This is a genomic window from Sorangium sp. So ce327, from assembly GCF_051530205.1.
Taxonomy (GTDB): Bacteria; Myxococcota_A; Polyangia; order Polyangiales; family Polyangiaceae; genus Sorangium; species Sorangium cellulosum_B.
The window spans coordinates 11,182,613-11,239,561 of sequence record NZ_CP150330.1 but is presented as its reverse complement, the minus strand read 5'-3'; the positions used below and the strand labels follow the sequence as shown (position 1 = coordinate 11,239,561).

49 protein-coding genes (1 of these 49 running past the window's edge) are annotated in these 56,949 nt (G+C 70.7%); 26 read left to right on the top strand and 23 right to left on the bottom strand.

Annotation, left to right across the window (positions count from 1 at the left end; translation table 11 throughout):
- Positions 1-67: 67 nt before the first annotated feature.
- A complete protein-coding gene (locus tag WME95_RS42185) occupies positions 68-754 on the top strand; it encodes a queuosine precursor transporter (RefSeq protein WP_437904912.1) in 687 nt (228 codons plus the stop codon).
- Positions 755-762: 8 nt separating this feature from the next.
- On the opposite strand, the gene WME95_RS42180 is transcribed toward WME95_RS42185, so the two are convergent.
- Positions 763-1,677 (bottom strand): hypothetical protein, encoded by a 915-nt coding sequence (locus WME95_RS42180; RefSeq protein ID WP_437904911.1) that lies wholly within the window; start codon positions 1,675-1,677, stop codon positions 763-765.
- A gap of 167 nt (positions 1,678-1,844) precedes the next feature.
- Here WME95_RS42180 and WME95_RS42175 point away from each other — a divergent pair, with 167 nt between their 5' ends.
- Both WME95_RS42175 and WME95_RS42170 read left to right on the top strand, forming a co-directional pair.
- On the top strand, positions 1,845-3,005 hold the full coding sequence (locus tag WME95_RS42175; RefSeq protein WP_437904910.1) for a hypothetical protein: 1,161 nt from the start codon (positions 1,845-1,847) through the stop codon (positions 3,003-3,005).
- Entirely contained in the window at positions 3,002-4,105 is a 1,104-nt protein-coding gene (locus WME95_RS42170) for a metallophosphoesterase family protein (RefSeq protein WP_437904909.1), read from the top strand. The genes WME95_RS42175 and WME95_RS42170 overlap by 4 nt, the downstream gene beginning before the upstream one ends.
- Positions 4,106-4,149: 44 nt before the next feature.
- Here WME95_RS42170 and WME95_RS42165 read toward each other — a convergent pair whose 3' ends face one another.
- On the bottom strand, positions 4,150-5,310 hold the full coding sequence (locus WME95_RS42165) for a pyridoxamine 5'-phosphate oxidase family protein (protein WP_437904908.1): 1,161 nt from the start codon (positions 5,308-5,310) through the stop codon (positions 4,150-4,152).
- 335 nt (positions 5,311-5,645) lie between these two features.
- Between WME95_RS42165 and WME95_RS42160 the strand changes: the two genes are divergently transcribed.
- Positions 5,646-6,479, top strand: a complete 834-nt coding sequence (locus tag WME95_RS42160) for an AraC family transcriptional regulator (RefSeq protein WP_437904907.1) — start codon at positions 5,646-5,648, stop codon at positions 6,477-6,479.
- Here WME95_RS42160 and WME95_RS42155 read toward each other — a convergent pair.
- Positions 6,450-7,511 carry a hypothetical protein gene (locus WME95_RS42155; protein ID WP_437904906.1) on the bottom strand — a complete coding sequence of 354 codons (1,062 nt, stop codon included), beginning with the start codon at positions 7,509-7,511 and terminating at the stop codon, positions 6,450-6,452. The two genes, WME95_RS42160 and WME95_RS42155, sit on opposite strands and share 30 nt — an antisense overlap.
- An 81-nt stretch (positions 7,512-7,592) precedes the next feature.
- Between WME95_RS42155 and WME95_RS42150 the strand changes: the two genes are divergently transcribed.
- The 4 genes from WME95_RS42150 (at position 7,593) to WME95_RS42135 (ending at position 9,340) form a co-directional block, all read left to right on the top strand.
- Positions 7,593-7,742, top strand: coding sequence for a hypothetical protein (locus WME95_RS42150; RefSeq protein ID WP_437904905.1), 150 nt, complete (start codon positions 7,593-7,595; stop codon positions 7,740-7,742).
- 118 nt (positions 7,743-7,860) lie between these two features.
- A complete protein-coding gene (locus WME95_RS42145) occupies positions 7,861-8,469 on the top strand; it encodes a helix-turn-helix domain-containing protein (RefSeq protein ID WP_437904904.1) in 609 nt (202 codons plus the stop codon).
- A gap of 323 nt (positions 8,470-8,792) precedes the next feature.
- Positions 8,793-8,981, top strand: coding sequence for a hypothetical protein (locus tag WME95_RS42140; protein ID WP_437904903.1), 189 nt, complete (start codon positions 8,793-8,795; stop codon positions 8,979-8,981).
- A complete protein-coding gene (locus tag WME95_RS42135; protein WP_437904902.1) occupies positions 8,981-9,340 on the top strand; it encodes an ABC transporter permease subunit in 360 nt (119 codons plus the stop codon). Before WME95_RS42140 ends, WME95_RS42135 begins: the two co-directional genes overlap by 1 nt.
- On the opposite strand, the gene WME95_RS42130 is transcribed toward WME95_RS42135, so the two are convergent.
- The 4 genes from WME95_RS42130 to WME95_RS42115 form a co-directional block, all read right to left on the bottom strand.
- A complete protein-coding gene (locus WME95_RS42130) occupies positions 9,306-10,301 on the bottom strand; it encodes an HvfC/BufC N-terminal domain-containing protein (protein ID WP_437904901.1) in 996 nt (331 codons plus the stop codon). The genes WME95_RS42135 and WME95_RS42130 overlap by 35 nt on opposite strands.
- On the bottom strand, positions 10,298-11,158 hold the full coding sequence (locus WME95_RS42125; RefSeq protein WP_437904900.1) for a DUF692 domain-containing protein: 861 nt from the start codon (positions 11,156-11,158) through the stop codon (positions 10,298-10,300). Before WME95_RS42125 ends, WME95_RS42130 begins: the two co-directional genes overlap by 4 nt.
- 7 nt (positions 11,159-11,165) lie before the next feature.
- Positions 11,166-12,146: a MopE-related protein gene (locus tag WME95_RS42120; RefSeq protein ID WP_437904898.1), complete on the bottom strand. Its 981-nt coding sequence runs from the start codon at positions 12,144-12,146 to the stop codon at positions 11,166-11,168.
- Positions 12,147-12,341: 195 nt separating this feature from the next.
- On the bottom strand, positions 12,342-12,995 hold the full coding sequence (locus WME95_RS42115) for a TetR/AcrR family transcriptional regulator (RefSeq protein WP_437546040.1): 654 nt from the start codon (positions 12,993-12,995) through the stop codon (positions 12,342-12,344).
- 55 nt (positions 12,996-13,050) lie between these two features.
- On the opposite strand from WME95_RS42115, the gene WME95_RS42110 reads away from it, so the two are divergent.
- The 3 genes from WME95_RS42110 to WME95_RS42100 all read left to right on the top strand — a co-directional run bounded on the left by WME95_RS42110 (position 13,051) and on the right by WME95_RS42100 (position 15,517).
- The gene (locus WME95_RS42110) at positions 13,051-13,515 is read left to right on the top strand and encodes a methyltransferase family protein (protein ID WP_437546038.1); all 465 of its coding nucleotides are present in this window, start codon (positions 13,051-13,053) and stop codon (positions 13,513-13,515) included.
- Positions 13,516-13,645: 130 nt separating this feature from the next.
- On the top strand, positions 13,646-14,437 hold the full coding sequence (locus WME95_RS42105; protein ID WP_437904896.1) for a hypothetical protein: 792 nt from the start codon (positions 13,646-13,648) through the stop codon (positions 14,435-14,437).
- 75 nt (positions 14,438-14,512) lie between these two features.
- Positions 14,513-15,517, top strand: coding sequence for a DsbA family protein (locus WME95_RS42100; RefSeq protein WP_437904894.1), 1,005 nt, complete (start codon positions 14,513-14,515; stop codon positions 15,515-15,517).
- Positions 15,518-15,644: 127 nt separating this feature from the next.
- Here WME95_RS42100 and WME95_RS42095 read toward each other — a convergent pair whose 3' ends face one another.
- From WME95_RS42095 to WME95_RS42075, 5 genes are all read right to left on the bottom strand, one after another.
- Entirely contained in the window at positions 15,645-16,373 is a 729-nt protein-coding gene (locus WME95_RS42095) for an Hsp20/alpha crystallin family protein (protein WP_437904892.1), read from the bottom strand.
- A 226-nt stretch (positions 16,374-16,599) separates the two neighbouring features.
- Complete coding sequence (locus tag WME95_RS42090) at positions 16,600-16,908, bottom strand: response regulator (RefSeq protein WP_437904890.1); 309 nt, start codon at positions 16,906-16,908, stop codon at positions 16,600-16,602.
- Positions 16,909-16,973: 65 nt separating this feature from the next.
- On the bottom strand, positions 16,974-22,490 hold the full coding sequence (locus WME95_RS42085) for an AAA family ATPase (protein WP_437904888.1): 5,517 nt from the start codon (positions 22,488-22,490) through the stop codon (positions 16,974-16,976).
- An 84-nt stretch (positions 22,491-22,574) separates the two neighbouring features.
- Positions 22,575-23,669: a type VI secretion system protein gene (locus tag WME95_RS42080; protein WP_437904887.1), complete on the bottom strand. Its 1,095-nt coding sequence runs from the start codon at positions 23,667-23,669 to the stop codon at positions 22,575-22,577.
- A complete protein-coding gene (locus tag WME95_RS42075; RefSeq protein WP_437904885.1) occupies positions 23,666-24,307 on the bottom strand; it encodes a DotU family type IV/VI secretion system protein in 642 nt (213 codons plus the stop codon). The genes WME95_RS42080 and WME95_RS42075 overlap by 4 nt, the downstream gene beginning before the upstream one ends.
- 236 nt (positions 24,308-24,543) lie before the next feature.
- Between WME95_RS42075 and eno the strand changes: the two genes are divergently transcribed.
- Entirely contained in the window at positions 24,544-25,839 is a 1,296-nt protein-coding gene (gene eno, locus WME95_RS42070; RefSeq protein ID WP_437904884.1) for a phosphopyruvate hydratase, read from the top strand.
- 192 nt (positions 25,840-26,031) lie between these two features.
- On the opposite strand, the gene WME95_RS42065 is transcribed toward eno, so the two are convergent.
- The 5 genes from WME95_RS42065 to WME95_RS42045 all read right to left on the bottom strand — a co-directional run bounded on the left by WME95_RS42065 (position 26,032) and on the right by WME95_RS42045 (position 31,383).
- Positions 26,032-26,406: an RNA recognition motif domain-containing protein gene (locus WME95_RS42065; RefSeq protein ID WP_437742042.1), complete on the bottom strand. Its 375-nt coding sequence runs from the start codon at positions 26,404-26,406 to the stop codon at positions 26,032-26,034.
- 574 nt (positions 26,407-26,980) lie between these two features.
- On the bottom strand, positions 26,981-28,105 hold the full coding sequence (locus WME95_RS42060; protein WP_437904883.1) for a S8 family serine peptidase: 1,125 nt from the start codon (positions 28,103-28,105) through the stop codon (positions 26,981-26,983).
- 184 nt (positions 28,106-28,289) lie between these two features.
- Positions 28,290-29,381: a hypothetical protein gene (locus WME95_RS42055; RefSeq protein ID WP_437904882.1), complete on the bottom strand. Its 1,092-nt coding sequence runs from the start codon at positions 29,379-29,381 to the stop codon at positions 28,290-28,292.
- A gap of 655 nt (positions 29,382-30,036) precedes the next feature.
- Positions 30,037-30,336, bottom strand: a complete 300-nt coding sequence (locus WME95_RS42050) for a hypothetical protein (RefSeq protein WP_437528533.1) — start codon at positions 30,334-30,336, stop codon at positions 30,037-30,039.
- A 207-nt stretch (positions 30,337-30,543) separates the two neighbouring features.
- On the bottom strand, positions 30,544-31,383 hold the full coding sequence (locus WME95_RS42045) for a metallophosphoesterase (protein ID WP_437904881.1): 840 nt from the start codon (positions 31,381-31,383) through the stop codon (positions 30,544-30,546).
- Between the two features lie 201 nt (positions 31,384-31,584).
- Between WME95_RS42045 and WME95_RS42040 the strand changes: the two genes are divergently transcribed.
- Positions 31,585-31,917, top strand: coding sequence for a hypothetical protein (locus WME95_RS42040; RefSeq protein WP_437526997.1), 333 nt, complete (start codon positions 31,585-31,587; stop codon positions 31,915-31,917).
- A gap of 72 nt (positions 31,918-31,989) precedes the next feature.
- Positions 31,990-32,223, top strand: coding sequence for a hypothetical protein (locus WME95_RS42035; RefSeq protein ID WP_437904880.1), 234 nt, complete (start codon positions 31,990-31,992; stop codon positions 32,221-32,223).
- 88 nt (positions 32,224-32,311) lie between these two features.
- Here the strand turns inward: WME95_RS42035 and WME95_RS42030 are convergent, their stop codons facing one another.
- Positions 32,312-33,214, bottom strand: a complete 903-nt coding sequence (locus tag WME95_RS42030; RefSeq protein WP_437904878.1) for a fibro-slime domain-containing protein — start codon at positions 33,212-33,214, stop codon at positions 32,312-32,314.
- A 522-nt stretch (positions 33,215-33,736) separates the two neighbouring features.
- Here WME95_RS42030 and WME95_RS42025 point away from each other — a divergent pair.
- The 8 genes from WME95_RS42025 (at position 33,737) to WME95_RS41990 (ending at position 49,128) form a co-directional block, all read left to right on the top strand.
- Positions 33,737-35,278 carry a YncE family protein gene (locus tag WME95_RS42025; RefSeq protein ID WP_437904876.1) on the top strand — a complete coding sequence of 514 codons (1,542 nt, stop codon included), beginning with the start codon at positions 33,737-33,739 and terminating at the stop codon, positions 35,276-35,278.
- A complete protein-coding gene (locus WME95_RS42020) occupies positions 35,275-36,699 on the top strand; it encodes a YncE family protein (RefSeq protein WP_437904875.1) in 1,425 nt (474 codons plus the stop codon). The genes WME95_RS42025 and WME95_RS42020 overlap by 4 nt, the downstream gene beginning before the upstream one ends.
- Before the next feature lie 315 nt (positions 36,700-37,014).
- The gene (locus WME95_RS42015; protein WP_437904873.1) at positions 37,015-37,968 is read left to right on the top strand and encodes a hypothetical protein; all 954 of its coding nucleotides are present in this window, start codon (positions 37,015-37,017) and stop codon (positions 37,966-37,968) included.
- A gap of 179 nt (positions 37,969-38,147) precedes the next feature.
- The gene (locus WME95_RS42010; protein WP_437904871.1) at positions 38,148-43,868 is read left to right on the top strand and encodes a sensor histidine kinase; all 5,721 of its coding nucleotides are present in this window, start codon (positions 38,148-38,150) and stop codon (positions 43,866-43,868) included.
- Positions 43,869-44,132: 264 nt separating this feature from the next.
- Positions 44,133-45,497, top strand: a complete 1,365-nt coding sequence (locus WME95_RS42005; RefSeq protein WP_437904870.1) for a hypothetical protein — start codon at positions 44,133-44,135, stop codon at positions 45,495-45,497.
- Positions 45,498-45,554: 57 nt separating this feature from the next.
- Positions 45,555-46,589, top strand: coding sequence for an expansin EXLX1 family cellulose-binding protein (locus tag WME95_RS42000; RefSeq protein WP_437904868.1), 1,035 nt, complete (start codon positions 45,555-45,557; stop codon positions 46,587-46,589).
- A gap of 214 nt (positions 46,590-46,803) precedes the next feature.
- A complete protein-coding gene (locus WME95_RS41995) occupies positions 46,804-47,907 on the top strand; it encodes an alpha-hydroxy acid oxidase (protein ID WP_437904867.1) in 1,104 nt (367 codons plus the stop codon).
- Positions 47,908-48,210: 303 nt separating this feature from the next.
- Entirely contained in the window at positions 48,211-49,128 is a 918-nt protein-coding gene (locus WME95_RS41990) for a metallophosphoesterase (RefSeq protein ID WP_437904866.1), read from the top strand.
- A gap of 84 nt (positions 49,129-49,212) precedes the next feature.
- On the opposite strand, the gene WME95_RS41985 is transcribed toward WME95_RS41990, so the two are convergent.
- A complete protein-coding gene (locus WME95_RS41985) occupies positions 49,213-49,794 on the bottom strand; it encodes a hypothetical protein (RefSeq protein ID WP_437904865.1) in 582 nt (193 codons plus the stop codon).
- The gene (locus WME95_RS41980; protein ID WP_437904864.1) at positions 49,791-50,132 is read right to left on the bottom strand and encodes a hypothetical protein; all 342 of its coding nucleotides are present in this window, start codon (positions 50,130-50,132) and stop codon (positions 49,791-49,793) included. The genes WME95_RS41985 and WME95_RS41980 overlap by 4 nt, the downstream gene beginning before the upstream one ends.
- Positions 50,133-50,488: 356 nt before the next feature.
- Between WME95_RS41980 and WME95_RS41975 the strand changes: the two genes are divergently transcribed.
- Entirely contained in the window at positions 50,489-51,232 is a 744-nt protein-coding gene (locus tag WME95_RS41975; protein WP_437545986.1) for a hypothetical protein, read from the top strand.
- A gap of 79 nt (positions 51,233-51,311) precedes the next feature.
- Here the strand turns inward: WME95_RS41975 and WME95_RS41970 are convergent, their stop codons facing one another.
- Positions 51,312-52,016, bottom strand: coding sequence for a Kazal-type serine protease inhibitor family protein (locus WME95_RS41970; protein WP_437904863.1), 705 nt, complete (start codon positions 52,014-52,016; stop codon positions 51,312-51,314).
- Positions 52,017-52,871: 855 nt separating this feature from the next.
- Here WME95_RS41970 and WME95_RS41965 point away from each other — a divergent pair.
- Complete coding sequence (locus WME95_RS41965; RefSeq protein WP_437904862.1) at positions 52,872-54,098, top strand: ROK family protein; 1,227 nt, start codon at positions 52,872-52,874, stop codon at positions 54,096-54,098.
- Between the two features lie 79 nt (positions 54,099-54,177).
- Here WME95_RS41965 and WME95_RS41960 read toward each other — a convergent pair whose 3' ends face one another.
- Both WME95_RS41960 and WME95_RS41955 read right to left on the bottom strand, forming a co-directional pair.
- Positions 54,178-54,606, bottom strand: a complete 429-nt coding sequence (locus WME95_RS41960; RefSeq protein ID WP_437904860.1) for a membrane spanning transport protein — start codon at positions 54,604-54,606, stop codon at positions 54,178-54,180.
- A gap of 23 nt (positions 54,607-54,629) precedes the next feature.
- Entirely contained in the window at positions 54,630-55,403 is a 774-nt protein-coding gene (locus tag WME95_RS41955) for a helix-turn-helix domain-containing protein (protein ID WP_437904859.1), read from the bottom strand.
- A gap of 94 nt (positions 55,404-55,497) precedes the next feature.
- Here WME95_RS41955 and WME95_RS41950 point away from each other — a divergent pair, with 94 nt between their 5' ends.
- Together WME95_RS41950 and WME95_RS41945 are read left to right on the top strand one after the other, a co-directional pair.
- The gene (locus tag WME95_RS41950) at positions 55,498-55,701 is read left to right on the top strand and encodes a CopZ family metallochaperone (protein WP_437904857.1); all 204 of its coding nucleotides are present in this window, start codon (positions 55,498-55,500) and stop codon (positions 55,699-55,701) included.
- A gap of 57 nt (positions 55,702-55,758) precedes the next feature.
- On the top strand, positions 55,759-56,949 hold the 5' portion of the coding sequence (locus WME95_RS41945) for a GH1 family beta-glucosidase (RefSeq protein WP_437904855.1). 189 nt of this gene lie beyond the right edge of the window; the window shows 1,191 of its 1,380 coding nt (coding positions 1-1,191); its start codon is at positions 55,759-55,761; its stop codon lies off the right edge, out of view.

The window sequence follows — 56,949 nt, the reverse complement described above, 5'->3', positions numbered from 1 at the left end:
GCGATCGATCCACCCGGGCTCAAAACTGCGGCGGCCCCCGAACCTGCCTTGAAATGAGGCGATTCTCATGTCCGAATTGTCGTCCAGGAGCGCGAGCCAAGATCTGACGAGCGCCATCAGGCCGGCGGCCATCGTCGTCATCTCGTTCTATATCGCGGCGCAGCTCATCAGTCAGATCGCAAGTCTCAAGATCGGCGTCGTCTTCTCGCTGGCCGTGGATATGGGGACCTTCATCTATCCCCTCACCTTCACCTTGCGGGACATGGTCCACAAGACCATCGGCAAGCGCGGCGCCCAGACGCTGATCTTTTGCGCCGGCGGGGCCAATCTCCTGATGGCCCTCTATCTCCTCTGGGCCGCGCAGGTGCCGTCTGACCCGTCCTGGGGGCTCGGCGAGCAGTTCTCGGCGATCCTGAGCCCGGTGTGGCGAATCGTGTTCGCGAGCATCGTCGCGGAGGTTGTGAGCGAGCTGCTGGATACCGAAATTTTCCACCGGGTTCGCGAGGCCTATCTGAGAAAAGCGGGGCCCAGGCGCCAGTGGCTCGCGGTCCTCGCGAGCAACGCGGTCAGCGTCCCGGTCGACAACCTGCTGTTTTGCTTCGGCGCCTTCGCCTTCGTGCTGCCGTTCGAGGTGATCCGGCAGATCTTCGCCATCAACCTGGCGACCAAATTCGCCATGACCCTGATAAGCCTGCCGGGCATCTATCTCGTGCCCGACAAGAAGAGCGAGGACGCCCCCGGGCTTCAGGCATAGCCCGCTGCTCAGGGCTTGCAGTAATCTTTGGCCGTCTGGACGGCGGCGACGGTGACCTTCACCGCCTTCGCGCCGCCGGAGATGACGTACTCGGACGCCCCGTAGATGTCCGCGCCCGGCGCCCAGTTGTACGAGTAGCCCAGCCTGGTCCAGGGGAAGCCCGTGGGCGTCTGACCCTTCTCCGGCACTTGCCACGACGACATCGCATGGTTCGTGAACCACCTGTAATAATCGGCCGGCGCCAGCTTGGGCTGCTTTTCAGGCAGCGTCGTGCCGTTGCAGGAGTCGGTGTCGACGCGGGCGTCCGTGCACGGGCGGAAGATGCTCGCGGCCGGCACCCCCGAGAACGTGACGAACTGCCGCTCCGTCGTGTCCGCGGGGAGCGGCGGCTGCGGGGCCGACAGGCCGAGGAGCTGGTGGATCTGGAGCACCACATCGCCTGTCCACGTCTTGCACTTGTTCTGGAGCTCGCCGTTGCTCGTGACCCACACGTCCCACTTCACGTTCACGGGCTGCTGCGCCACGTAGGCGCCGCACTTGTTCGGTCCGCCGTCGCCCCGGCAGCCGGCCCAGGTGGTCACGGTGTAGGTGCCGTTCGCGTCGGGCTTGAGCGGCACGAGCTTGCGCGCGGCAGAGGGCGTGACGACGGCGGACTTGAAGATCGCCTCGCTGTAGAGCGCATCGAGATCCACCAGCGCGGGGGCCGCCGGGCCGGGCGCGGCTGTCGCCGGCGCGGTGGCGGCTGTCGCCGATGCGGTCGCGGGTGGAGCGGGGCTCGCCGCAGGGGCCGCGGGCTCCGGGCTGGGTGATGGGGCGGCGGCCGCTGCGGGAGGCCGAGCCCCCGACTCCGCGACGCACGCTCCGAGCGGGAGCAGGAACAGGCTTGTCATGGCCGCCGTCGCGGCGCGTGAGGATCGGATCATCTTCGCGGCTTCTCCTTGGTTGCCGGACAACACTATCCGACCTGCGGCGCCGGCTACAGCCCCACGCTCTTCAGGACCGATGGTCGAGGGCGGCGCGGTCGGATGCTCTCGACGCGTGCAAAGCCGGCACGGCCGTGCCACGTTAGGCGCCAGCCACGCAGAGCTCGATGCTGAGGCCCCCGCGCACAACAGGCCACGTCCTCACCCTGATGCTCCTCCTCGTGGTCGCGCCGGCCCAGGTCGAGGCGGGTGATGGCGCGCCAATCCCCCCGGCCACGGTCGCGCCAGGCGAGGCGCCAGCGACCGCGGCACCACCCACCAAGGATGTCTCCACCGGGCGCCGCGCTGTCGCCGCGGCCGGCGCGCTGTTCCCCGGGGTCATCGCCCACGGCACCGGGCACCTGATCCTGGGTGAGCCGGCCACGGGCTGGACCCTCCTGGCGCTCGAGGGCGCGGGCGCCGGCCTCGCCGTGGGCGGGCTCGCGGGCGCGGCGGCCTCGGGGGCCTCGCGGCGCGTCATCGCGCCGATCGTGCTCACCACCGTGACGGGTGTGGGCCTGTTCGGGATCTCGCTTCTTGCGGACCTCTATGGCGTGCTCGCCCCGGAGGGCGGCACCGGCAGCCCTCCTTCGTCGCTGCCCTGGGTCGAGACGCAGCTCGGATTCGCCTACGTCCACGACCCGACGTTCGCGTACCGCACGTTCCTCGTGCCGGGCATCGATCTGCGCCTGAGCTCCCTCCGCCTCTCGGGCTCCGGCTGGTTTGCCTTGAACGACGACAATGCGCGCCTCCGTCTCGAGGCCGCGCATCGCTTCATCGGCCCCGGCACGCCGGACGGCCCGCGCGCGGCGGACGGCTCGTTCCTCGAGATCGAGGGCGCGCTCACCCATCAGCGCTACACCTCCGACGACTTCTCGATCACCACCGGCGAGGTCAGCCTCGAGGGCCGGCTCGATCTCGCCCACCTCGGGCGCACGCTGCGGGGCTCGTTCGCGGAGATGGGCTGGGGGATCGCGGTCGAGGGCTACCGCCACGGCCGCCGCCCGCTCGAGGGGAACGAGCTCTTGATTCCCCGCTTCGCCTTCGGCGCGTACGTCGGGCACGCGGGGTATCCGCGCGGCGAGGCCAAGGTGGTTTACGATCACCGGCACGACGGGGTTGTCGGCGGCGCGAAGCTCCCGGGCCTCGGCAGCGGCGTCCCGGGCCATTTCGGCCTGGAGGGCCGGCTCCATGCCTCGCCCCGCTGGGGCCTGCTCGCCGAGGTGAAGGCGGGCTCCGCGTACGTCGGGCGCCTCGCGCTGCTCTTCCGCCCTGGAGACTCGCCATGATCCTGAGAGACGCTCTCCTCGCGCTCGTCGCCCTCACCGCGCCGCTCTCCCTCTCCTGTCTGGACGTGGCCGAGGGCCGCGCGCGCCGCGACCTGGAGGTGGGAAAGGCCTCACGGGGAAAGGCGCGCGTCGCCGTGGACGAGGGGCTCGCGGCGATCCGCCGCCTCGACGCGGGCGAGCTCGTGCTCTGGGCGAGCGCGCCCGCGCTCTCGATCCGCCTCACCGACGAGGCGGGCGGGCCGTGGAAGATCACGATCGAGAACATGCTCGCCGACGCCGAGCTCTCGGCGCGCGTCGAGGACAAGAGCGTGCCCGTGGAGCTCGTCGAGGCGCCGTTTCCGACCCAGCGCACCTTCCGCCTCTCCCTGCCGCCCGGCGCCGAGGCGACCCTCTCGCTGCGCCCGCCGGACGAGGCGCGGCGCGAGCCGTGGCGGTTCGCGGTCTTCGCCGACGTCCAGGAGGACATCGACCGCGTTCAGGACATCTACGCGAAGATGAACGAGGCGGAGGGCGTCCGCTTCGCGCTCATCAGCGGCGATCTCACGTCGCGGGGCTCGCCCGAGCAACTCGAGCGATTCCAGCGCGAGATGAAGACGCTCCGTATTCCCTGCTATGCGACGCTCGGCAACCACGAGCTCGGCACGCGGGACGACCTCTACCACGAGTGGTTTGGCCGCGGGAATTACCGCTTCGCGTTCCGAAGTGTGCAGTTCACGATGCTCGACTCGGCGAGCGCGACGATCGATCCGCTCGCCTACGGGTGGCTCGACGGCTGGCTCACCGAGGGGCAGGATCTCCTGCACGTGGTCACGATGCACCTCGCGCCCCTCGACCCGGTGGGCTCCCGCAACGGCGCATTCGCGAGCCGCGCCGAGGCGAACAAGCTCCTCACGATGCTCGCGGGCGGGCGCGTGGATCTCACGTTCTACGGCCACATCCACTCGTTCTATGCGTTCGAGAACGCGGGGATCCCCGCGTACATCTCGGGCGGCGGCGGCGCGATCCCCGAGCGGCTCGACGGCATCGGGCGCCATTTCGTGACGGTCGACGTCGAGCCCCCCGGCAAGATTGCGCAGGTCGCCGTGGTTCGCGTGGATTGAACCGAATCTGAACCGGATCGCTTCGCTGCCCGAGCCGATCGTCATCACACGCGACCTTCGCGCTGGCCCTCCGGGTCGTCCGCCCTCGTCGCGCCGCGGTCGTAGCCCTCGTCCGTCAGCCCCTTGCGGTAGCCGAGATCGATGAGCCAGCGCAGGAGCCTCGGGAAAGCGCCGGCGCCGCTGCCGAGGAGGCGAATCATCGCCGCCTTCGCGCCGCCGCCCTTGTTGAGCGCAAGATGCTGAGTCGCCAGCGCCATCAGATCGGGGACGGCGCCCGCGTCGGCGGCGTCGGCGTCGGCGGAGCGTTGCCAGATCTTCGACCGCTGAAGGGCCTCGTTCGCCAGGAGCTCCGCGCGCTCCACGCGGATGACGAGCGCGGCCTGCGGTGGCTTTCCCGCGAGCGCCATGGTCGACAGGAGCGCCGGCTCGTCGGTGACGTGCGCCGTGCCGCTCACGTGGAGAACGTCGTCGCGCCCTGGAACCACGGCAGCGAGGGAGACCTTGTCGCACGTCACCACGTTGTGGAACGTATCGGTCCGCCGGTTTCCCCGGCGATCGGGGATCACGAGCGTCTCGTGGTCGAGGATCCGCAAGAAGCCCGGGAAATCTCCTCGCGGGCTCGTATCGCCCGAGCCCGCGGCGTCCCACGACGAGAGGACGGCAAAGGGGCTCGATGCGAGGAATCGAGCGACGCTCGGATCGCCGAGGGGTCCGCCTTCGCTTTCGTGGCGCGCGCAATCACGCGGCAATGGCGGCTCGGCGGCGGCGGCGCGAGCGCGCGGCCCCTCCCAGAGGCGGGATCGGAGGATGCTCCTCGCGCAGTGCACGAAGGCCTCTTCGACGGTGACGACGATCCGGCCGCCGCGTCGCTCGGCCACGGAGCCGTTGAGCCGAAGGGCCTCGCCGATCCCCGGCACGAGGAAGACGAAGGAGGCGCCGCTGCCGGACGCCGGCGTCGGGTGTCTCGCCGGCAGCTCGAACCGAACGCGCTTCGGCGATTCCACGTGCGCAAAGCCGCGGGCGCCTCCGACGAAGGTGCTGCGCCAGCCTCCCTGTTCGTCACGAAAACCGAAGCCGGCGATCGGAGCACTGGCGAGGACGCGCCGACATCCATCGTCCAGGGCGCCGATCTGCTTCATGCGCACGGCCGGGATCGGGGCGCCGACGATCGCCTCGATCTGCTGCGCGGTCATCACCTTCCGCATCGAAGAGCCTCCGCTTTCCTGCCCGCCGAAGAGCGGTTTCCCGGGCTCCGGCACGGCCGCCGGAGCGCGCAGAGGAACCATCGCAGCCGGCGACCTTGACCGCATTCCGAGATGAGGACATTTTGTTTCGCAATCCGGCCATGGGTTCGAAGCGAAGGAAGCGTCCCGCGTCGCCCGTGTCATCAACGGCATCGCCGGCGTCGGCCTCGCCCTCCGCCGGCTCCACCTCGAAAGGCTCGTCGGCCCCGCCCGCGTCGTCGATCGGTTCCCCCGGGTGGACCTTTCATGGCGACGTCCAGGTCGCGAACGAGCCACGCGCATCGGCGGCCGAGGCGATGGAGTCGCTCTCGCGTCGCTTCGCGCGCGAGGATCGTGGCGAGTGGCGAAGCACGCTCGCGCGGCCCGCCAACACCGTCGGCCTGAGCATGGTCACCGGCGGGCTGGAGAGCGAGTTCCACAGCCATCGCGAGTCACAGCTGTTCTTCCTCGAGCGCGGCGAGGTCACGTGCGAGGCGTCGAACGCGCTGTGGATCGTCCCGCCGCGTTCGGCGCTGTGGATCCCCGCCGGCGTGCTCCACAAGATACGAGGGCGCGCGCCGCTCGAGGGCTACGGCGTCTTCATGGAGCCAGACGTGGCTCCGAGCCTGCCGGCCGAGTGCTGCGCCGTCTCGGTCACGCCGCTCTTTCGCGAGCTGCTCGTCCGTCTCGCGGCGCGCCCCGCGCTGTACGACCTCGACGGGCCGGATGCGCGGCTCGTGGCCGTCCTGTTCGACGAGCTGGCGGCGGCGACGATCGAGAAACATCGCCTGCCGATGCCGGCCGACCAGCGCCTCCGAAAGCTGGTCGACGCGATGGCGGAGAACCCCGCCGACGGCGCGACGATGGGCACGTGGGCCCGCCGGATCGGCGTCGGCGAACGGACCCTCAACCGGCTGCTCGTCCGGGAGACCGGCCTCAGCTTCGGTCGCTGGCGCCAGCAGCTCCACATCGTCCTGGCCCTCCAGCGGCTCTCGCGCGGAGCGAGCGTGCAGAGCGTCGCCAGCGACCTCGGCTACGAGAGCGCGAGCAGCTTCGTCACCATGTTCCGCAAGGCGCTCGGCGCGTCGCCGGCGCGGTACATGGCCCGTCGTCTCGGTCGGCTAACGCTGGACCAGGGAGGTCAGCCATGACTCGATGTCCCGCGTCGGCGGGTAGCTGTCTTGCTCTCGCTCGCGATCGCCGTCGATCGACAACCTGAACATCGGGCACTCTTCCTCCGGCGGAAAGACCTTCTTCTGCACGACGAGCCCGGTCCGCCTATCGAACACGGTGGCCTCGGTCTCCTTGAACCGGATCGTCAGGTCGGAGAGCGGCTCGCCCGCGCGGTCCTTGTACCCGGTGCACGTCTTTCGGCCCTTGATCTCCGGGAGCCGGCGCGTGACGGCCACCAGATCGACGTCTTGCAGCAGGACCGCCTGGCCGAAGAGCTTCATGGAAGCCGTCTCGAGGAGGAGCACGCTGCTCAGATCGCCCTCCTGCTTCGGCTCGCCTTCGAAGACGACCGGACCATTCTTGACCCGATCGAGCACCGACAGGACGGACATGGCGGCGTCGGCCTGGCGCAGCTCGATGGAAGCTGCCTGTCCGGAGGGGAGCTCGATCTCGAGCTTCCCCTTGGGCCCTAGCAGGGGATCGCGGTACCTGGCGACTGGAACCTTTCCGAGCTGGCCCTCGACATTATCGAGCTTGATGATGTCATAGATATTGCTCTCGATGCGCCCGCTCTTCTCCCCGACCTTCCACCGGGTGCCTTCGGGGAAGCCGTGGAAGGTGATCTGGTAAGTGCCCTCGAAGATGGCGACGTCGCCGTGGAGCGTTTCGTCGGATTTGACGACGAATTTGCGCTCGTTCGACCACTCCAGCTCGAGCGGGCCGCGGAACGTCTTGGCGACCCGCGCGCCCCGCGGGGCGAGCACGGCGATGCTCACGAGCACGGCGATCGCGATGGCGACCCCGAGGAGGATCGCCGCGGACGTGCGTCTCGGCACCACAGCGGGGCGAGGCGCGGCGACGGGCGGGCCGGGCGGGACTGCGCGCTGCAGCGCTGGGCGCTGCAGCTCGTTGTGTGTTCCGCAGTAGCGGCACACGATCGTGCGGCTGCCCGGCGGGGCCTCCAGCGGCGCGATGCATCGCTGGCAGTGGTAAACGTTGACGGGGCTCATCGGCTGCAAGCTCCCCCAGGAACGCGAGGGCACGTGGACACTCCACGCGCGGGTCCCACGCTGGAGCTGAAAAGTGAACGAGTGAAGCTGAGGCTGAAGCTGAAGCTGAAGCTGAAGCTGAAGCTGAAACTGAAACTGAAACTGAAACCGACGGGAACGAGCCCGTCGACGATCCCTACATCATCGCCTCTTCCTCGCCCAGGCTTCCCGCTGTTCTGCCTTGACAAATGAACAGTATCGCGCAAAAGTTCGACCTGGCGTGTGTCCACCTTGACAGGTGAGCAGTACTGCGCAAAAGTTCGACCGGGTACGCCTGCGCCCGCACGGAAAAGAGGAGATGACGATGCCCATGATCGGACGACAGTGCACGCGCGACGGCAGGACGGTCTGCCTTCGGATGAGTCAGACCGGGCTACCGGTGAATCAAGAGGAGCGCGGGCTCACGCTCGTGTACGGGTGGGGGAGCGAAGAGCGCCGCGCGCAGGGGATTCCCGCGTCGATCCAGGGAATCGAGCTCCGCACCGACGCGGGCAAGGTCCTCGCGTTCGACTTCTGCCCGTTCTGCGGCGAGAAGCTCGCGGGGAGCACGAACAGCGTCCGAGCGCCCGTCGCGCGGCGCGCCGCTCCGGAAGGCGCCCGCGCCGAGCAGCCGGCGGCGGTCGAGCGCGCACAGCGGCCCGGGCGCGCGGTCGAGGCCGTGCCGCCCACCCCTCCGAGCGCACCAGCGCGCGCGCAAGGGGCGGCGGACTCGACGACGCTCAAGGTGCTTCGCGAGAAGCTCGGGCTCTCGCAGGCCGAGCTCGGCGAGAAGCTCGGCCTCGCGCGCAGCTCGGTCGCCAACTACGAAAACGGGCGGTCACCGCTGTCGCAGCGGCTCCGCAAGTGGGTCGCAAAGCACGAAGCGAAGCTCAACGACGGCGGAAACGGTGCCTCTGGCCGCCGGAGCGCGGCCGCCTAGAGCGACGGTCACCCGCTTCGGATACGGGCCCACCTCGACGTTTTCGGTGCTCAGCGCACGGGAGTGCGCTTGCGCGCCGAAAACGCCGATCTGGGCCCGTCTCCTGTGCGGGTGACCGTCGCTCTGCTCTGCTCTGCACGTCGCAGAGGTGGGCGGGAACCGCTGTGGATTGACGAGGGGGAGCGGCCGGAGGCCGTCGCCCGCGCCGCCGGGACGCGCGGGCGCACTCGTCGCGACAAGCGCCTTGTTCGGCGGTAGAGTGGCCGCTTCGAGGTCGTCGTCCCCTCGGACTCGATCACGATCGAGGTCCCCCTCGCGGTGCCGTGCGGTTCACGCTGGGCGCCTCGCTCGTCGCCGCGCTCCTCAACGTCATCGTCGGCCTGCTCATCGCGTGGGTGCTCGGTCGGTATACGTTCCCGTTCGCGCGCGTGATCGACCTGCCCTTCGCGCTGCCCACGGCCGTGGCTGGCATCGCGCTTTCCCGTTCGTCGCGCGAGAGCTCATCCCGCTGATGCAGGCCCAGGGGACCGAGGACGAGCAGGTCGCCCGCGTCCTCGGCGCGAACGGATGGCAGATCTTCTGGCGCGTCACGCTGCCCAACATCCGCTGGGGCCTCCTGTATGGCGTCATCCTGTGCACCGCCAGGGCGATGGGCGAGTTCGGCGCCGTGTACGTGGTCTCGTCGGGCTCGTCCGATCAGGTGACGCTGCCGCTCCACGTGGAGCGCGTCTACTACGCCAACATGGTCCGCGTGGTGCCCGCGTTCGCCGTCGCCAGCCTCCTCGCCGGCGTGTCGGTGATCACGCTGGGCGTGAAGGCGGCTGTGGAGTGGCGGTTCAAGGGCGAGCTGAAGAAGACGGACCGCGGCTAGCGGTCCCGGCGCCGGCGAGGCCCGTCCACCAGCCGTTCGAGAGGGCGAGCGCGATCCAGCCCTGCAGATTGGCCCGCAGCTGCGCTGCTTCCGCCGTCGTGCAGCCCTGCTCGACGGCGGCAAGGGCCTGCCCGAACGAGAGCTCCCGGCTGCGCTCGAGCAGGCGGGCGAACAGCGGATCCACCGAGGTCGTGGTCGTGCCGGCGGCGCTCCGGGCGAAGACCCACGCGCGGGTGGACGCGTGGCGATGCCTCGCGTCCAGGGGGCGCTCTTCCAGATCGCCCAGATCGCCCCCCGCGAGCCGCGAGAAGCGCGCGAGATCCCAGTCCTCGTGGGTGAGCGTGAAGGACACCGCGAAGCGCAGCCGCGTCTCGGCGAGCCCGGCGAGCTCCTCGGGCGTCGGCCGCCAGAGGCCCTCGAACGGCGACTCGAAGGCGCGCCGCTCCGCCTCGTCCATGCTTAGAGCCTGGCGGACCATCGCGATCGGCGCCCTGGAGAGCTCGATCCGCCGGCGCCACGCGTCCTCGTGCCCGCGCGCCGGGCGCCCCGGCTGGCGGCCGCTGCGCGCGCCGTCAGGGCCGCGCAGCGCGCCGCGGAGCCGCTCGGCGAACCCGCTGGACGCCGAGTCGAGGTCCGCGTGCCGGGGCGGGCACGCGGCGAGGTGCAGCGCGGCCAGGTGGTTGAAGTGCCAATAGCTCATCGCCCGCGACACGCGGGGAAAGCTCGTTTGCAGCGCGGTGAACAGCCGCATCCAGTACTGACGGTGATAGATCGCGAGCCGCTCCGCCGGCGCGAGGCCCCCCGGCCCGACCTTCACCTGCGCCACGAGCCCCGCGGGATACCGCTCCTGCCGCTCCCGGAACCTGCCTGCGCTCGCGTCGAGCGGCGCGCGGAGGACGGCGGTGAAGTCGCGCTGGAGCTCCCGCAGCCAGCCCGGAGGATCTCCACCTCTCGGGCTCATGACGATCGCACCTGCCGCGCCTTGTCGAGCTCCGCGAGCGCCACGTGCAAGGGCGGGATCTCCGCGTCCCACTCGAGGAGCGTCGGGAAAGGGCCGCCCCGGCGCCACGCCTCCTCGTAGAGCGACCATACCTCGTCGCACACCGGGCGATCGTGGGTGTCGTGCCGCAGGCCCGAGGGCAAGATCTGGTGGCCGGCCACGTGGACCTGCAAGACCCGATGCCAGGGCACGCCGTCCAGGTACTCGCGCGGATTGAACCCGTGGTTCTCGCTGGAGACGAAGACGTTGTTGATGTCCAGCATGCACCAGCAGCCGGACTCCTCCACCACGCGGCGATAGAACTCCCACTCAGGCATCGTGTCGCGCTCCCACGCGACGTAGGAAGACAGGTTCTCGATCCCGAAGGGCACACCGAGGGCCTCCTGGACCTCGAACGCCCGGCCGGCGGCGTACGGGATCAGCTCCGGATCGTACGGCGCCGGCAGGAGGTCGTGGTGCGTCACGCCCTCGAACGCCGTCCAGCAGAGGTGATCCGTGAAATAGGGGATCCGGAGCTCCTGGATCAGATCCTTGAGCCGCGACAGGTGATCCCGGTCGAGGGGGGCCTCGCCGAGCAGGTTCAGCGAGACGCCGTGGGCGACGATCGGGTAGCGCTCGGCGATGCGCCGGAGCCGCTCCCGGGGCAGCGGCGACGCGCCAAGGTAGTTCTCCGCGATGATCTCGAAGAACCCCAGCGGGGGCCGGAGCTGCTCGATCGCGTCGTAGTGCGGCGGGCGCAGCCCGAGGCCGAGCGCGCCTCGCGGGAGCGCCCGCGCCACGGGCGCCTGGCTGCCGGCCGGGCCTCGCGGCGCGCTCATCGGTCGCTCAGGGGCTCGGCTCGATAGGGTCGGCCGGCGCCAGCGGGTCGAAGCTCTTGCCCTCGGGCGTCAGGGTGCGCAGGTAGGCGATCAGCCGATCGATCTCGGCGAGCGAGAGCAGGTGGTAGGCGCCGGGCATGTTCGAGTAGGCGTAGCCTTCGGGGTGGACGCCGTCGATCCCGAACGCGATGATGGACTGCAGGTAGAGATCCGAGCGGCGCTCCCAGAACTCGGCGACGTAAGTGGCCATGTCCTCGGTGGGCCGCACCTTCACGCCGAACGAGCCCGCGGAGCCGGAGTGGCAGTGGTCGCACGTCGCCGCCTTGAACGCCGCGGGGCCGTCTCGATCCTGATCCTCGGCGGTCTCCACGCAGCTCCAGCCCGAGCATCCGTTCATGGCGCGGCAAGTATGCTCGTAAAGCTCGTTCCAGGACTGGTAGACCATGCCGCGGCAGCTGTTCGAGTGGCTGCAGGACGAGTTGATCTGGACCACGCCGGGGCGCGCGGGACCCGTCAGCGACGCGGACCTGGCGCACGCCGCGGCGAACTCGGCGAGCGAGATCTGGCCGTCGCCGTCCTCGTCCATGAGGTCGATCGCGTCCACCAGGTCGGGCTCCGGGCCGCCGTTCCACACGAGCGTCTTGACCGGCGCGTCGGCCTCGTCGCAGTTGGAGTCGACGCCATCGAGATTCCGCTCCTCGGCGCCGGGGTGGACTGTGTTGTTGAAGTCGTCGCAGTCGCCTTCGCGCGGGGTGAAGCCGTCCCTGTCGTGGTCGCTGTCCTCGTCATCCACGGGCTCGCCGCCGCCCGCGCCAGAGCCGGTCACGGCGGGCTCCTCGCCGCCGGAGCCGCCGGTCCCGGCGGGAGACTCGCCGCCGCCGCCGGTCGCAGCCGGCGTCACAGCCTCGTCGTCGCCGCAGCCTGGAGCAAAGGCGGCGAAGCTGGCGAGCGCCAGCGCAAGCAACGTGGATCTCGGCGATTGGGTCATGGTGGTCGTCCTGCCTCCGAAGGAACGCGCAGGGCCCTCTTGCTGGCTGCCCGGCGCACGACCTGTGGCACGGCCGCTGTGCGCGGAATATGCGGCAAGTTGTCGCGGGCCCGTCGTCGACCGGACGGATCGTCGCTGCACAGGCTCGCGTCCCTCGTGGCTCCCGCGTCCGCGCCGCGGGGAAGGGCATCGCGCCTACGGCCGGTCCGCGGGGCTCGCCGCCCGCGCCGGTGTCGCGCCGACGGTGAGATAACCCATGAGCGCGTCGGTGATCGCCCGCCGGAGCGCGCCGTCCTCGACGCCCGCGGGCGGATCGAGGGCCGCTGCGTGGACGAGCTCCTCGAACATGCGCAGGACAACGTAGGTGGCGAGATCGAGATCCGGCTGGACGATCTCCGCGCCGTGGCGCGACAGCAGCCGCCGGGTGCAATCGAAGACAGCCCGGCTGGCCGCGCTCAGCGTGCGCTGTTGCTCCAGTGTCGGGAGATCGGCGTGAAGGAGCCGTTGCAGCCGCGGCTCCGACCGGTGGAGCTCGAGGCTCCTCTCCACGAGCGCCTCCGTCGCTCCGCGCAGCGAGACGCCGTCGGCCGCCGCGTCCACCTGCTCGACGAGCCGCAGCATGTGGCGCACGTGGCGCTCGTGCAGCGCGGTGACGAGGGCGTCCTTGTTCGGGAAGTACTGGTACACCGACCCGACGCTCACCCCTGCGACCTTGGCGACCTGGTTCGTGTTCGCCCCGTCGTAGCCGTGCGCGTCGAAAACGCGAGCCGCGGCCTCGACGATGGTCTCCACGAGGAAGCGCGAGCGCGCCTGGCGAGGCTCTTTGCGCGGCTTTTCTGGGCGCTTCATCGTCTCTCCCGAACGCGAGTCTCCGCGTTTTGCCCTGTCGCTAGACTGGTGGGGCATGATCACCTCGAACGCACCCTCGCGCAATCTGCTCCCGCCGGTCCTGCTCCTCCTCGTGGTGGCGGTCATGTGGCTGACTCACGCCGTCCTGCCGTTCCCGCCCGTGCTCCCGGCGTCGACTCGCTGGCTCGGCGCCTTGCCGCTGGCGATCGGCGTCGTCATGGCGGTCGCGGCTCGGGCGCAGTTCGCGCGGGCCGCGACGGAGATCAACACCTTTGCCGAGCCCACGCGGCTCGTGACCGGCGGGCTGTTCCGGTGGTCCAGGAATCCGATGTACCTCGGGATGGGCCTTGCGGCCGCGGGCATGGCGGCGCTGAGCGGCGCGGCGACGTCGCTCCTGCTCGCGGCGGTCTTCGTCGCGATCGTCGACCGCTGGTACATCGCGTTCGAGGAGCGGCGGCTGCGCGCCCGGTTCGGCGCTGCCTACGAGACCTACGCCCGGTCGACGCGGCGCTGGGTCTGACGGCGCGCGCCGGCGGAGCCGCCGTCCATCGCCGCTCGCAGGAACGCGGCGCCGGATTTGCACGCAGCGGCCGAATAGAAGGAAGCAAAAGAGGTTGCGAGCGCAGAAAGAACGAGGCGAGTATCGCCGGATGACAGGCATGCTTCGCGATGGGCTGTGGATCGGTTGTGCAGCAGCCGCGGTGCTCACGGTGGCACCGGCGAGCGCCATGCAGCCCGCGTCCGGGGCCTCGCCTGCGCCCGCTGCGCCGCCGAGCGGTCCGGCCGCCGCGCCGCCTGCGCCGGCTCCGGGCGGCGCCGCGGCAGCGCCCCTTCAGCCGCCGACGGCGCCAGGCGACGAAGGCGCGCCACCAGCCGGGGTTGCGCCGACCGGAGCTCCTCAGGCGCCCGCGCGGTGGACGACGAGCCCGGGTCCCTGGCAGCCCGGGAGCGCTCCTGGTCGCGAGCGATCCGAGCCGAAGCGCAGCTGGTACGGCTGGCAGCACCTCCTCGTGCTCAGCGGGACCGTTGTGCTCTGGCCCCTCGCTGCCACCACGGAGAACGAGGTGTTCGGCTTGATGGCCGCCGGCTCCGTCGCGCTCGGCGGCCCGGTCACCCACTGGGCCAACGGCCACCTCGGCATGGGCTTCGTCAGCCTCGGCCTCAACGCCGGCTGCACGTTCGGCGGCGGCCTGATCGGCGCGGCCATCGGCAGCGCCTCGGACGCCAGCGACTGGGGCGGGCTCGCGGGCCTGTTTATCGGCGGCGGCCTCGGGCTGATCACGGCCAACATCATCGACGTCGCGCTCCTCGAGTACGAGGAGCAGCCCACGGCGGCCGAGACCTACGAGTACATCCGCCTCCGCCCGCCGCGGCTCCGGCTGGCGCCGCACGTCGCCCTCGCGCAGGGCGGCACCACCTTCGGCCTCCGCGGCGCCTTCTGAGGGGGCGCCGCCGGCCGCGCGCCTCGGGCGGCGCTTCGGCCTGGCCCGGCCGCGGCGGGGGTGTAGCATCCGCGCGTGTTCATTCCGAGATCAGGTGCACGACGGATCGCGCTCGCCGCGCTCCTCGCGCTCGCCGCGCTCCCGGGTTGCGGCGGCGCGGAGCGGCAGGAACCCCAGTTCGCCGATTCCCCCGAGGTCCCGCTCCCCGGGCCCCCGGGCAGCTCCTCCGGCGCGCCGCTGCTCGACGCGCCCGGCGGCGCGCCGGAAGAGCTGCCCGGCGTGGACACGGCCGAGCTCGTGCGCCGCGAGCGCGATACCTGGTGGCAGCTCGTCTCGCAGCTCTACGCGCCGTGCACCGATCAGGCGGTGTCGCTCGCGCAGTGCGTCCGCGAGTCGCGCGCCTGCGCGGCCTGCGCGCCCGCCGCGCAGCTCCTCGCCGACAAGATCCGCGGCGGCGCGAGCGGCGCGGAGGCCCAGGCCGCGTACGGCGTGAGGTTCGGTCCGAACGTGAAGCAGATCGACCTCGCCGACTCGCCCTCTCGCGGGCCGGAGCGCGCGTCGATCCAGATCGTCGTGTGGTCGGACTTCGAGTGTCCTTCCTGCGGGCGCGCGGTCCCGCACCTCGACGAGGTCGTCGAGCGCCACGCGCCCCACGTCCGGCTGATCCACAAGGTGTATCCGCTGCGATCGCACCCGCACGCCGACGCAGCGGCGCGCGCGGCCATCGCGGCGCACCGCCAGGGCCGCTACTGGCCGATGGAGCGCCTCCTGTTCGAGAACCAGCAGCGGCTCGAGGAGAAGGACCTGCTCGGCTACGCGCAGAAGGTCGGCCTCGACATGGCCCGGTTCCGCGCCGACATGGCGGGCGAGCCCGCCGCCCGGGTGGTCGCGCGCGACAAGGCCGAGGCCGATCGCGCCGGGCTCTCGGGGACGCCGTTCATCGTCATCAACGGGCGGGAGTTCGATCTGGCGCTGTTCAGCCTGCAGGGCGAGCTCGACCGGTGGATCGAGACCGAGCTCGCGATCCTCGGAGGGCGCGAGGCGGCGCCCGGAGGCGGCACGCCGCGCGACGCAAAGTAGGGCCGCCGCGCGGCGTGGCCGGCGCGCGCGCCTGCGGGTCGCGCTCGGTCGACGAGTGACCCCCTGCGCCAGGCGACACCGGGGCGACGGCGCGCCGCCGCCCCGGTGGGACCCAGATCGAGATCGGCTAGCTGGGCCGGCTCTTCTCGGACGTCTGGCCGCCGCCAGCGCTCGTCCCCTGCGAGGGCCCGCCGCTCTTGATCTCGACCGAGCGGCCGCGCTGCTGCTGCTGCGGCAGCTTCAGACAGACCTCGAGGACGCCGTTCTCGAACCTCGCGTCCACGTCGTCGACCTGCACGCCCTCGGGCAGCGGGATGGCGCGCGTGAACGACCCGTAGCTGCGCTCGGTGTAGCTCATCCCCTCGCGCTGCTCCTGCTGCTCCTGCCGGCGCTCGCCCTCGATGATCAGGGTGTCGTCGCGGAGCTCCACCCGGATGTCGTCCTTGGTGACGCCGGGGAGATCGGCCTTGACCACGAGCTGACCGTTGCGCTCGCCCAGCTCGATGCGCGGCGACCAGAGGCCGCCCCCGAGGGACGAGAGACCCCGGCCGCCGCCAGGCTCACCCATCGTGCGGCCCTGCCTGAACGGCGAGAGCAACCCTCCGAAGCCGAAGTCGTCGAACATGCGATCCATGTCCTCCATCATCCGGCTCATCATCGCGAACGGGTTGAAGACGCCGCCCGCCGCGCCGTACCGCCCCATCTGGCCGCCGCCCTGCTGACGCTGCAGCCCGGTGGACTGACCGCCGGCCCCCTGGGAAGGGGTCTGACCTGTCGCCTGGCTGCCGGGCTTGCCTTGCTGCGACTTGCTCACGGACACGTCCTGGCCTGTCGGCTGACGCTGCTGTTCCGCCATAAGAACCTCCTTTCTTGCGAACGTAGGACTTGCAAGTGTGGTGCCGTGTCGCGAGCGTGAACCAGCGTAGATGACGTGGCCTGTCGACGCGCGCCGCTGGCCGTGTCCGCCATGGCGCGCCGCGCAGCCCGTCGCGGAGCGCCACACGGGCGCGCCGTCCTCAGCAGAGCGCGCCGGGGCCGAGCTCGCGCAGGCGCCGCTGCGCCCGGGAGCCCGGTGGAATCGCTCACCGCCACCCCGCCAGGATCTCCTCGAAGCGCTCCAGACTGCACGGCTTCTGCAGCACCGGACGGCTGAGATCGGACTCGCGCAACCCGGCTTTGCCATATCCGGTCAGGAAGACGAACGGGATGCCTCGCTCGCTCAGGATGTCGGCCACCGCATAGACCTTCTCGCCGGCGATGTTGACGTCCAGGCTCGCCCCGTCGATCTCGGCCTCGAGGGCCAGGCGCGTCGCGTCCTTCATGTTCAGCGCCGGGCCGATCACCACACAGCCGAGGTCGGTCAGGGCGTCCTCGAGGGACGAGGCGATCATGGGCTCGTCCTCGACGATGAGGACACGCAGCCCCTCCAGCCCACGTTCGCCTCCTGGGACCGGCTTCATCCTGCGCCCACGCGCTCGAGGGGCAGGTCCATCACGCAACGTACGCCCCCAGGCAGGTAGTCGAGGCGCACCTCCGTGGCGAGCTGGCGCCCGAGGTCGCGCTCGATCAGGCGTGAGCCGAAGCCCTTGCGGCGCGGCGGCCGGACAGGCGGCCCGCCCGTCTCCTGCCATTCCAGGTGGAGCAGGCGCTCGTGCGCCTGGGTGATCACGTCCCATGTGACCGCGACGTGGCCGGACGGCTGCGATAACGCTCCGTACTTGGCCGCGTTGCTCGCCAGCTCGTGAAAGACCATGCCGAGCGTCACCGCCGCCTCGGGGCGGAGGCGGACGTCCTGGCCGGCCAGGCGGACGCGATCGGCGTCGCCATGGGCGTGCGGCGCCAGCTCGGCGCGGACGACGTCGTGGAGGTCGGCGCCCTGCCACGCGGTCTGGTTCAGGAGGTTGTGGGTCTGGGACAGGGCGAGCAACCGGGCGAGGAAGGCGCTCGTGAAGGCCTTGGGCGAGTCCGCCATGCGGAGCGTCTGCACGGCGATCGCCTGGACGATCGCCAGCGTGTTCTTCACCCGATGGTTCAGCTCGTTCATCAGGAGCTTCTGGCGTTCCTCCGCCTGCTTGCGCTCGGTCACGTCGAGGAAGAACGCCACCCCCTGGCTCTCCGATCCCTCGAACCGCGCGCCGCCGATCACCACCGGGACGCGGCTGCCGTCCTTTCGGAAATACTCCTTCTCCAGCGGCCCGAACTCACCTGTTATGCGGACCTGATCGAGCGTCCGCTGGGTCGGCTCCTTGAACTCCGGCGGCGTGAGATCTGCCCAGCGGAGGGTCCCCGAGGTCAGATCTTCACGGCTGTAGCCGAGCATGCACAGGAGCGCGTCGTTCGCGTCGATGACCCTGCCGTCGAGGTCCCAGAAGGCGATCCCGATGATGTTGGAGTCCACGAGGCGCCGGATGCGCGCCTCTCTCTCCCGCAGCGCCAGCTCCGCCCGCCTGCGCTCGCCGTTCTCTTGCTGGAGCTGGGTGTAGAGGCGCGCGTTCTCCAGCGAGATGGCGGACTGGGAGGCCAGGAGCTCCAGCACCTCGATCCGATCCGCGGTGAAGGCGCGCGGGGTCAGGTTGTTCTCCAGATAGAGCACGCTGACGAGCGTGCCCTGCTTCACCAGGGGGAGGCAGAGCACGGAGCGGGGGCGCCGCGCGCGCACGTAGGCGTCTTCCGAGTACAGGTTGGGTACGGCGGCGTCGTCCAGGATCACGCTCTCTCGCGTGCGGATCACGTACTGGAGGACGGCTGTCGGGAGATCGCTCGAGGTGACGGGCGTCTGGCGAAGGGTGACCTCGACCCGGCCGCGCCGGGTGACGACCTCGGCCTCGACGTCGTGCGCGGCGTGCGCGGCGCTCGACGCGCGGATCAGCAGCCCCCGCTCGGCGCCCGCGTGCTCGACCGCGATCGTCAGCAGGGCCTCGATCACCCGGCCGAGGTTCAGCTCGCCGGAGACCGCCTGCGAGGCCCTGAGCATGGCCATGAAGTCGAGCCCAGGGCGAGCGCCGTGACCCACGGCCGCGCCGCGGACGTCGGCGCCCCCGTCCCGCGCCAGGTCGGTCCGCCTGCGCAGCGCTTCCGGCGCGAGCGCGTGCGGAAAGTCCCTCTCGAGGCGCAGCATCGGCCGCACGGCGCCCCAGCGCCCATAAAGCCTGTGCGCCTCGGTCATGTAGGCGCGCGCGACGAACGCCCTGCCCAGGTCGAGGTAGTGTCGAGCGCAGAGCTCGTTGGCCAGCGCCTCGTCGTGCAGGAAGCGGCCCTCCCGCGCGGCCGCGATCCCCTGATCGTACAGGGCGCCCGCGCCCTCTCGCCGCTCGCTCCGGGCGACCTCGGCCTCCAGGATCAAGCTGCGGTGGCGGTGGCTCTCCGGGCCGAGCGCCGCCCACGACGCCACCTTGCGCGCGCACTCCCCGAGCCTCGCGAGGTACGCCGCCCTGAGCGCGGGGGCGGCGGCGCACGCGGCCCGTGAGAAGGCCAGCCCCCCGTAGAAGTGATAACAAGGGCTCGCGTGCCACGCGGCGAGCATGCCGAGGCTGGCCGGATCGGTCGAGCCCCAGATCTCGGCCACCTCCTCGTACGCGCCCTGGAACACGCCGGCGAGGACCTTGAAGACGTTCACGAAGTAGAGCGACGCCCGGTTGTCGATGCTGCGGGCGGCCTCGGTGACCGCGTCGATGTCGACCCAGGCCCCGCGCTTCCAGTCGCCCTCGTCCTGCGTGCTCAGGGTTTCGCAGAGCTGCCCGGCGGCCCCGACGATCCACGTGATCGCGTTGAACTTGTCGAGCTTGCAGAGCGGCAGATACAGCCTCGCCTCCTCGATGACGTCGTGGAGGTGCTCCCCCCGGAGGAGGCCGTTCATGCTCGCGTTGCACGCATTGTAGAAGGCCCAGATGTACTGCCCCGTCTCCATGCCGGCGTGGACGCCCTTGCGCAGGGACGCCTTCGAGCGCTCGTAGGGATCCATCCAGTGCTGGACCCACGCTCCCCACATGTTGCACAGCATGGACTCGGACTTCGCGTCCGGGTGGCGCTCGTTCAGGCGGACCGCCGCCCGCCCGAACTCGTACCCCTTCTCGATGTCGAGCCTGGCGCACAGGAGCGTCCCGAAGTTCACGTAGGCGTAGATCGAGTTCCTCGAGATGCCATAGGTCAGCGAGTTCTGGAGCGCCTTCATCACCGTGATGCCGAAGTTGTTCGTGCCGAGCTGGTAGGTCGGCGAGAACATCTCCTGGAGCACGTCCTGCAGGGCGGCGATCTCGGGATCGTCGAGCGCGGGCAGATCGACGAGCGACGCGATCGGGCGGTCGCCGATCATCGCGATCGTCCGCTCCATCTCGGCCATGAGCGCGTCGTCGTCCGGATAAGGCGGCAGGTCGATGTCGTACGCCCGGAGCGCGGCGAGCCCCTCTTCCATGGCGGCGGGAAGGTCGTTCTTGAGGATCTCCACGTTCATCTTCAGGCGGCGCACCTCCGTCTTGTGGAGTCGCCCCACCGCTCGTTCGAAGCTCCCCGCGAGGGTGGAGAGCGCGTCGTCGTGGCGTCCGCAGAGCGACTCCAGGAGCCCCTTCTTCGTGTGGTAGGTGAAGGTCAGCGCGTAGCTGGAGGTCCACGCGTCTCCGGGCAGCATGGATATGCCATGTTCCAGGTACCTGAGGGCCGCGGTGAAGGCCGACGACTCCTGGGCGCGCCCGGCCGCCTGGAGGTTGAGCCTGGCCGATTCCATGCGCTCTTCCGGCGCGCGGATCAGATCGCCGGCGCTGTTCAGGTGATTGACGACGTCGAACAGAGCGCGCCCGTCGCCGGAGCGCGGCTTGCCGAGCAGGAGCTTCCCGATCCGGTAGTGAAACGCCGGCCTGTCTCGCTCCGGGATCAGCGAGTATGCGGCCTCCTGGATCTTGTCGTGCGCGAACCGAAACTGCTCGTCCGCGCTCACGATCAGGCCCTCGGCGAGGGCGTGCTCGAGGCTCGCGTACGTCTCGTCGGGGGGCCGCTCGCTGACGGTGTTCAGGACGTCCATCTCGAACGTGTTGCCGATCGCCGAGGCCAGCCGGAGCACCCGCTGCGTCGCCTGCGGCAGGCGCCGGATGGTCTCCGTCATGAGGCTCAGGACGTTATCGGTGCACTCCAGCCGCTCGATGTGGCGCAGGTCCCAGCGCCAGCCCGCCCGTGGATCGAAGACCAGCGCCTTCGTGTCGTAGAGGTGCCGCATGAACTGCTTCACGAAGAACGGGTTGCCCCCGGTCTTCTTCAGGATCGCGGCCGCGAGCGCCTCTCCGCCGCCGATCTGCAGGCTGTCGTTGATGAGCTCGGTCAGGTGCGCGAGGCCGAGGGGCGCGAGGACGATGTCGCGCGCCTCGAGGCCGCCCTTCGTGAGCTGCTCCAGGGCGACGAGGAAGGGGTGGGTCGGGCTCACCTCGTTGTCGCGGTAAGCGCCGCAGAAGAAGAGCGACTCCACGTCCTCTCTCGCGAGGACGCTCGTGAGCAGGCTCAGGCTGGCCGAGTCCACCCACTGGAGATCGTCGAGGAAGAGGGCCAGCGGGTGGGCGTGCCGGGCGAAGACGGACACGAAGTTGTGGAAGTAGAGGATGAAGCGGTTCTGGGCCTCGACCGGGCCGAGCGCGGGGACGGGCGGCTGCTCGCCGATGATGTGCTTGAGCGACGGGAGGACGTCGCAGATCACCTGTCCGTTGGTCCCGAGGGCGCCCAGGATGGCGTCGCGCCACCGCGTGATCCGCTCCTCGCTCTCGGAGAGGAGCTGCCTGACGAGCGTGTCGAACGCGTGGACGATGGCGCTGTAGGGCGTGTCGCGGTTGACCTGATCGTACTTCCCGCTGATGTAGTAGCCCTTCTCGCGCACAAGCGGCTTCAAGATCTCCTGGACCAGCGACGACTTGCCGATGCCCGAATAGCCCGAGACGAGGACGATCGTCCGCTTGCCCCGCAGCACGTCGTCGAACGCGCCGACGAGCTTCCGGATGTCTCCTTCGCGGCCGTAGAGCTTCTGGGGGAGCCGGAAGAGGTCTCTCCTGTCGTGGCGGCCAGGGCTGAACGCTCCCATCTGGCCGCCGCGCTGCCATCGCGCTCGGATCTCCTCCAGATCGGCCCTCAGCCCCTCGGCGCACTGGTAGCGGTCCTCGGCGTTCTTGCTGAGGAGCTTCATCGTGACGGCGGAGAGCGCGTCGGGCACCTCCGGGTCGAGCTCCGAGGGGGCGACGGGCGTCACGGCGATGTGGGCGTGCATCAGCTCGAGGGGGTCGAGCGCCTCGAACGGCCTCCGCCCCGTGAGCATCTCGTAGAGGACGACGCCGAACGAGTACATGTCGGTGCGGTAATCCACGCTCCGGTTCATGCGGCCGGTCTGCTCCGGCGATGCATAGGGGAGCACCTTCGAGAGGACGCGACGTGAATAGATCTCCTCCTTCTCGCGCGTCACGATGGAATCCACGCCGAAGCCCGTGAGCTTCACCTGACCGTCCTCTCCGAGCAGGATGTTCGTAGGCCTCACGTCGCCATGGATGAGGCCATGGCGATGGATGTCGGCCAGGGCCTCGGCCACGGGGATCAAGACGTCCAGCGACGCGCCGACACCCAGCTTGCAGGCCGTCTTCGCGGACAGCGGGTCGCCCGGGAAAACCTCGGTGACGAGCGCCAGGCCGTCCTCGTGCTCCTCGACGGCGTACACCTTGACGACCCTCTCCGAGTCGAGCTGCCGTATCGCGCGGTAGGCGTGCCTGAAGCGCATGAACTCGCCGGCTCGGGCGTCATCGGTGTGCAGCATCCTGATCGCCACGTCGATGCCGTCGGCGTCCCGACAGGCTCGATACGTGGCGGAGCCCGGGCCCTCGCCGGTCTTCGCGGTGACGTGATACCCCCTGAGCTGGGCTGTGCCTGGTCGCACCGGGAGCGCGCGCCCAGGCTCGACGGAGCGAGCCTCCTGGACAGCAGGTCGATTCCATGCCTCCGACGTATCCGGCATATCGCGGGCGTTTGAGCCCACGAGTTGCCATGTCAACTGGACGGCCGGGGCCGGCGGGGCCGCCCTCGGCGCCCGCTCACACCGTCACATCGCGTACCGCAGGATGATCTCGGTGATCCCCGCCGCGAGCAGCAGCAAGAGCCCGCCCACGAAGCAGAAGAGCGTGAACCGGTCGTCCCGCCACCGCTGCCGGAGCGGCACGATGTCCCTCTCCGGCAGCACGACGGCCCTCAGGGTCGCGTGGATCGGCAGCCCCCCAGGCCGCATCGCGACCGCCACGTTGGGCGGCTGCGCCAGCCCCATGTTGATGAACCGCGTCACCCCCGCGCGGAGCCGGTCCCCCATGCCGGGCATCGCGCTGCCGATCGCCACCGCGCGGAGCCACGGCGCCCGCTCGAACGCGTTCGCCATCGCGATCACCCCGAACAGCTGCCGCAGCCGCGGCATCAGCGCCCGCACCTCGGCCAGGTGCTGGAACGCCCGCGTCCGCGCCTCGGGCGCGTCCTCCGAGCTCACCCGCGCGAGGCAATACGACTCCAGCCGCGCGTTCAGCCCCTCGAGCTCCTGGAGGATCCGCGGCCCGGCGTTGTCCGGGCTCGTCTCGAGCGGGAGCGTGAAGCCCCAGGGCTCCTCGCGCCCGCGCTCGGCGGTCCACTGGAACACCTCGGCGAAGCCCCAGAGCGTGTCGTAGCGCGACAGCACCACGTACGTCGGCACGTCGGCGTGCAGCGCCCGGCCGACCTCGACGAGGTACGCGCGGATGCGGTTCGCGTACGCGTCGAGCCCCTGCTCGTCGAGCTCGACGAACTCCGCGATGCTCAGGACGAGCAGGATGCCGTCGATCGGCTCGCGCTCCCGTGAGCGGCGCAGCTCGTCGCAGAGCCGCGAGAGCTCGGCCGGCTCCCGCCGCGGGCCGAGCACCGACGCCTCCGGCTCGATGAAGAGCGCCTCCTTCGCCAGCCAGTAGGAGCACCGCGCCGCGGGCACGCCGATCGGGAGCTGCCCGCCGCTCACGGGCCACGTCAGGTTCATCGAGCGGATCACCGTGGAGCGGCCCGACCCGGGCTCGCCGAGCACCAGGTAGCAGGGGACCGCGTAGATCCCCTGGTCGTTGCCCAGGTTCGCCTGCTCGACCAGCGTGTGAACGCTCGCCAGCTCGTAAACGAAGGAGCCGCTCATCGGACCCTTTGCGCGATCGTCCACGCGAGCGCGAGCGCGCCGGCGATCGCGACGAGCGACGCCAGCGCCCGCCCGACGAGGACGGACCGCCAGAACGACTGGGTGGGGAGGTGCTGCACCGCGACGCCCTCGACCTGCACCGGCTTGAGCACCCCGCCCTTCCAGTCCCGATCCGGATCCACGCCGAGCTTGAGCGACAGCTCGCGGCGGATCCGCAGCAGATCGTCGGGGTTCTGCCCCGGCAGCCCGTAGCGCCCGCGGAAGCCGAGCCCGAGCACGCACGCGTACGTCGCCATCACCGGGAGCGGGCCCTTCCGGACGCGCTCGAGCCGCTCGAAGAACTCGACGCCCGCGTTGTTGGTCGTCCACCGCGACGCCTGGAGCGGGCGCTGCGCCCAGACCGGCCGCAGGTCCGGCAGCGACATCGCGAACTCGTCCGCGCACGCGGCGATCGCGAACATCCCGTCGTCGACCGACGCGACCGGCATCCCCTGCGCGAGCCTGGACCCCTTCAGCTCCTCGAGCAGCAGGTTCGCCTGCCGCAGCACGTGATCGGCCGGAGGCCGCCGCGGGGACTGGCGGAGCATGCAGAGCCAGAGGAGCATCTCCTCACCGAAGACGCCGATGGACGTTTCCACGCGGGCGCGAGCTTACGCCAGGCGCGCACCGACCGTCGACCCGGGCGCGCGTCCGCCTCGCGCCGCGCGTAGGTCGACGGGCCGACCGTCGGTCCTCGCCGGATCCCGCGCCGCGCGCCGCGGGTGCACCGGAGCGTCGACATCCGGGGGGGGCCGTGCCTATGCTCCGGCCGCTTCTCGAGCCCCCTTCGAGAGCAGCCGGGATCGCGCGAAGGCGATCCCCTTGAGGAGAGGTCATGTCGGAGATCCAGAGCGTCATCGCGCGCGAAGTCATCGATTCGCGCGGCAACCCCACCGTCGAGGCCGAGGTCACCACGCTGAGCGGCACGGGCCGCGCGGCCGTGCCGAGCGGCGCGTCGACCGGCGAGCACGAGGCCGTCGAACTCAGGGACGGCGACAAGAAGCGCTTCCTCGGCAAGGGCGTGCTCACCGCGGTGAAGAACATCGAGACCGTCCTCGGTCCGGCCGTCCTCGGGATGGATGCGCTCGACCAGGCCGAGCTCGACAAGGTGCTCATCCAGGCCGACGGCTCCCCCAACAAGTCGAAGCTCGGCGCCAACGCCATCCTCGCCGTCTCGATGGCCGCCGCCCGCGCCGCCGCGGACACGGTCGACCTGCCGCTCTGGCGCTACCTCGGCGGCGCCGCGGCGCGCGTCCTCCCGACGCCGCTCATGAACATCCTGAACGGCGGCGTGCACGCCGACAACGGCCTCGAGATCCAGGAGTTCATGATCGTCCCCTACGGCGCCGAGTCGTTCGCCGAGGCGCTGCGCACGGGCACCGAGATCTTCCACACCCTGAGGGGCCTGCTCAAGAAGGACGGCATGGTCACGGCCGTCGGCGACGAGGGCGGCTTCGCCCCGCGCCTCCCGTCGAACCGGGCGGCGCTCGAGTACGTCGTGCGCGCCATCGAGGCCGCCGGCCACCGCCCGGGCGAGGACGTCGGCGTCGCGCTCGACTCGGCGCTCAGCGAGTTCTACGACGCGAAGACCGAGCGGTACACCTTCGACAAGCAGCAGAAGACCCGCGAGGAGATCGTCGCGATCTACGACGAGCTCTCCAAGGCGTTCCCGATCGTGTCCATCGAGGATGGCGTCGCCGAGAACGACGAGAAGGGCTGGCGCCTGCTCACGGAGCGGCTCGGCAAGAAGGTCCAGCTCGTCGGCGACGACCTCTTCGTGACGAACCCCGCGCGCCTCGCGAAGGGCATCGAGGACGGCCTCGCCAACGCCATCCTCATCAAGCTGAACCAGATCGGCACCGTCACCGAGACGCTCGAGTGCATCCGCCAGGCGGCCGAGGGCGGCTACCGGTCGATCATCTCGCACCGCTCGGGCGAGACCGAGGACACGTTCATCGCCGACCTCGCGGTCGCGACGAACGCGGGCCAGATCAAGACCGGCTCCGCGTCCCGCTCGGATCGCGTCGCGAAGTACAACCAGCTGCTCCGGATCTCCTACGCGCTCGGCGACGGCCAGGTCTTCGCCGGCCGCGCGCCGTTCCGCCGCCCCGGGGCGAAGCGCTCCAGCTAGCTCTGCTCTACCCGGCCAGGAGTCCGGCCATCGCTGGCCGGGCTCCTGCGCGGGTCGCCGCGCCTTCGCGCTGGCGTTTCTTGCTTTATTTCCTGGGGGATCCCCCGGCGCTCCGCGCCCCGGGGTCCGTTGTCGAGAGGGCGAGGGGCCCCGCGCGGCGCTGAGCGCGCCGTCGGGGTCGACCTCTCAGCGCTACCAGCGGTCGCGCCCGCCGCCGCCGCGGCCACCGCCGCGCCCGCCGCCGCCACCTCCACGGCCGCCGCCGCCGCCGCCACCCCCGCGGAAGCCGCCACCGCCGCCGCCGCCGCCGGGGCCGCCGGTGCGCTCGCGCGCCTCGTTGACCGTCAGGGTACGGCCGTCGAGGTCCTTGCCGTGCAGCGCATTGATGGCCGCCTGCGCCTGGGCATCGCTCACCTCGACGAACCCGAACCCGCGCGACTGCCCGGTCATCCTGTCCGTCATCAACTGAATCGAGAGCACCTCGACGCCGGCGCCTTCGAACGCGGTGCGCAGGCTGTCTTCCGTCGAATGGAACGCCAGGTTCCCCACATAAAGCCGCTTGCTCATGTCTGCCGCCAATCCCGTTGCACGATCCCCGCTTCCCTCGCGAACGGCCCGGATCGTGCCGCGGGCCGCACGCGAAAACGCTCCCCGACGACCGGCCGTCTCCCACGTTCGGACGAGGCAACCACGTTGCAGCAGGCGGCCGGATCAGAGGTCGAGGACGAACGAGCCTTGAGGCGCTCCGGAAGCTACCGGCCGGCGGCGGGGTACGCAAGGTATTCCCCCAGGCTGGCCGCGTCTGCCTGTTCATGACCGCCGATCGCGTCGGCCGGCAGGCGACGGCGCGCACCCACGTTGGATGGGGCGCGCCCCTCGCGCCGCCATGCTCGGTGCGATGTGGACGAACGGGATCCGGGTCCTCTTCGCGCCGTTCGTGCTCGAAATCCCGGGGCGCTGGCCGCCGGATCGGCTCGCCCGCGTGGATGCCGGCGAGCTCACGACCGCGTCGCCGGGCCGCGTCAAGGTGATCGCCGCCGACGGGCCGCTCACGGCGAGCGCCGACGTCACCGTGAAGCTCGCCGGCACCGCTGCCCGGCGCTCCCCCCGGCGCGAGCGCCGCGCTCGCCGGGCCTCCCGCTCAGGCGGCGCGCGCGGCGGCCACCGCGGCGCGGGGCTGCACGACGCCGAAGCCTTGCCGCTCCGGCGCGATGCCGGGCAGCCCGCGCGCGGTCTTCATCAGGAGGCGCCGGCATTGCTGCGGGGAGAGGCGCGGGTTCGCCTCGAGCATCTGCGCCACGACGCTGCTCACGATCGGCGCGGCGAAGCTCGTCCCGTCCACGTGTTTGTAATGGCCGGAGATCACCTTCTGGTCGCGCAGCTTGGCCGCCGCGAGCTGGCGCACGAGGTACGGCTCGCGGCCGGCGATGGCGTCGAGGTCCGGATCGACGCACGCGTGCTCGACGAGCAGCCCGGGCAGCTCCTCGTCCCGGGCGCGGTCGAGCAGCGACAGGAGCTGCGCCTGCGCCGCCGTCGGCGTCCCGGGCAGGATGGGCGCCGCCAGCCAGATCGCCGGCGCGATGAGCTCCGGCTTCTGCAGCCCGTCGAGGGTGAGGCCGTACGAAGAGTGGTAGTTCCACGTCTGCTCTCCTGCGCCGCCGTCGTCGAGCCCCCCGACGGCGATGACGCTCGGCGCGCTGGCCGGCGGCAGGACCCGGTGCCCCGGGTCGTGCCCTGCGTTGCCCGCGGCGGCCACGACCACGATGCCGTTCCGGGTCGCGTCGTCGGCGGCGCGCGACAGGCTCCCGGTCAGGTACGACTCCTCGTAATCGCCTCCGCAGGAGATGTTGAGCACACGGATTCCGTACTGCTCGCGGTGCGCGATCACCCACTCGATGCCCCGCCGGATGTCGTCGTGGACGATGCGGTGGGCGAAGCCGACCTTGACCAGCACGAGGTTCGCCTCCGAGGCGAGCCCGCGGAAGCGCCCGTCGGAGAGCGCGCCGTTCCCGGCGGCGACGACCGAGGTCATCATGCCGTGCCACGACGAGGCGTCCCCGTGCTCGAGCGCCGAGGGGCCCGCCTCGGGCGCGAAGAGGTCGTGGTAGGCGAGGACGCGGTTCTGGGGCGTTGTGAGGTCCGGGTGGGCGTAAAAGCCGGAGTCGAGGAAGGCGATGGTGACGCCGCGGCCGGCGTAGCCGGGGTCGGCGTGCAGCCGGTCCGCGATGGGCAGGATACGCCTGGGGTCGAGGTCGCTCGGAGGCATGGGCAGGGCACTATTCCACCGTTTCGCCGCCTGGGCGTGCGGGAACTCCGCGCGAGCCCGCTCGCTCGTCCGAATGGCACGCTGAGGGCTGGCCAGTCCAGCGTGTCAGCAACCCCGCCAGAGAAACCGGCCGATAGCGAGTGGTCGCTCGACGTGGTGTGCGACACCCCCTACCCGAGCGAGCTCAGAGCCCTTTTTTCCTGAGGATGAACTGGCCACCGTCGCCCGGGGGATCGTAGGTCTCTCCGGCGAAGTCGAAACCCGTGTCAAAGGCCCCGCTGACCCATACGCCGCCCTTCGCGTCGACCGCGATGTGCGTCAGCCCGTTCGGAATGCCGCTCGCGAACTCGACGCTCTCACCCCTGTCGCCGTTCGCTTCGAAGCGTGTGAGGCACCCCCCTTGGGGGGTCTGATCGTTGGCGAGATCACCATAACGACAAGCCACATAGCTCTGGCCTCCGCTGCCCAGCGCCAGGGCCTTCCCGAAATGATCCGGCGCCCCGAGCGCGCTCGCCCAGCGCACCGCTCCAGCGTCCAGAAAATCATAGAGGACCGAACCCGTGACCTCCTCCTCGAAGCTCACCGCATGATCGAGGAACGTCGACGGAGAGGTCTGTGTGGCCAGGAGCATCAGCCGTCCGGAGCTCGTGGACTTCAGGTCATGCACATAGTCGAAGGACGCGCCCCCGAAGCGCTGCGCGCGCAGGGGAGCACCGCGCTCCGGATCGAGCCAGGCGAGCCAGCCATTGTAAACCACGGGGTCATCCTGTCCCCCAGCCTTCGTGAGCACGGCCTCGCCTACCGTGAGGACTCCAGTGAAGACGCCGCCGACGAGGACCTCACCGCTTCCAGTGAAGGCCAGCGCGGTCGCGTAGCCTTGACTCCTGTCGTGCTCGAACGTCTCGCTCCAGATCTGCTCGAGCGTCGAGCCGGAGAATTTCTGGATCAGGGGCTTTTGAACGGTGGCGTCGTCGTTATACACCCCGAGCCCGACGACAATATCACCCGCCGCGTCGACGGCCATCGCGCTCAGGGGCGTGCCTCCTTCGAGGGGTACCCCGACCGCGTTCGAGATCGAAAAATCGGGGGCCACTTTGACCAGGTAGTACCCGTACTCGACCGCCTTCAGCGTGAACTCACCGAAGGTCATCTCCGCATAGAGCTGACCGATGAGGAGGATCGACCCTCCGGGATCGACGGCCAATAGCTCGGGCTCGGCCGCGCCGGTGAGCGAAAGCACGTTCAGGACCTCTCCCTTCGTCGAATATTCAGCCAAGAAGGGCTCATCCACCGCGTCCGGGAGGAGCTCCGCCGGGGCCCGCGCTCCCACGGTCACGACGGAGCCATTCGGCATAGCTGCGAGCGGTTGACCAAACCCGAAGGCAGGACGCCGTGGAAAGCTCAGCAGGAACTCTTCGCCGCTATCACCGGGTTCACCCTCCGCGCCGCCGGTACCGCCACCGCTGCTGCTCCCTCCGCCTGATGAACTACCGCCGCTCGATGCACCACCGGACGCCGCGCCACCGCCCGCGCCTGCTCCCGACGAGCGCTCCTCGTTCATCGCGGGGCCGCCCACGGTCGTTCCGCAGGCGAGGAGCGCGAGGGAGAGTGAGCCTGCCAGGAATGGGGCCGCGAGGCGCGTCGTCAGGCTCGGCCTCTGTCCTGCTTTGACACACCCTGGCACATGGAGAAGGTCGCTACTTCCTCTGCTCGGGCCAGGGAACGGCGCGATCGCTGAGTGTTTTCCAGGACTTCGAAGGATTGAGTTGGAAAGCATGTCTCGGTGCGGAGCAGAATTCGTGCCGCTATTGCGCGCCGCGGTCCGTCACCTCGCCCGCCTCCCGTGTGATCCCGTCGAGGATCCGCGTGAGCTCGGCCAGCTGAAAGAGCTTCAATTATAACATCCATTTAACCCACCCGCGCACTTCAAATTACATCCCATTTTTCTGCTGCCATTCGATAAATGCCGCTTCATCAGGCTCGTGCTTCAAACCTTCATAAAAATGAACTCTATCAGCCATTCCTCTCGATTCTATGTGGCCAAAAAAATCCATCGTTTGAGCCATGATATCGTATTTATCGCAATAATTTTGATCTGTAAATTTTTCGTAGTACCCGCTCACCAAACGCTCTGCATCTTCGAGTGAATATCCATAGGACGATTGTAGATGTTTCACTACTCGCTCAAACAAGAAAATTTCGTCTTCATCAGTTGAAATTTTCAGCCCCATAAAACTTATCCTTTTCTCAACTAAATATCGATTAAATATATCAACTGCTTTTTCACTATGAACACTGGACGACGATCGGGGGAAAATCTCCTTCCTCATCGATACGCTGGGGCGCGCTTGCCCTGGAACAGCTCCCGCTTTGAGCGCGACCTGTTACGACGCGCTGCTCGGCTGCGTGCGCTACGAGTGCGCCGACGACTGCGAATTTCACCCCTGATCGACGGGGCGCGGGGCGCTGCCGGTCGGGCACACGATCTCCACGATCGAGCCGTCGGCGCGTGCCTCGAACACGCCGAGCGCGTCCTTGCCGGTGTCGATGTGGCCCATCGCGGCGAAGGCGCTCGGGCCGATCCGCGAGCGGTGCCGCCAGTGCATGTGGCCCGCGACCACGAGCTTCGGCCGCAGCGAATCGACGACCAGCCGCGCGAGCTCACTGCCGACCTGCTCGGGACGGTGGGCGCGGCGCATGCCCGCGAGCTCCGCTTCCTGCTCGGGCTCGATCGCTCCGCGCGGCCACTCGTGCAACACGAGGATGTCGCAGCTGCCGTAGCTCGCGGCCTTCATCACCTCGTCTTCGGTGTAGTAAGCGAAGAGCTTCTTCTTCTGACTTTTGATCTCGCGCAGCGGCGGCCGCCAGGCGAGCGCGTCTTCCGAGTAGATGCCGCTCAGGCCCACCACCCTGAGGCCCGCGACCTCGACGCGACCGACGCGGCCGAGGTAGTAGCAGTTCGGCGCGAGCTCGCCGCCTCTGGGGAACTGATCGAGGAACCCGTAGGGCTCGTGGTTGCCGCCGATGAAGTAGATCGGCCACTCGAAGCTCGCCAAACCCTGGTCGAAGGCCCAGAAATCACCGAGATCCCGGTACTTCTGCGGGAGCGAGGCCGTGGCCAGATCGTCCTCGTGGCGGTGTGGCTCGAAGTCCCCGACCTGCAGTACGAAATCGATGTGACGGCGATGGCGGTGCTCCCAGGCGTCGAGCAGCTCGACCATGGAGTGCATGGCGCCATGCACGTCGCCGACGACGGCAACGATGGTGGAAGATGTCATGCCCGTTCGCGCATCGTACAGGAACGCGGGTTCGACGGCTGTGTCCTCGCTGGGGGACCCAGGCGGATCCGAGACCGCGCCCGCCGGCTGGGGACGCCCGCGCGAAGCCGCCCCGAGGCGGCGCAGGAGCCTGGCATCCATGGCCGGACCTCCGGCGCGCGGCGCTGGACGGGCCCGCGTTGCTCCGGCAGGCTCGGGCGCATGAGGTCGTTCATCGCGACGATGGTCTACGAGCTCCACCCGGACACGCCCCCGGAAGCGAGGAAGCTGCTCCGGGCGCACCTCGTCGGCAGGCGCTGGCAGGACAGGCACGAGGGCGCGGCGATGCCGTCGACCGCGGTCTGGATCCGCCGCTCCGCGGAGGACCACGAGACGACGGACGACCTGCACGCCGCGTGCGCGCGCGACCTCGGCGACGCGGTGGCCGCCGTGGCGCGGGCGGGTCGGCCGATCCAGGTGCTGCGCGCGTGGATCCAGGTGAGCGGCGCGGGGACGTACGGGCTCGTCACGGTGCCGAGGCCGGCGGACGGCTGAAGGCGCGCGGCGGAAAGCCGCGCCCCGCCGCGGCGCTTCGGATAGGCTTGGATGGCTCGAAGGGAGGCTTGGATGGCTCGAAGGCTGGGGATTGGCGCGGCGCTGCTCTCGCTGGTCGCGCTCGCGGTCGGCTGCGGGGGGCTCTCGACGGAGGAGGCGCAGCAGCGCTGTGCTCAGCTGCGCGACGCGGTGCCGTCCTGCTCCACCGACGAGAGCCACGATGCGTGCGTGCGCTGCTACGAGGAGTGCGGCGACGCCTGCGAGCCGTCGGCGGCATGCCCGCAGACGTTCACCTGCGCTGACTGATCGCCGCGCGCGCGAGCGTCGCAGGGAGGGGGCACCCCGACGAGGCGCCACGGGAGGGCCAGGCGCGCGGCCTCCCCCGTCGCCGGCGTCAGTTGACCTGGATGCCGCAGTTGAGGAACTCGATCGAGGTGTCGATCCGGAAGTGAGAGTCGGTCACGTGGCGCTCGGCGAAGAAGAAGTCGAGCTGGTACGTCTTCCCGATCTCGAGCCCGAGCTCGTCGAGGTCGACGACCTCGAGCTGCTCGGCGTGGATGCCCCCGAGGTCGACCACCTTCTGCCCGTTGATGTACGTGAAGACGTCGTCGTCGCCGGCGAACGTGAACTGCTCGCCGCCCTTGTACTGGAAGCCGATGTGCATCTCGAAGGTGAAATGGTAGTTGTGCGGCCGCCCCTCGTTGCCGAACAGCGCCTCGTCGATCGGGAAGAACTCCCGGTTGTTGTACGTCCACACGCCGTCGCCTTCGGGGTCCTCGAACTGCAGCGTGATGTTCATCGGCATGTTCACGCCCTCGGTGTCGCGGAACCACACGTCGAAGTTCTCCTTGCCGGTCGTGGTCGTGGTGCCCTCGGCCCCGCCCATATAGACGGGTTTCAGGTCCTCTCCGAGGATGTCCGTGACGATCATGTGATCGTCGCAGTTGATGCACTTGCCCTCGTCCTGCGGCTCCATGTCGGGGTGCGCCTCCTGGAAGTCGCGCACCCGGCCGGTGAACTTGCCGTCGCACGACTTGCCGGTCCCCTGGTCCTCCCCGGGGTTCCCGCCGACACCGCTGCTGCCGACGGTGGGATTGACCGAGCCGAAGCTGTCATCGTAGCCACCCGTCCCGCTGGGCCCGCCGGTGGTCCCGCCGGGCCCGCCTGCGCCCTGCCCCTGCCCCTGCGATGACGCGTCGCCTCCGCTGCTGCTATTGCCCTGATCGTCCACTGCGCTGCACGCACCCAGGACGCCCATAAGCGCAAGCGCCGCCACGCACCCAGCCGTCTTTTTCATCGCCAACCTCGTGTTAAGATGCCGTCCCAAGACCCCGCGGGTAAATTAGCATGATGGTGTCCCCCCGGCGTGCTGACGTGGCGCGTTATCTGGTGGAATTGCACCCGGCAAATGTGCCTATTATTTGATGGTGCTGGGATTTTCTTTTGGTGGTGTTCGCCGGGCGAATCATGGCGCGCGAGCGCGCCGGGAGCAGGGAGCACGTGAATCCGGTGATATCGACGCTTCGGCCACCCGGCGGCCGCCGGCCGACTGCCGAGCTGACGCTCAACCACCGACTGCCGAGCTGACGGCCACAACCATGTTCCCCTCTGCCGCGCCGGCGGCCCTCGCCCCGGCGCGCGAGGCGTCTTTCGTGGCGGTGCGATCTCCTGCCACGTCGTTTCGTCCACGGCGCCGGCCGCTCGTGGCTTGGGCCACGTCGCCGGGGCCGCCGCGCCGGCACGAAAGGCTCGACTTCCGGGCACGCTCGGGTTACGCGAGGTCCGCTCGTCACGGACACGGAAGAGACGCAGGTGCGCGGTGGACCACGAGACGCGGAGCGATACCGAGCCCGGCTCCAGCGCCGCTGAGGCGCGGGAGGCTCGCCACGCCGCCGAGGCGAGCCCGGTGCCCGTCCCGTGGGCGGAGCCGCCGCCCCGGCGCTCGACCGGCGCCGGCGAGGCGACCTGTCCTGTCTGCCTCGAGCGCATCGCCGCCGGGGTCGCCCTCTGCCCCGAGTGCGGGGAGCCGGCCGACGCGCCCAGGCGGACGGCGACGGCGCCTTCGATCCCCGATGCCCCCAAGGACGCGAGCTGGCTCTCCCTCCACTGGCGCCCGCTCGTCACGATCGGCGCGATCCTGGGGCTCATCAGCACCGGCGGCGCGCTCCGTTACCTGGCGCCCAATAGGTTCGCGCCGTCCCGGGCCGCGTCGCCGGTCGCTCCCCCGGCCCCGGTGTGCGGGGCGCCGTGCTGGAGCGGCGAGTCGTGCCAGCTCGGCCGCTGCGTCTGGCAGCGCCCGAACGACGTCGGCCACCTCGCCGAGGCGCCCTCGATCGCCGGGCCCTTCTCGCTCCCCAAGGACGCGCTCGACGCGCTCCCGCTCGACCGCGACCGCTTCGTTGTCGCGCTGTCCGCCGGCCTGGAGGTGCGCAGCTCCCGGACCGGCCAGGCGCTGAGCCTCGTCTCCGAGGCGCCCCACGTCCGGCGCCTGCACCGCGTGGGTGACGTGGTCTACGCGACCGCGCCCTCGCGCATCTACGTGATCGACGCCGCCACGACGCGGCTGCTCAAGACGATCGAGCTCGGCGAGGCCGTGGGTGACATCCAGGTCGGCGCCTCGGGCCGGCGCGCGCTCGCCTCGCTGCCGGCGGCGCACGCGGTGGCGATCCTGGCGACCGAGTACCACGCCGAGATCGAGCGCATCCAGTTCGGCGACGACGCCGTGGGCCCCGTGGCCGTGGACGACAGCGGCAGCCGGGCGATCACGACGACGGGCCAGCTCCCGCTGTCCGGCCAGCGCGAGCCGTCGGGCGGCGTCGCCTATCCGTTCGACCCGAGCCGGCTCGGCTCGGAGCAGGATCGCGTGCGCACCTCGATGGTGGGCAACCCGGCCAGCGCGCTCATGATCCCCGACGGCTCGGCGGGCTTCGTGGCCCTCCGGGCCGAGAACACCCTGGTGCCGCTCACCTGGCTCCCGTCGGGCGCGGTCCGGCAGGAGGCGCGCATCACGACGTGCCGGGAGCCGGAGCAGATCGCGCTCGTCCGGAGCGACCGGCGCGCGATCGTGCGGTGCAACGAGGGGCGGGCGATCCAGGTCTTCGATCTGTCGAAGCGCGAGCTGCTCCGCGCCGTCACGTTCCCCGGCCGCGCGCTCGACATGGCCGTCGCTCCCGACGGGGCGCAGGCGGTCGTCGCGCTGAGCGGCGACGGGGCGGGCTCGGTGGCCCTGGTCGATCTGAAGAGCTACGCGGCGAAGGTCCACCCGCTCGGCGGCGAGCCGACGCGGGTGCGGCTCGCCCCGGACGGCGGCTCGGCGCTCGCGCTCGGCGATCGCGCCAAGGTCGCATGGGTGCTGCAATGAGCGAGCGTCGCGTCCCGTGCCCGAGCTGCGGCGCGCGGATCGTCGAGGGGGCGCGCAAGTGCCGCGCCTGCAAGGGGTGGCTCGGCGAGCGCCACCGCGGCTCCGTGGGGTCGCTCTCCGGCCGCGAGCCGCGCCTGGCGCGGGCCGCGGTGACCGTGGCGAGCGGCGTCGCGGCCGTGATCATCGCCACCCTGACCAGCCTGAAGTCGCCCGTCGGCGAGGCGCCCCCGCTGACCGCGCTCGCGCCGGAGGGCGCCGCCTCGCGCGCCGCGCGCGACACGGCTGACGACGCGCCGGACCCCGCGGCGTTCGGCCCCGACGCCGCCGAGCCCGCGCCGCCCCCGGCGGAGCCGAAGGGCCGCTGGCGCGCCCGCGAGTTCCGGATCGGGGACGTGCACCCGCTCGACGTGGTCTTCAGCCCGAGCGGCGCGTCGATCTACGTCAGCGGCGACGACGCCTCGCTGCGCGAGTACAAGCTCCAGAGCGGCGAGCTCCTCCACAAGGCGTCGATGCCGGCGCAGGGCGACCACATCCGGCTCCTGTTCGACCGCTACGTCGCGGTGCTGCGGCACCAGGACGCCGCGCGGATCCCGGTGATGGACACGACCGCGTGGGATCGCGATCCGGTCCTGCTCGACGTCGGCCGGACGCCCGGCGACATCGTGGCGCTGCCGGACGGCAGGACGGTGGTCGCGGCGACGACGGACACGAAGCGCGTGACGAAGTTCGAGCTGCCGACGGGGGTGCGGCTCGCGAACATCACGCTCCCGCACGCCACGGGGCAGCTGTTCCTCGTGCAGGCCGAGGGGCGCCCCTACATCGCGGCGCTCGGCGCGCTGACGCACGCGGGCCGGCCGGCCGGCGCGTGGATCGACCTGTTCGACCCGAGCGAGTCGCCGTTCGGCGCGACCCGGCGGAGCATCGCGGTCGGGCGCGAGCCGCGCGAGGGCGACATCACGCGGGACGGCGGCGCCGTGTTCTTCCCGGATCGGCTGTCCAACACGGCGATCCTGCTGAGCGTGGCCGGGGTGACCGAGACGAGGAAGACGCCCGTCGGCGTCGGGCCGACCGCGGGCTTCTTGCTCGACGAGGACCGGTACGGCATCACGCTCAACGCCGAGGCGCGGACCGCGAGCGTCATCGACCTGTCGACGATGCAGGTGAAGAGCACGCTCCCGCTCCGCGGGGTGCCGCTGACGGGCGTCACGTCGCCCGACCGGAAGACGCTCTTCGTGGCGCTCGGCGGGACCCAGTGGCCGCCGGTCGGCAGCGGCGTCGCGGTCATCGCGGGCGACCCGCCGAGGGTCGTCGCGTCGCTGCCCACGGGCAAGGGCGCGTGCGCCGTGGCGGTCTCGAAGGACGGCGCGCGGGCGGTTGTCGCGTCGTACTGGGACCGCTCGATCACGGTGCTCGAGCAGTAGTCGCCCGGCCGGGGCGGCGGGGCGGCGCTCCGCGCCGAGCGCCCCCGCGGCTCCTCTGGATGGCCGGCGTGTTTCTCCGAGGTTCCGCGGCGCGCAGGTGACGACACCTCCCGCGAACAGAGGTGTCGAACACGCAACATAATTTCGTCCCTGTCATCTTTGCGAAACCTCTCTGCGCAGAGAGTGGGAGCAGGCTCAGCGGAGCCGACGGCAGTTCCGAAGGTCGTCTCGTTGCGCCGGCGACGAGGCCACAGCGGTTGTCCTCCAGCCCAACCCCCTGCTCTGCCCATGACCAACAAGCATCCATGTCGTCCGTTGTTCCGTGTGTTCCTCGGCGCGAGCCTCCTTTGCCTGCCTGCGTTTCAGGCGTCGGCTCAGCCCGCGACGGAGCCCGCCGCCGCGGATCCGGCGGCGCCTCCGCCGGCGGACAAGCCCAAGCCCCCTCCGTATTCGTTGCCGTTTCAGCTCCGTCCGGTGGTCGCCGTGTCCGTCGTGCGCTCCGACACCGCGATCGCCTTCTACAGCCCTCCTTCCGCGAGCTCCTCCGGCTCGGCCGTCGCGTCCACGCTGCTCTTCAGCTACAAGGTGACCGACGATCTGGCCCCGCTCGTGCGGCTCGGCGTCGTCTCGAACTCCCCGCCTGCTGGCGACTCGGGCTTCGGGTTCCTGAACCCTGTCGTCGGCGCCACCTACGCGCTGAAGCTCACGCCGGAGCTGCGACTCGCCCTGTTCCTTGGCCTCACGGTGCCCGTGGGCTCCGGCGGCGGCAACACGCCGAGCCCGGAGATGGGCCCCGCGAGGACGGCCGGTATCTACGCCCGCTCGGCGATGGATAACGCGATGTTCGCCGTCAACGACTTCACGGTCTTCCCGGGCGTCGGGTTCGCCTATGTCGCGCACGGCTTCACCGCGCAGGCCGAGGCCACGGTGCTCCAGCTCCTGCGGGTCCGCGGGGAGGACGTGCAGCCGGACTCGTCGAAGACGAACTTCACCGCCGGCCTGCACCTCGGCTACTTCGTCGTCCCGATGCTGTCGATCGGCGCCGAGCTCCGGCACCAGCGCTGGCTCTCGACGCCGGTCTCCGTGCAGAAGGACGCCTCCCGCGCGACGCGCGAGACGACCACGGTGGCCGTGGGGCCGCGCGGCCACTTCAAGCTGGGAGAGAAGATGTGGTTGCGCCCCGGCGTCGCGTTCGCGATGGGGCTCGATGATCCGATGAAGGCGTCAGAGCACAAGATCCTGCAGATCGACGTGCCGTTCGCCTTCTAGGTTCCCGATCCTGATCCGACCCTCGGTCCAGGCTGGCTCGCCCGTCCGGTGCGACCGGCGGCCCGAGCAGCCGGGCGATCGCCTCGTGAATCCCCTCCCGGGGTCGCCGTCCGTCCAGGGGCGGGCGCATCGGGGTCCCCGTGGTATCGATAGTGTATCGATACAGGAGGGGTCTGACGATGTCACGATTGCGGGAGCATGGGTCCCCTTACACGATCACCGGGACCCTCCACGAGGGCGGAAGAACCCGCCTGCTTCGCGCGGTCCGGAGCGTCGATGGCCGCCCGGTGATCGTGAAGGTCATCGACCCGAGGAGCGGCTGCTCGCAGGACATCGAGCGTCTCCGCCGCGAGTACACGATGGGCAAGGCTCTCCGCCACGAGGCCTTCGTCGAACCGCTCGCCCTCGAGACGTTCGAGGGGCTGCCGGCGCTCGTCATGGAGGATTTCGGCGGCGAGTCGCTCGATCACCTCATCGACGCGCCCATGAGCGCCGGGCGGTTCCTCGAGCTCGCGGTCCGCCTCGTCACCTGCGTGGCGGAGCTCCACCATCGGGACATCCTCCACAAGGATCTCAAGCCCCAGAACATCCTCGTCAACGCGACCACGGGCGAGGTGAAGCTCGCCGACTTCGGCCTTGCCTCCCGCCTCCCGCGCGAGCAGCCCCCGGCGGGGACTCCCCGGCTCATCGAAGGCTCCTTGCCGTACCTGTCTCCGGAGCAGACGGGGCGAATGAATCGAGCGATCGACAGCCGCGCAGACCTCTATGCGGTCGGCGTCATCTTCTACCAGATGCTCACGGGGCGCCTGCCCTTCGTGGCGCGGGATCCGCTCGAGTGGGTGCACTGCCACGTCGCCCTCGCCCCGCCGCCGCCCTCCGCGATCGTCCCCGGGGTGCCCGAGGTCCTCTCGGCGATCGTCCTGAAGCTCCTCGCCAAGATGGCGGAGGATCGCTACCAGACCGCCCGCGGCCTCGGGCACGACCTCGAGCGGTGCCTCTCGCAGCACCGGGCGTGTGGCAGGATCGAGCCGTTCTCCCTGGGCGAGCGCGACATCTCCGGCCGCGTCCAGCTCCCGCAGAAGCTCTATGGCCGCGAGCGCGAGGTGAGCGCCTTGCGGCGCACGTTCGAGCGCGTCCTGGACACGGGAGTCCCCGAGCTCGTCCTGGTCTCTGGCTATTCCGGCAGCGGAAAGTCGGCCCTCGTTCACGAGCTCTACAAACCGATCGTCCGGGAGCGAGCCCTGTTTCTCTCGGGGAAGTTCGAGCGATCCAGACGCGGCATCCCTCACTTCACGCTCGTCCAGGCCTTCCGGGATGTCGTGAGCGAGATCCTCGCCGAGCCCGACGACAGGATCGCGGCCTTTCGGCAGCGGCTGCTCGACGCGCTCGGGCCCAACGGACAGCTCATCGTGGACGTCATCCCGCAGGTCGAGCTCGTCATCGGCCGGCAACCGCAGGTCCCCGAGCTCCCGCTGGCCGAGGCGCAGCACCGGTTCCGCGTCGTGTTCCGGAGGTTCATCGGGGCGTTCGCCCGGAAGGAGCACCCGCTCGTGCTCTTCCTCGACGATCTCCAGTGGACCAACCCCGCGAGCCTCGGGCTCCTTCATGATCTGATGACCCACCCCGAGACGCGCCACCTCCTCGTCGTCGGCGCGTACCGCGACAACGAGGTGACGCCCTCGCACCCGCTCATGGCGGCGCTCGACAAGGTGCGGAAGGACGGCGCGCGCGTCTCGGACATCGTGCTCGGCCCGCTCTCCCGGGAGCACCTGGGCGCGCTCGTCGGCGACGCGCTCCGCTGCCGAAGCGAGGACGCCGCGCAGCTCTCGGCCCTCGTCCACGAGAAGACGGCCGGCAACCCCTTCTTCGCGATCCAGTTCCTCACCGCGCTGCACGAGGAGCGGCTCATCGAGCTCGACGAGCGCGCCGAGATCTTTCGATGGGACGTCGCGAAGATCCGCGACAAGGGCTTCACGGACAACGTGATCGACCTGATGGTCGGCAAGCTCGTGCGGCTCCCTCCGGGCGCCCAGGAGGCGCTGAAGCACCTCGCCTGTCTCGGGAGCGCCGCCGGCGTCGACCTCCTCGCGATGGTCCGCGGCGGCTCGGTGGAGGAGACGCACGCGGACCTCTGGGATGCCGTCCGCGTGGGGCTGGTCCTGCGCAGGGACGCCTCGTACAGGTTCGTCCACGACCGGGTCCAGGAGGCCGCCTATTCGCTGATCCCCGAAGGCGAGCGGCCGGCGATCCACCTCGGGATCGGCCGGCTGCTCGCGTCGCGCGCGGCGCGCGCGGCGTCGGAAGAGCTCGAGGAGAAGATCTTCGAGATCGTCAATCAGCTCGACCGAGGCGCTCCGCTGATCACATCACCGGCGGAGCGCGAGCGGGTGGCTGAGCTCAACCTCATCGCGGGCAAGCGCGCCAGAGCGTCGAACGCCTGCGTCCTGGCGCTCAGGTACCTGGCCGCCGGCAGGGCGCTGCTCCCGGAGGATTGCTGGGAGCGACGGTATGAGCTCACCTTCGAGCTCGAGCTCCATCGGGCCGAGTGCGAGTACCTCACCGGCGATCTCTCGGCGGCCGAAGAGCGGCTCTCGGCGCTCTCGCGCCGCGCCGCGGGCCTCGTCGATCTGGCCGCCGTCACGTGCGTGCGCCTCGGCCTCTACACGACCATGGACCGCAGCGATCGCGGCGTCGACGTCGGCCTCGACTACCTCCGCCGCGTCGGCGTCACGTGGTCTCCGCACCCCACGGACGAGGAGGTGCGGAAGGAATACGAGCGCGTCTGGGAGCTGCTCGGGAGCCGTTCGGTCGAGGACCTCATCGACTCACCCCAGATGACGGACCCGGAGTGCTGCGCGACCCTCGAGGTCCTGACCCATGCGCAGTCGCCGGCGCTGTTCACCGACGCGAACCTGAATTGCCTCGTCGTGATGCGAATGACGACCCTCAGCCTCGAGCGCGGCAACAGCGATGCATCGTGCATCGCCTACACCTGGTTCGGCATGCTCCTCGGGCCGCGCTTCGGCGATTACCGCATGGCTTACCGGTTCGCCAAACTCGGCCTCGACCTCCTGGAGCGCCGCGGGGCCCTGCGCTTCAAATCCCGCGTCTATCTGGGCTTCGGGCACCGGGTCAACCCGTGGGTGAGGCACATGCGTGCCGGCGTGGAGCTCCTGCGACGGGGCTTCGAGGCGGGGCAGGAGACCGGGGACATCACGTATGCGTCGTACAACAAGAACTGCCTGATCACGATCCTCCTCGCCTCGGGAGAGCCCCTCGGCGAGGTGCAGCGCGAGGCCGAGCGCGCGCTCGACTTCGTGCGGCGGGCGCGGTTCGGCCTCGAGGTCGACATCGTCACCGCGCAGCTCCGGCTCATCCGGGCCCTCCGGGGCCTCTTGCCCGATCTCTCCTCGTTCAGCGACGCCGACTTCGACGAGCGCCGGTTCGAGCAGCGCCTGGAGGGCGATCCGCGCCTCGCGATCGCGACCTGCTGGTACTGGATACGCAAGCTGCAAGCGCGCTTCCTCGCGGGCGATATCGACGGCTCGCTCGAGGCCGCGGAGAAGGCGCGGCCGCTCCTCTGGACGTCGGGCTCGTTCTTCGAGGTGGCCGAGTACCATTTCTATGGAGCGCTCGCGCGGGCGGCGCGCTGCCGCGCGGCGGACGCCGCCGAGCGGCGCCGGCACCTCGAGGCGCTCGCCGCCCACCAGCGGCAGATCGACACCTGGGCGGAGAGCTGCCCCGAGAACTTCGGCCACAGGGCGGCGCTGATCGGCGCCGAGATCGCGCGTCTCCGCGGCGCACTGGACGACGCTGCCCAGCTCTACGAGCAGGCGATCCGCGCCGGGCGCGCGAGCGGCTTCGTCCACGACGAGGCGCTGGCCTACGAGATCGCGTCGGGGTTCTACCGGGAGCGAGGGTTCGAGCTGATCGCCGACACCTACCTCCGCGAGGCCCGCGCCTGCTATGTCCGCTGGGGGGCGGACGGCAAGGTCCGGCACATCGATCAGCGGAATCCGCGTCTCTGGGACGCGAGGCCGCTCGCCCCGACCGCCTCCTTCGCGGCGCGGTTCGAGCAGCTCGACCAGCTCTCGGTGATCAAGGCGTCGCAGACCCTCTCGAGCGAGATCGTCCTCGACAAGCTCCTGCGGACGCTGCTCACGGTCGTCCTCGAGCAGGGCGGCGCGCAGCGCGCTTGTCTCGTCCTGCACCAGGACGAGCGCCTCTCCCTCGGAGCCGAGGCCATCCTGGAGGAGAGCGGGGAGGTGAAGATCCTCCTCCCGCGCTCCGGGGAGGGCGCTTCACAGCGTGTCCCCCTGTCGCTCGTCCGCTACGTGCAACGGACGAAGGAGCGCGTCATCCTGAGCCCTACCGAGGCTTTCGACGGCAAGTTCTCCGGCGATGCGTACTTCGCGCGGCGCAAGCCCAGGTCGGTCCTCTGCATGCCCATCCTGAGGCAGGCGGAGGTGGCGGCCCTGCTCTATCTCGAGAACGACCTCCTCGCCGGCGCGTTCCCGCCGGAGCGGCTCACCGCCCTGTCGCTGCTCGCCGCGCAGGCCGCGATCTCGCTGGAGAACGCGCGGCTCCTCTCCAGGGAGCAGGCCGCGAGGACGGGGGCCGAGGCGGCGGAGCGGCGCGCGGCCTTCCTGGCCGAGGCCGGGGAGATCCTCGCCGGGTCGCTCGATTACGAGGAGACGCTGGCGCGCGTCGCGCGGCTCGCGGTGCAATCGCTCTGCGACTGGTGCATCACCGATGTCGTCGAAGGCGAGCAGATCCGGCGAAGCATCTGGGCGCACAGGGATTCCGCCAAGGAGTCGCTGCTCGAGCAGCTGCGGCGCCGGTATTCTCCTACCCTGGATTCGCCCCATCCGGCGGCCAGGGCGCTGCGGTGTGGTGAGCCGTTGCTGGTCTCCGGGTGCTCCGAGGAACAGCTCCGGCACTACTGCGAGGACGACGAGCATGCGAGGCTCATCCGCGAGCTCGGGGTGCAGAGCGTCATCGTGGTGCCGCTCATGGCGCGGGGGCGGCCGATCGGGGCGCTGAGCGTCGTCTCGTCCGCGCCGGGGCGCTGCTACGGGGAGGCCGACCTGGAGATCGTCCAGCACGTGGCGCACAGGGCCGCGCTCGCGATCGACAATGCGCGGCTGTACCGCGCTGCCCAGGAGGCCATCCGCATGCGCGACGAGTTCCTCACCGTGGCGACGCACGAGCTCAACACGCCGATGACGTCGCTCACGCTCTCGCTCGAGGCCATGGATCGGAGCCTTCGCTCGGGTCGGCTCTGCGATCCGCCGGCGATGGGCAGGCAGGTCGAGCGCGCGCTGCGGCAGGCGACGCGCCTGGCCCGGCTGAACCGCGAGCTCCTCGAGGTCTCGAGGATCGACACGGATCGGGCCTCGCTCGACCTCGCGGAGGTCGACCTCGGCGGGGTCGTGCGCGACGTGATCGCGCGGTTCGAGCTGGATCTGGCGCGCGCCGGCTGCTCGGTCTCGCTGAGGATCAGCGGCCGGAACGTGGGCTCCTGGGATCGCTCCCGCGTCGATCAGATCGTCACGAACCTCGTCGCCAACGCGATCAAGTTCGGCCCGGGCAAGCCCATCGAGATCGTCGTCGGCGAGGAGGCCGGGACGACGCGGCTCTCGGTGAAGGATCACGGGATCGGCGTCGACCCGGCGCGCCAGGAGCGGATCTTCGATCGCTTCGAGCGCGCCGTGTCCGACCGGCACTACGGCGGGCTGGGGCTCGGCCTGTACATCAGCCGCCAGATCGCGCGGGCGCACGGCGGCTCGATCCGTGTCGAGAGCGCGCCCGGCGCCGGCGCCACGTTCACCGTCGAGCTCCCCGGCGCCGGACCGCCGGTGTCGCCGCGCGCGCCGGCCTTCTCGAACGATTCGATATGATCGCGCACCTCCCCTGGAGGCAGCTCACGCAGTGATTATTGGGAATCGTTCGATTCGTCATGGCGTTCCCCTTCTTCGCGCGACCGACTCGCCAGAGGTGGTGAGAGCACCAGCCTTGGCTCTTCGCATGGACTCCCCCTTCGTTCCACGGGCCGTCACGGCATCCGGCGATGCCTCCCGGGTTGACGCTACACGCCGTTCGCCCGATAGCTTCCGCATGTGTTCGGGGAACATCCAGGCCCTGCTCGGAGTCGGGCTGCGGTGGTGAGCTATCCCCCCCTGCGCGCGCGCGTGCTCGTGTTGGCGGCGCTCGCCGCCTGCCGTGACGGCTCGGGTGCACCTGGCGCCGGGCCGGCGCCCGACGCGGGTGTTGCGGCGCCGGCGCCCTCCGTTGCGCCCACCGCGAGCGTGGCCAGCGCCCCGAGCGCGCCGTCGCTGGACGCGGAGGTGGCGGACGCGGCGGCACCGGACGCAGCAGCGGCAGACGCTGCAGCTTCGGACGCCGCCGCGCCAGACGCGGCAGCTCCAGACGCTGCCGCGCTGGGCGCAGGCTGCACGCTGCGCCGAGGGCCGCTCTCGCTCTCGCTCCGTGGGCCGGCGCTGCTCTGGTCTCCCGACGAGGCGGAGCGCGCCGACTTCCGGGTGATCTTCAACCGCGACGGCGTGGCGCAGCACGTCGCGCCGTCGTTCGGCGGGCTCACCGCGCCAGGCTCTCCGCCCGCGGAGGCCGCGACCGACGCCGGGGATGGCAGCGGCGATCCAGCGCGCGCCTCGTGGCCGGCGTGCGTGGTGGCCTCCCGGTTCGTGTACTGCATGGATCACGGCGGCACGATCCGGAGGACCCCGCTCGGCGGCGGCGAGGGGCCGCCCATCGGCGCCGGGCGCCGCGGCACGGGGATCTCCGCCGTCGCGCTGCCCGGAGGGCACACGCTGCTCGCCTTTCTCTCGGATCGGAAGACGACCGAGGGCGCCGTGACGCAGGCCTTCGCCGTGCTCGACGACGGGGCCGCCGTGCCGCTCTCCGAGGAGGGCAGCGGCGCCACCTTCGTCGCGCTGTCGCCCTGGAAGGGAGGCGCGCTGGCGATGTATATCGACGCCCGCTCGGCGCTGACGCCGGTGCACGCCCGCACGCTGGGGCTCACGGCGGAAGGCAAGCTCGAGCTCGGCCCTGACGCTGTCGTCTTCGTCGGCGACGCCGGGGAATCGCGGATGGGCGGCGCGCTCGCCATCGGCGCCTCGGGGCCTGCGTACGTGCTCCTGCCGGCGGCGAAGGACATCTCGGCGTTCGGCATGGCGGCGATCCGCGTCGACGAGGCGCCGCGCGACGACATGCCCGCGGTCTGGTCGCTCTACCCGAACGGGCTCAGCCCCGCGCCGATCGCGGCCACGCAGGGCGTCTCGCCGATCCACGTGGCCCGGGTCCGGCCGGTCTCGCGCGAGCCCGGGGCGCGCCACGCGCTCGAGCTCGGGCAGCTCGACGGCGAAGGGCGGTTTCACGCGCGCTGCGTCGCGGTGGAGGGCAAGTCGTTCAAGCACGTGGCGATCGAGGCGGATCGCGGCGGCTCGCTGTGGATCGCGTACACGAACGCGGCCGGCACCTTCATCGAGCAGCGCGCCGCGGGGCCGTGATAAGCCAACCGCGTGGATTCGCGAATCCATCCCTATCGTAAATCTTAAGGAGTCGAGATGAAGCTAGGTTATATGCCCAGGGGCATTTCATTGCCGCTCGTGTCGCTGATCGCGCTCGGCGTCGCTGGCTGCGGCGACGGCGGCGGCGGTGACGCTGGCAGCGCGGAGAGCGCCTCGTCCGCCGCCGGCGGGCCGGGCGGCGCGGGCGCGGTCGGCGCCAGCGCCAGCGCCGGTACCGGCGCAGGGGGCGGGGACGGCGTCACGACGGGCGCAGGTGCTGGTCCGGGCAGCTCGACGACGACCGGCTCCACCTCCTCGACGAGCGGCGGCGGCGAGCCCAGCGCCGCGAGCACCGGCGCGACCACCTCGACGGGAACGGGCGGCGAGCCGGTGAGCTGCGACTATCCCGCGGAGTACGCGAACGGTTCCATCACCTTCTACACGCTCGACATGGGCTCGACCGAGGTGAACTGCAGCTACCCGATCGTCGGGCGCAACCCGGACGTCGTCGGGCACGTCCCGTTCGGCGGAGGCCAGTACTTCGCCGCCATGAACACCGCCGACTACAACGCCGCGGCGATGTGCGGCGCGTGCGTCGAGGTCTCCCGGGACGACGGGCGCAAGGTGCAGGCCATGGTCGTGGACCAGTGCCCGATCGCCACGAACCCGAAGTGCACGGCGGGCCACATCGATCTCAGCAAGAACGCCTTTCTCAAGATCGGCGAAGAGCGCGAGGGGTATCTGGGGACCACCCACGGCGGCGCTGCGGGGAAGATCTCCTGGCGGTACATCCCCTGTCCGACGACGAGCGCCGTCTCCTTCCGCCTCAAGGACGCGAGCAACAAGTACTGGAACGAGATCCTCGTCGAGGGGCACGCGCACCCGATCGAGAAGCTGGAGGTGGAGATCAACGGCACGTGGCAGACGGCCACGCGGCAGTCGTACAACTACTTCGTCGTCGGCGACGGGAACATGGGGAATGCGCCCTATCACGTCCGCGCGACCGACATCAACGGCTCCACCGTGGAAGCGATGCTGGAGCTCAAGGCCGGAAACCAGCCCGCGAGCGCGCAGTTCGCCGCCTGCAACTGAGACCGAGGCCCGCGCGCCCCGTGCTCGAGGGCGGCCGCCCGGAGGCCCGGTGGTGGACGCGCCCCTCGCCCGGCGCGGCCTAGCTCCCACGGGCGCCGCGGCCGCGCCGGGCTGCGGGGAAGCGCGCTCGCCAGCCGGCTGGTCGCGGGGCCAGCTGGTAGGATGGCCGCCCCCTGCGGTCGGGACGCGCCGCCGGGATCTCCAGGAGAACACCGTGCAAGACCCTCGCCCTGCCCCGTCGCTGCTCACCGTCGACGACTTCGAGCGCGCAGCGCGCGCCCGGCTGTCGAAGATGGCTTATGACTACTACCGATCAGGCGCCGACGAGGGCCGCACGCTCCGCGAGAACCGGCGCGCCTTCCGCCGCCTCGAGATCCACTACCGCGTCCTCGTCGACGTGGCCGAGCGCGACATGAGCACGACGGTGCTCGGCACGAGGGTGCCGTTCCCCATCCTCGTGGCGCCGACGGCCTATCAGCGCCTCGCGCACCCCGACGGCGAGATCGCCTCCTCGCGGGCGGCCTCCGAGCTCGGCACCATCTTCACGCTCTCCACCCTCTCGACGACGAGCCTCGAGGCGGTCGCGGGCGCGTCTCCAGGGCCGAAGTGGTTCCAGCTCTACGTCCACAAGGATCGCGGCCTCACGCGCGCCCTCGTCGAGCGGGCCGAGTCCTCCGGCTACCGGGCGCTGATGCTGACCGTCGACACACCGGTCCTCGGCCGCCGGATAGCGGACGTGCGCAACGGCTTCGCGCTGCCCGAGGGGCTCGTGATGGCGAACCTCATCGACGCCGCGGCGGCCGCCCCGGCCGAGGAGCGGGGCTCTCTCCTCGCGTCCTACGTCGCCTCCCGACATGACGCCTCGCTGACGTGGCGCGACGTCGGGTGGCTCGCCTCGCTCACGAAGCTCCCACTTCTGCTCAAGGGCATCGTCAGGCCGGACGACGCGGTCCGCGCGCTCGAGGCGGGCGCGGCCGGCGTCGTCGTCTCCAACCACGGCGCGCGGCAGCTCGACGGCGCCCCCGCGACGATCGAGGCCCTCCCGGCGATCGCCGACGCGGTCGCCGGGAGGTGCCCGGTGCTGATGGACGGCGGTATCCGGTGGGGTACCGACGTGCTGAAGGCGATCGCGCTCGGCGCCCGCGCGGTGCTGGTCGGACGCCCAGTCCTGTGGGGGCTCGCCGCGCTCGGCGGCGAGGGCGTCGCGCGCGTGCTCGCGGGGTTGCGCGATGAGCTCTCGATCGCCATGGCGCTCGCCGGCTGTCCTACCCTGGCATCCATCGATCGCGACCTGGTCCGACGAGCTCAGGCGCGATGATGGATGCCTGAGTCGCACGAGCGCGGAGTTTTCCAAGATCGGCGCTGTCCCGCGTGCGGCCAGGCGGCGGACGGCGGCGATCGCGACGCGCACGTCGGTCACGTCGATGCATTGCCGCGGTCCGCTGAATCGAGGTGTCAAGGCGTCTTCGACGAAAGAAAAGGTGGCGGCCATTCAGCCTCACCCGTACACTCGGCCATCGTGAGCAGCGCAGTACTTGCGAGGGAGCGGTGGCGGAGGCTCTTCACGCGAGGCGCTGGCGCCTCCGGGGGGGAGCCCGCGCCCGAGGGAGCGGACCCGGCCATGGGGATTCGGCTCCGGCGTTTTGCGGGGCCGGCGGCCTACCTGGATCAGATGTCGTCGCTCCGGATTGCCCACCTGACCGATCAGCATGTCGGTCGCGTGACGTCGGTGCGGGTGCAGCGCGCGGCCGTCGCGCTGACGAACCTGCAGCGGCCCGACCTCGTCGTGCTCACGGGCGATTTCGTGTGTCACAGCCAGCTCTACCTCGATCAGCTGGAAGAGGTGGTGCGCGGCTTCGAGGCGCCGGTGATCGCCGTGCTGGGGAATCACGATCACTGGTCGGGCGCCGACGCGGTGAAGCGCGCGCTCGAGCGGGGCGGCGCCGCGGTGCTCTGCAACGCGAGCACGGTGATCACGCTGGGCCATGAGCGGCTCCAGGTGGTGGGGCTCGACGACGCGTATACGGGCCACGCGTCGCTCGAGAAGGCGGTGAAGGGGATGCGGCGCGACCTGCCGACGCTGGGCCTCTCGCACATCGCCGAGGAGGCGGACGGGCTCTGGCGCCATGGCATCCCGCTGGTGCTGTCGGGCCACACGCACGCGGGCCAGGTGACGGTCGCGCGCCTGAACGAGCTCTCGATCGGCAAGATCGCGGGGCACCGGTACATTCACGGGCTCTACGGCACGCGCAAGCGGGGGGAGCCTGGCCAGGGGGCGGTCTACGTTGGGGCGGGGATCGGCGCGGCGGTGATGCCGTTGCGCCTCGGCGAGCGGGGCCAGCGGGAGGTCGCGGTCTTCGAGCTCGGCAGCGAGCCGGGGTCGTTCGACGAGCACCACACGGAGCAGGTGCCGCACCTCGGGCGCAAGCCGACACCGGAGCTCATGGCGAGCCGCGCGGCGAAGGTGGCGAGGAACCGGGAGCGGCGGGCGCGGGTGCACCGGCACGGCGAGGGGAGCGTCGGCGGCGGAGAGCCGTAGCGCCGCAGCGCCAAAGGCCGTCCCTGGTTGCGCAGGTCAGAGATCCTGCCAGCGATCGGTTGGCCGGACTCCTGGTGGGTAGAATCAGTAGCGGAAGCCCAGGGCTCCCGAGGGCCCCCAGAGGATCGCCGAGGCGAGATCGACGTTCATCCGAGCCTCGAGGTAGATCGCGTGCTGATCGAGGGTGACGAGGTCGTAGCTCAGGTGCCCGCTGAACCCGAACGCCGTCGAGGTCATGGACGACGTTGACGTCGCGCGGGTCACCGCGAGCAGGAGCAGGCCAGCGCCTCCGCCGAGCCGGAAATCGCCGAGGTGGGTCTCCACCGCGAAGCTCGGGCGGAACATGCGCGCGGGGAGGCCGAACTCGGTAACGCCGACGAAGCCCTCGAATCCTCCCCAGAGCGCGACGTGCTCGAGCGTGCCCCCGGCGGCGGCCCCGAAGCTCGCTCCATAGATGGCGAGGGAATAGAAGCTTTGCCACGAGCCCCCGGCGTGCAGCTTGACGCCGAAGCCGCGCTTCCACCCCGCCGGGCCCTCGGGTGCGGGCGCCCCAGGCGGCGCGGCCGGCGGCGCCTCCTGCGCGCTGGCGAGGGCCGGGGCGAGGAGCCCGCAGAGCGCGGCCGCGCCGCCCCATCGCCGGCTCGACGAGCGGATACGCCGCCTCATCGACACACCACCGGGCGCGCGACGCCTGCGCTCCCCCCCTCGGCGAGCTTCATGCGCGCGGCCGCCTGCTCGCAGACGTTGCTCGCGACGAGATCGCCGCACTCCCTCTCCTGGATGCACCGGCTCTCGTCGGCGGTGAGCCACAGCTCCTCGTTCCCGTTACAGCCGACGTTCTGCTGGCAGAGCGCGGGAGTCGCGGCGAACGACGGACAGCACTCTTCGAGATGCGCAGCCGCGTTTTCGCACAGGAACTCCTGCTCGCTGACGCCCATCCCGAGGGCGAGCGGCGCGACCAGGATGACGCACAGGATTCGACGGGCAGAGATCCACGATCTCACGTTCAACCTCGCTGCAAAGCGTGAAGGCGGCGCGACGGAGCGCGGGGCCCCCGGACGCCATGGCATCCTACCGCGAGCGCAGGCCCATGTCCTCGGTCTCGCCCCCCGCGCGCTCGAGGAACCCCGCGGGTCGGTCGATTCGCATTGACGCCCGACATGTGAACGTTCACATTTGGGGTCGCGCCCATCCTCCTTTGGCTTCGTCCGGTAGGGTACCGGGCCGCTCACGAACCTGAACTGGCCACGCGAACGAGGCGCGAACCCTGAGCAACCACGTTTCGCGTCCCCAGCCTTAACTGCCGGCGCCCTCGCCGGACTGGTGTAAAATGAGAGTCTCTCTGATCGTAGCTCCTGCGATGTTGTTCCTTCTTGCCTGCGGCTCCGACGCCGACCCCCCTGCCGACGACCAGTCCAGCTCCAGCACGACGAGCGTTGCGGGTTCGGGCGGGGGAGCCTCGACGGCCGCCAGCACGAGCGCCTCCAGCAGCGTGAGCTCCAGCAGCAGCAGCGGCGGGACCGGCGGCAGCGGCGGCGCCGGCGGCAGCGGCGGCGCCGGTGGCAGCGGCGGCGAAGAAGAAAACCTGCTCGCCGCGGCCGACAGCATCGACGGCTTCCGCTGGGAGATGCCGTGCGACCGGGACCCGGGCAACAGCGACGAGTGTCCGTGTTCGGCGCTGGTCGACGAGACCAAGACGTTCGGCGGCTCGCCCGACACGGTCTATCTGGTGACCGTCCGGCTCCGCGGCGTCGTCGAGCCGGAGACCTACAAGGGCGGCACGTCCGACGGCAATCACTTCCGCGTGGGCGGTACACCCGACAACGCGACGTACAACCGCTACAGCATCTCTGTCTCCGACCCGGCCGAGGTCTACTGGCTCAACGATAACCCCACCGTGGGGCACGACACGTTCAAGATCGACCACACGAAGACCATTCCGATCCGGGGCGGATCCAAGGTGTCCTTCAAGGGCGAGGATCCGAATCACACCAGCATCGCCAACTTCAAGCATCTGGTCGTGGACGGCGTCCCCCCGGCGCCCGAGCCGTACGTCGGTCAATTCATCCAGCTCGACGTGCAGTCCGTCGAGAAGAAGCCGTGAACGCGCGCCGCGCCGCCCGCGCTCCTCGCGCTCGATCCACCGCGGAGCGGGCCGCCGCGGAGCGGGGCGGCGATCTCGCTCACTCGATCGGCCCGTCCGCGCACGCGCCCCGCGCGTCGACGGAGGTGCCGCTCGCGGCCGCCGTGCAAGCGTTGGCGTACGTCTGGCCGTCACAGCCGCACACGGGCGCGAGCTCCTTCGTGCACACCTCGGGCTTCTCCGCGCAGGTGCCGGACGCGTCCGCGCGCCCGCAGATCGCGGAGGGCGCGTACTTGCAGTAGAGCCCCTCGCCGCACACGCGCGGCCCGCCGAGGGTGAAGCCGCCACAGCTCTCGCCGATCCCCACGATCGTGGGGCCGCACTCGCCCGCGCTCCTCACCGAGACGCCGGCCGTGGCCGCGACGCAGCCGTTGCTGTACGTGCGGCCATCGCAGCCGCACACCGGATCGTACTCCTGCGGGCACGCGTCGGGCATGAGCTTGCACGCGCCGCTCCGGTCGTACGCGCCGCAGCTCGCCTCGGGGGCGAAGTCGCAATAGAGGCCCGCCGCGCAGCGTATGCCGGCGATGCCCCCGCACATGCCGCCGGGCCGCGCGCGGGTGAAGCCGCTCTCGCGCTCGAAATACGCCGGTACTGCCGCCACGTCGCTCACCGCGAGCGCGCCCTCCGCGGCCCCGGCCTCCTCCGCATCCGCGAGATCCGCGACCTCGGCGTCCTCGGATGTCGCCGTGCAGGCGGCGAGCGTCACAGCGAACACCGCACCCAGAACATCTGCCATCTTCATGATCGTGAAAACTCCTCGTGAGGAAGCGGCCCGGCGCTCCGGGCGTCTCCTCGGCATTGGCGAATCGCGCGCGAGCTGGGAAACGCGTCGCTGCGCGATGTCACCGTGTCCTCCAACGCGTCGAGCCCTGGCTCGACCTGGGGCGACAGTGCGTCGGCATGTCCGGACTGCATCGCCTTGACGATCGCTCTCCTTCACGCCCCACGGCGCCTGCGCTCATCGACTCGGTGTCTGCTCGCTTCCCGCGTTTGCCTTTTGTCGTTCGTTGAACGTCGGTTGCCGATGCGCGTCTGCCTCTGTCATTCACCGCTTGTCGCCGTTTGCAATCGGTGTTCCCTGGGAGAAGAGATGAGCCCGCCCGCCGCGGGACTTCGCGGCGTCGCGGGAGCGGGGAGCGGGGCGATCGCCAGGTCCGGGCGGGTCGGACGCCGAGAGGACCGCGCGCTCCCGCTTTCTACCTCACATGCGGCGATGCGGCGTTCCGCCACACGGAGGTGCGGGCTGTAGGAGCCCATCCCCCGAAGCGGGGCAGTTTGCTACGTGGAAGGCGGGAGGGGCGCTGCGCCGGTGGCCGTCCGGGCAGCGACGATTGTGATGCTGACATAAACAGCTGACGCGCCGCGGGGTGGAGAGGCGTCGAGGCAGCGACGCGCGGGGTGGACGAGATCAAGCGGGAAGACGTGCGGGGAGAGGGCGGAACCGCGGGGAACCACGCGTAAGGCGTGGGGAACCACGGGTGACGCGCGGAGAAGCGCGGGAGACCACGAGCGCTCGCCGCGCGCGCTTTCGTGACAGCTCGGCTGCGACTCCCCTTGCTTTTGCTGCGCGAGGACGGCTAAGTCTGGTTTTGCTCGAATGGTCCGTGCCAACGACAAGACGGCGAACAACCGCACCCCTCGGGAGCTCAACCGCTCCCTCGTCCTCGACCTCGTGCAAGAGCACGGCCCCATCTCCCGCACGAACCTCGCGCGGTTGAGCGGGCTCACCAAGCCGACGGTCTCGGCCATCATCGAGGAGCTCCTCGACAGCGGCAGCGTCCGCGATGTCGGGACCGAATCGCGCGGCGGGCGCCCAGCGCGGCTCCTGGAGTTCAACGACGACAGCGCGGCCTTCCTCGGCATCGAGATCGGTGTCGAGCAGACGGCCGTGGCCGTGGCCGACGCCCGCGGGCGGCTGCGGGCGCGGCTGGAGCAGCCCACCGTCCTGCGCGATCCGCACCGGACGGTCCGCGATATCGTCGAGCTCCTGCCGAAGGTGCTGCAGCTGAGTGGGGTGCCGCGGAAGCGGCTGCGCGGCGCCTGCGCGGTCTTGCCTGGGCTCATCGAGCGGCCGAGCGGGGTCTGCGTGCTTGCGCCCAACCTGGGCTGGGAGCGGTTCCCTGTGCGCGCGGAGCTCAGCCGCGCGCTTCGCATGCAGGTGCCTGTGTACAACCTGCCTCAGGCAGCGGCGGTGGCGGAAGGGGAGCTCGGCGCGGCGCGGGGGCACGCGTCGTATGTGTGGATCTACGTCGGGCTCGGCGTCGGCGCGGGCCTCGTCGCCGATGGACGCCTGTTCTTCGGGATGCAGGGGTACAGCGGGGAGATTGGCCACTGCCGCGTTGCGGACGACGGCCCTCTTTGCGGCTGCGGGCGCCGCGGATGTCTGGAGACGTTCGCCTCGGTCATGGCGCTCCGGCGCGCCGCCGAGGCGGCGTCGGCGCGCTCACCCCAGCTCGCCGCGCTCGCCCGCCCGCACGCCGTCAGCGCCATCGCGAGCGCGGCGCTCGCCGGCGACGAGAGCGCCCGCGCGATCTTCCACGACGCGGGCACGCAGCTCGCGCGCGGCATCGCGGTCCTGCTGAACCTGCTCAACCCCCAGCTCATCGTGCTGGGCGGCGAGCTGCTGGCCGCGCCCGACATCCTGCTTGCCGGCGTGCGCGAGGAGCTGCCGCGCCACGCCGTCCGCGGCGCGGACGTGCCGGTCGTCGCCTCTCCGCTGGGCGGCGAGGCCGGCGTGCTCGGCGCCCTCCTGCTCGCGCGCGAGGGCGCGGTTCGCTCGCTCCGCCTCGTGCCCGACGGCGTGCTCCAGGACAGCGCGCCGTAGCTACCGGTGCCGCCGCGCGGGTCCGCCGGCGGTCTTCTTCTCTTCTGTTGGTTTCCCGAACCTCTACTTGGCTCGGGTTCTAGGCGAGCGAGGCGCGCTCTCCGCGCGCCGGGTCGCCCTTCGGGATGGTCGACCCGGACCGCCCCTCGGCGAGGAGCGGCGCGAACGCGTGGCGATCATGCCAGGTGAGGGCGCCGAGCAGGCCGAGGAGGACGACGGCGTTGATGCCGGCGCGGGGGTCGAGCAGCAGGTGGAACAGGGCGATGTTCACCACGACCGGCCATAACAGCGCGAGCGCGAGGGGACGGCGGCGGCCCTGGAGGAGCAGGACCGCGGCGGCGATCTCGACGACCTTGACGGCGTAGATGTAGCCGCTGTCGACAAGCAGCTGGACGAACGGGTGGAGCGGCTCGGGGACCGGCACGATGCGCACGAATCCGTTGATGCCGCCGAGCAGGACGATGAGGCCGAGGGCGACGCGGGCTGCGCCGACAGCGCGGGGGGGCATGGATCCTCCTTGGGTTCAGGGGATCACCATGGGCCCGGCCGTGTGGCCTCGGCTTGTACGAAGCGGCTGCGAGCGATCGAGCCCGGTGTGCGGCCCAGCGTGGCGACGATCGCGCGGGTCAGGTGGGCCTGGTCGTGGAAGCCACCGGCGAGCGCCGCCTGCGCCAGCGGGGTGCCGTCCGTGAGCGCCCGGATGGCCGTCAGCACGCGAAGGAAGGTCACGTAATCGCGCAGCGGGTGGCCGAAGGCGCCGTGAAACAGGTGGGAGAGCCGCGAGCGGGAGAGGCCGTCCGCGGCGGCGAGCGGGCCCAGCGCGGGGCGGCCCGGCGCCTGCTCCGCCAGGCGGCGCATGGCGCGGAGCACGCGGCGATCGACCTGCGGGCCGCCCGGCGCGAATGCACCGGCGCACGCCCTCATGAGCTCATGCGTCGCCGCGTGATCGAGCCGGCCGCGGAGCACGTCGCGCGCCGCCGCGCGCGCCCGCTCGGCCTGCGCGCCTTCGAGGACGAGCACCCGCCCGCGGGCGGCCGCCTGCGCGCCGGCGCCGAGCCCCTCGGGCGCAAGGAAGGTCGTCACCGTCGCGCCGGGAGAGCCGATGGAATGGGCGACCCCGGCGCCGGTGAGCACGGGCGCGCGCACCTCGAACGGCCGCCCGACCTCGGCCTCGATCTCGAGAGGCCCCTCGACCGGCACCACCAGCTTGACCAGGTGGAGCGCATGGCGGCGCGTCCCCCCGGCGCCCTCGACGATGTGCACGCCGCCGTGGCCGACAAGCGCCGTGTGCTCGAGGGCAGTCACGCTCGAGAGCACATCACGCGGGCGTGGACGCCGCAACCGGCGCAACCCGCGTGCCCTCGTTGACGCTGCTGCCTCGAGCGGGCATAGGGAGGAGATGCGCAGAATCGTTATCGAAGGGATGACCTGCGGCCACTGCGTCCAGGCGGTCTCGAAGGCGCTCGCGAAGGTCCCTGGCGTGACGCGGGTGAGCGAGGTGAGCCTCGAGCGCGGAGAGGCGGTCGTCGAGGGGAGCGCGGCGGCGGATGCCCTCCTCGCGGCCGTGCGCGAGGCCGGCTACGAGGCGCGCGACGCTGGCTGACGCCGCGGTGCGCCGCGGCGCCGAAACGCGGCCGCCTTTGGTATGGTGGCGGCCACCATGACGCGACAGCAGAGCGAAGAGGGTTTTCCGGAAGGGTTCCTGTGGGGCGCCGCCGCGGCGTCGTACCAGATCGAGGGCGCGGCGCACGAGGACGGCAAGGGGCCGTCCGTGTGGGACATGTTCTGCAGGAAGCCGGACGCCGTGTGGAACGGCCAGACGGGCGACGTCGCGTGCGACCACTACCACCGGTACCCGGAGGACGTCGCCCTCATGCGCGACATCGGCCTCCGCGCCTATCGACTCAGCACCTCGTGGCCGCGCGTCCTCCCGGAGGGCACGGGCGCCGTCAACGAGCGCGGGCTCGCGTTCTACGATCGCCTCGTGGACGCGCTGCTCGAGGCGGGCGTCGAGCCCCACATCACGCTGTTCCACTGGGACTTTCCTCTCGCGCTCTACCACAAGGGCGGGTGGCTGAACCGCGACAGCGCGGACTGGTTCGCCGAGTACACGAGCGTCGTGGTCAGGAAGCTCGGCGATCGGGTGAAGGACTGGATGACGCTCAACGAGCCTCAGGTGTTCGCCGGCGCCGGCCACTACGAGGGGCGCCACGCGCCCGGCGACCGGCTGCGCTTCGCCGAGGTGCTCCGGATCTGCCACCACGTCTTGCTCGCGCACGGCAAGTCGGTGCAGGCCATCCGCGCGGCGAGCCCCGGGAGGTGCAACGTCTATTATGCGCCCGTCGCGCAGGTGAAATACCCCGCGACCTCGTCGCCGGAGGATCTGGAGGCGGCGCGCGCGGCCACCTGGTCGGTGAACGCGCGGACCACGTGGACCAACACGTGGTGGATGGATCCCGTGTTCCTCGGCAGGTACCCCGAGGACGGGCTCCGCCTGTTCGCGAACGAGCTGCCCGAGGTCCGGAGCGGCGACATGGAGATCATCGCGCAGCCGGTCGATTTCTGCGGCGTGAACGTCTACTGGGGAGTCCCGGTGCGCGCCGGGGCGAACGGCGCAGCCGAGGTGGTGCCCCACCCGGTGGGACACCCGATCACCGCGTTCGAGTGGTCGGTCACCCCCGAGTGCCTCTACTGGGGGCCCAAATTCTTCTACGAGCGGTACAAGCGGCCCATCGTGATCACCGAGAACGGCCTGTCGACCCGGGACTGGATCTCGCTCGACGGGAAGGTGCACGACCCCCAGCGCATCGATTTCATGGCGCGTCATTTGATCGAGCTCCGCCGGGCGATC

Excerpts from the sequence above, each read along its gene's own strand:
- WME95_RS42185 (WP_437904912.1), top strand. The coding sequence starts at position 68 with ATGTCCGAATTGTCGTCCAGGAGCGCGAGCCAAGATCTGACGAGCGCC.
- WME95_RS42180 (WP_437904911.1), bottom strand. The coding sequence starts at position 1,677 with ATGATCCGATCCTCACGCGCCGCGACGGCGGCCATGACAAGCCTGTTC.
- WME95_RS42175 (WP_437904910.1), top strand. The coding sequence starts at position 1,845 with ATGCTGAGGCCCCCGCGCACAACAGGCCACGTCCTCACCCTGATGCTC.
- WME95_RS42170 (WP_437904909.1), top strand. The coding sequence starts at position 3,002 with ATGATCCTGAGAGACGCTCTCCTCGCGCTCGTCGCCCTCACCGCGCCG.
- WME95_RS42165 (WP_437904908.1), bottom strand. The coding sequence starts at position 5,310 with ATGCGGAAGGTGATGACCGCGCAGCAGATCGAGGCGATCGTCGGCGCC.
- WME95_RS42160 (WP_437904907.1), top strand. The coding sequence starts at position 5,646 with ATGGAGTCGCTCTCGCGTCGCTTCGCGCGCGAGGATCGTGGCGAGTGG.
- WME95_RS42155 (WP_437904906.1), bottom strand. The coding sequence starts at position 7,511 with ATGAGCCCCGTCAACGTTTACCACTGCCAGCGATGCATCGCGCCGCTG.
- WME95_RS42145 (WP_437904904.1), top strand. The coding sequence starts at position 7,861 with ATGATCGGACGACAGTGCACGCGCGACGGCAGGACGGTCTGCCTTCGG.
- WME95_RS42135 (WP_437904902.1), top strand. The coding sequence starts at position 8,981 with ATGCAGGCCCAGGGGACCGAGGACGAGCAGGTCGCCCGCGTCCTCGGC.
- WME95_RS42130 (WP_437904901.1), bottom strand. The coding sequence starts at position 10,301 with ATGAGCCCGAGAGGTGGAGATCCTCCGGGCTGGCTGCGGGAGCTCCAG.
- WME95_RS42125 (WP_437904900.1), bottom strand. The coding sequence starts at position 11,158 with ATGAGCGCGCCGCGAGGCCCGGCCGGCAGCCAGGCGCCCGTGGCGCGG.
- WME95_RS42120 (WP_437904898.1), bottom strand. The coding sequence starts at position 12,146 with ATGACCCAATCGCCGAGATCCACGTTGCTTGCGCTGGCGCTCGCCAGC.
- WME95_RS42115 (WP_437546040.1), bottom strand. The coding sequence starts at position 12,995 with ATGAAGCGCCCAGAAAAGCCGCGCAAAGAGCCTCGCCAGGCGCGCTCG.
- WME95_RS42110 (WP_437546038.1), top strand. The coding sequence starts at position 13,051 with ATGATCACCTCGAACGCACCCTCGCGCAATCTGCTCCCGCCGGTCCTG.
- WME95_RS42105 (WP_437904896.1), top strand. The coding sequence starts at position 13,646 with ATGACAGGCATGCTTCGCGATGGGCTGTGGATCGGTTGTGCAGCAGCC.
- WME95_RS42095 (WP_437904892.1), bottom strand. The coding sequence starts at position 16,373 with ATGGCGGAACAGCAGCGTCAGCCGACAGGCCAGGACGTGTCCGTGAGC.
- WME95_RS42090 (WP_437904890.1), bottom strand. The coding sequence starts at position 16,908 with ATGATCGCCTCGTCCCTCGAGGACGCCCTGACCGACCTCGGCTGTGTG.
- WME95_RS42085 (WP_437904888.1), bottom strand. The coding sequence starts at position 22,490 with ATGCCGGATACGTCGGAGGCATGGAATCGACCTGCTGTCCAGGAGGCT.
- WME95_RS42080 (WP_437904887.1), bottom strand. The coding sequence starts at position 23,669 with ATGAGCGGCTCCTTCGTTTACGAGCTGGCGAGCGTTCACACGCTGGTC.
- eno (WP_437904884.1), top strand. The coding sequence starts at position 24,544 with ATGTCGGAGATCCAGAGCGTCATCGCGCGCGAAGTCATCGATTCGCGC.
- WME95_RS42065 (WP_437742042.1), bottom strand. The coding sequence starts at position 26,406 with ATGAGCAAGCGGCTTTATGTGGGGAACCTGGCGTTCCATTCGACGGAA.
- WME95_RS42060 (WP_437904883.1), bottom strand. The coding sequence starts at position 28,105 with ATGCCTCCGAGCGACCTCGACCCCAGGCGTATCCTGCCCATCGCGGAC.
- WME95_RS42050 (WP_437528533.1), bottom strand. The coding sequence starts at position 30,336 with ATGGGGCTGAAAATTTCAACTGATGAAGACGAAATTTTCTTGTTTGAG.
- WME95_RS42045 (WP_437904881.1), bottom strand. The coding sequence starts at position 31,383 with ATGACATCTTCCACCATCGTTGCCGTCGTCGGCGACGTGCATGGCGCC.
- WME95_RS42040 (WP_437526997.1), top strand. The coding sequence starts at position 31,585 with ATGAGGTCGTTCATCGCGACGATGGTCTACGAGCTCCACCCGGACACG.
- WME95_RS42035 (WP_437904880.1), top strand. The coding sequence starts at position 31,990 with ATGGCTCGAAGGCTGGGGATTGGCGCGGCGCTGCTCTCGCTGGTCGCG.
- WME95_RS42030 (WP_437904878.1), bottom strand. The coding sequence starts at position 33,214 with ATGAAAAAGACGGCTGGGTGCGTGGCGGCGCTTGCGCTTATGGGCGTC.
- WME95_RS42020 (WP_437904875.1), top strand. The coding sequence starts at position 35,275 with ATGAGCGAGCGTCGCGTCCCGTGCCCGAGCTGCGGCGCGCGGATCGTC.
- WME95_RS42010 (WP_437904871.1), top strand. The coding sequence starts at position 38,148 with ATGTCACGATTGCGGGAGCATGGGTCCCCTTACACGATCACCGGGACC.
- WME95_RS42000 (WP_437904868.1), top strand. The coding sequence starts at position 45,555 with ATGAAGCTAGGTTATATGCCCAGGGGCATTTCATTGCCGCTCGTGTCG.
- WME95_RS41990 (WP_437904866.1), top strand. The coding sequence starts at position 48,211 with ATGGGGATTCGGCTCCGGCGTTTTGCGGGGCCGGCGGCCTACCTGGAT.
- WME95_RS41985 (WP_437904865.1), bottom strand. The coding sequence starts at position 49,794 with ATGAGGCGGCGTATCCGCTCGTCGAGCCGGCGATGGGGCGGCGCGGCC.
- WME95_RS41975 (WP_437545986.1), top strand. The coding sequence starts at position 50,489 with ATGTTGTTCCTTCTTGCCTGCGGCTCCGACGCCGACCCCCCTGCCGAC.
- WME95_RS41970 (WP_437904863.1), bottom strand. The coding sequence starts at position 52,016 with ATGAAGATGGCAGATGTTCTGGGTGCGGTGTTCGCTGTGACGCTCGCC.
- WME95_RS41965 (WP_437904862.1), top strand. The coding sequence starts at position 52,872 with ATGGTCCGTGCCAACGACAAGACGGCGAACAACCGCACCCCTCGGGAG.
- WME95_RS41960 (WP_437904860.1), bottom strand. The coding sequence starts at position 54,606 with ATGCCCCCCCGCGCTGTCGGCGCAGCCCGCGTCGCCCTCGGCCTCATC.
- WME95_RS41950 (WP_437904857.1), top strand. The coding sequence starts at position 55,498 with ATGCGCAGAATCGTTATCGAAGGGATGACCTGCGGCCACTGCGTCCAG.